52 protein-coding genes and 1 other annotated feature (1 of these 53 running past the window's edge) are annotated in these 57,671 nt (G+C 61.7%); of the genes, 33 read left to right on the top strand and 19 right to left on the bottom strand.

Annotated elements, in window-relative coordinates; translation table 11 throughout:
* Positions 1 to 106: 106 nt before the first annotated feature.
* Positions 107 to 679, bottom strand: coding sequence for an HD domain-containing protein (locus tag ACESYO_RS05235; protein ID WP_373211214.1), 573 nt, complete (start codon positions 677 to 679; stop codon positions 107 to 109).
* Positions 680 to 894: 215 nt separating this feature from the next.
* Positions 895 to 1,176, top strand: a binding site (T-box leader).
* A gap of 68 nt (positions 1,177 to 1,244) precedes the next feature.
* Between ACESYO_RS05235 and ilvD the strand changes: the two genes are divergently transcribed.
* From ilvD to ACESYO_RS05400, 33 genes are all read left to right on the top strand, one after another.
* Positions 1,245 to 2,903 (top strand): dihydroxy-acid dehydratase, encoded by a 1,659-nt coding sequence (gene ilvD / locus ACESYO_RS05240; protein ID WP_283128622.1) that lies wholly within the window; start codon positions 1,245 to 1,247, stop codon positions 2,901 to 2,903.
* Positions 2,904 to 2,952: 49 nt separating this feature from the next.
* The gene (locus tag ACESYO_RS05245; protein WP_283128621.1) at positions 2,953 to 3,975 is read left to right on the top strand and encodes a bile acid:sodium symporter family protein; all 1,023 of its coding nucleotides are present in this window, start codon (positions 2,953 to 2,955) and stop codon (positions 3,973 to 3,975) included.
* A gap of 138 nt (positions 3,976 to 4,113) precedes the next feature.
* Entirely contained in the window at positions 4,114 to 7,368 is a 3,255-nt protein-coding gene (locus ACESYO_RS05250) for a PD-(D/E)XK nuclease family protein (RefSeq protein WP_373209459.1), read from the top strand.
* A gap of 17 nt (positions 7,369 to 7,385) precedes the next feature.
* Entirely contained in the window at positions 7,386 to 10,880 is a 3,495-nt protein-coding gene (addA, locus tag ACESYO_RS05255) for a helicase-exonuclease AddAB subunit AddA (RefSeq protein ID WP_373209460.1), read from the top strand.
* A gap of 35 nt (positions 10,881 to 10,915) precedes the next feature.
* Positions 10,916 to 11,455 carry a MarR family winged helix-turn-helix transcriptional regulator gene (locus ACESYO_RS05260; RefSeq protein ID WP_373209461.1) on the top strand — a complete coding sequence of 180 codons (540 nt, stop codon included), beginning with the start codon at positions 10,916 to 10,918 and terminating at the stop codon, positions 11,453 to 11,455.
* Positions 11,456 to 11,721: 266 nt separating this feature from the next.
* Complete coding sequence (dcuC, locus tag ACESYO_RS05265; RefSeq protein WP_283128408.1) at positions 11,722 to 13,092, top strand: C4-dicarboxylate transporter DcuC; 1,371 nt, start codon at positions 11,722 to 11,724, stop codon at positions 13,090 to 13,092.
* Positions 13,093 to 13,139: 47 nt separating this feature from the next.
* Positions 13,140 to 14,339, top strand: a complete 1,200-nt coding sequence (locus tag ACESYO_RS05270) for a MalY/PatB family protein (RefSeq protein ID WP_373209462.1) — start codon at positions 13,140 to 13,142, stop codon at positions 14,337 to 14,339.
* 9 nt (positions 14,340 to 14,348) lie between these two features.
* Positions 14,349 to 14,813 carry a DUF1893 domain-containing protein gene (locus ACESYO_RS05275; RefSeq protein WP_373209463.1) on the top strand — a complete coding sequence of 155 codons (465 nt, stop codon included), beginning with the start codon at positions 14,349 to 14,351 and terminating at the stop codon, positions 14,811 to 14,813.
* 192 nt (positions 14,814 to 15,005) lie between these two features.
* The gene (locus ACESYO_RS05280; protein ID WP_373209464.1) at positions 15,006 to 15,461 is read left to right on the top strand and encodes an alpha-amylase family glycosyl hydrolase; all 456 of its coding nucleotides are present in this window, start codon (positions 15,006 to 15,008) and stop codon (positions 15,459 to 15,461) included.
* Positions 15,462 to 15,764: 303 nt separating this feature from the next.
* Complete coding sequence (gene infC / locus ACESYO_RS05285) at positions 15,765 to 16,316, top strand: translation initiation factor IF-3 (RefSeq protein ID WP_077138488.1); 552 nt, start codon at positions 15,765 to 15,767, stop codon at positions 16,314 to 16,316.
* Positions 16,317 to 16,341: 25 nt separating this feature from the next.
* Positions 16,342 to 16,539: a 50S ribosomal protein L35 gene (gene rpmI / locus ACESYO_RS05290; RefSeq protein ID WP_058963212.1), complete on the top strand. Its 198-nt coding sequence runs from the start codon at positions 16,342 to 16,344 to the stop codon at positions 16,537 to 16,539.
* 68 nt (positions 16,540 to 16,607) lie between these two features.
* The gene (gene rplT / locus ACESYO_RS05295) at positions 16,608 to 16,961 is read left to right on the top strand and encodes a 50S ribosomal protein L20 (RefSeq protein WP_058963213.1); all 354 of its coding nucleotides are present in this window, start codon (positions 16,608 to 16,610) and stop codon (positions 16,959 to 16,961) included.
* A 131-nt stretch (positions 16,962 to 17,092) separates the two neighbouring features.
* Positions 17,093 to 17,875 (top strand): TrmH family RNA methyltransferase, encoded by a 783-nt coding sequence (locus ACESYO_RS05300; protein WP_058963214.1) that lies wholly within the window; start codon positions 17,093 to 17,095, stop codon positions 17,873 to 17,875.
* Positions 17,872 to 18,981, top strand: coding sequence for a DNA-processing protein DprA (dprA, locus tag ACESYO_RS05305; RefSeq protein WP_283128404.1), 1,110 nt, complete (start codon positions 17,872 to 17,874; stop codon positions 18,979 to 18,981). The genes ACESYO_RS05300 and dprA overlap by 4 nt, the downstream gene beginning before the upstream one ends.
* 58 nt (positions 18,982 to 19,039) lie before the next feature.
* Positions 19,040 to 21,124, top strand: a complete 2,085-nt coding sequence (gene topA / locus ACESYO_RS05310) for a type I DNA topoisomerase (RefSeq protein WP_373209465.1) — start codon at positions 19,040 to 19,042, stop codon at positions 21,122 to 21,124.
* Between the two features lie 9 nt (positions 21,125 to 21,133).
* The gene (gene trmFO / locus ACESYO_RS05315; RefSeq protein WP_373209466.1) at positions 21,134 to 22,444 is read left to right on the top strand and encodes a methylenetetrahydrofolate--tRNA-(uracil(54)-C(5))-methyltransferase (FADH(2)-oxidizing) TrmFO; all 1,311 of its coding nucleotides are present in this window, start codon (positions 21,134 to 21,136) and stop codon (positions 22,442 to 22,444) included.
* Positions 22,445 to 22,486: 42 nt separating this feature from the next.
* A complete protein-coding gene (gene plsX, locus ACESYO_RS05320) occupies positions 22,487 to 23,494 on the top strand; it encodes a phosphate acyltransferase PlsX (protein WP_373209467.1) in 1,008 nt (335 codons plus the stop codon).
* Between the two features lie 4 nt (positions 23,495 to 23,498).
* Positions 23,499 to 24,164: a ribonuclease III gene (gene rnc, locus ACESYO_RS05325; RefSeq protein WP_058963219.1), complete on the top strand. Its 666-nt coding sequence runs from the start codon at positions 23,499 to 23,501 to the stop codon at positions 24,162 to 24,164.
* Between the two features lie 130 nt (positions 24,165 to 24,294).
* On the top strand, positions 24,295 to 27,852 hold the full coding sequence (gene smc / locus ACESYO_RS05330; RefSeq protein WP_373209468.1) for a chromosome segregation protein SMC: 3,558 nt from the start codon (positions 24,295 to 24,297) through the stop codon (positions 27,850 to 27,852).
* A 62-nt stretch (positions 27,853 to 27,914) separates the two neighbouring features.
* On the top strand, positions 27,915 to 28,832 hold the full coding sequence (ftsY, locus tag ACESYO_RS05335; RefSeq protein WP_058963221.1) for a signal recognition particle-docking protein FtsY: 918 nt from the start codon (positions 27,915 to 27,917) through the stop codon (positions 28,830 to 28,832).
* Positions 28,833 to 28,852: 20 nt separating this feature from the next.
* On the top strand, positions 28,853 to 29,488 hold the full coding sequence (gene rdgB / locus ACESYO_RS05340) for an RdgB/HAM1 family non-canonical purine NTP pyrophosphatase (protein WP_373209469.1): 636 nt from the start codon (positions 28,853 to 28,855) through the stop codon (positions 29,486 to 29,488).
* Positions 29,489 to 29,526: 38 nt separating this feature from the next.
* Entirely contained in the window at positions 29,527 to 29,832 is a 306-nt protein-coding gene (locus ACESYO_RS05345) for a YhbY family RNA-binding protein (RefSeq protein ID WP_058963223.1), read from the top strand.
* A gap of 120 nt (positions 29,833 to 29,952) precedes the next feature.
* Positions 29,953 to 30,540, top strand: a complete 588-nt coding sequence (gene nadD, locus ACESYO_RS05350; protein WP_373209470.1) for a nicotinate (nicotinamide) nucleotide adenylyltransferase — start codon at positions 29,953 to 29,955, stop codon at positions 30,538 to 30,540.
* Between the two features lie 5 nt (positions 30,541 to 30,545).
* Positions 30,546 to 31,133 carry a bis(5'-nucleosyl)-tetraphosphatase (symmetrical) YqeK gene (yqeK, locus tag ACESYO_RS05355; protein ID WP_058963225.1) on the top strand — a complete coding sequence of 196 codons (588 nt, stop codon included), beginning with the start codon at positions 30,546 to 30,548 and terminating at the stop codon, positions 31,131 to 31,133.
* Positions 31,126 to 32,442 (top strand): LCP family glycopolymer transferase, encoded by a 1,317-nt coding sequence (locus tag ACESYO_RS05360; protein ID WP_283128399.1) that lies wholly within the window; start codon positions 31,126 to 31,128, stop codon positions 32,440 to 32,442. Before yqeK ends, ACESYO_RS05360 begins: the two co-directional genes overlap by 8 nt.
* 67 nt (positions 32,443 to 32,509) lie before the next feature.
* Positions 32,510 to 32,884, top strand: coding sequence for a ribosome silencing factor (gene rsfS, locus ACESYO_RS05365; protein WP_087183484.1), 375 nt, complete (start codon positions 32,510 to 32,512; stop codon positions 32,882 to 32,884).
* 77 nt (positions 32,885 to 32,961) lie between these two features.
* On the top strand, positions 32,962 to 33,084 hold the full coding sequence (locus tag ACESYO_RS05370; protein ID WP_278317658.1) for a hypothetical protein: 123 nt from the start codon (positions 32,962 to 32,964) through the stop codon (positions 33,082 to 33,084).
* Between the two features lie 5 nt (positions 33,085 to 33,089).
* Positions 33,090 to 35,510: a leucine--tRNA ligase gene (gene leuS, locus ACESYO_RS05375; RefSeq protein ID WP_373209471.1), complete on the top strand. Its 2,421-nt coding sequence runs from the start codon at positions 33,090 to 33,092 to the stop codon at positions 35,508 to 35,510.
* Positions 35,511 to 35,696: 186 nt separating this feature from the next.
* A complete protein-coding gene (gene rpsU / locus ACESYO_RS05380) occupies positions 35,697 to 35,873 on the top strand; it encodes a 30S ribosomal protein S21 (RefSeq protein ID WP_058963227.1) in 177 nt (58 codons plus the stop codon).
* A 122-nt stretch (positions 35,874 to 35,995) separates the two neighbouring features.
* A complete protein-coding gene (locus tag ACESYO_RS05385; protein ID WP_058963228.1) occupies positions 35,996 to 36,499 on the top strand; it encodes a YqeG family HAD IIIA-type phosphatase in 504 nt (167 codons plus the stop codon).
* Entirely contained in the window at positions 36,496 to 37,350 is an 855-nt protein-coding gene (locus tag ACESYO_RS05390; protein WP_373209472.1) for a TIM barrel protein, read from the top strand. The genes ACESYO_RS05385 and ACESYO_RS05390 overlap by 4 nt, the downstream gene beginning before the upstream one ends.
* 202 nt (positions 37,351 to 37,552) lie before the next feature.
* Positions 37,553 to 38,110: an elongation factor P gene (efp, locus tag ACESYO_RS05395; RefSeq protein ID WP_058963230.1), complete on the top strand. Its 558-nt coding sequence runs from the start codon at positions 37,553 to 37,555 to the stop codon at positions 38,108 to 38,110.
* 154 nt (positions 38,111 to 38,264) lie between these two features.
* Positions 38,265 to 38,705, top strand: coding sequence for a CD1247 N-terminal domain-containing protein (locus ACESYO_RS05400; protein WP_373209473.1), 441 nt, complete (start codon positions 38,265 to 38,267; stop codon positions 38,703 to 38,705).
* A gap of 183 nt (positions 38,706 to 38,888) precedes the next feature.
* Here ACESYO_RS05400 and ACESYO_RS05405 read toward each other — a convergent pair whose 3' ends face one another.
* From ACESYO_RS05405 to ACESYO_RS05490, 18 genes are all read right to left on the bottom strand, one after another.
* The gene (locus tag ACESYO_RS05405; protein WP_373209474.1) at positions 38,889 to 40,292 is read right to left on the bottom strand and encodes an MATE family efflux transporter; all 1,404 of its coding nucleotides are present in this window, start codon (positions 40,290 to 40,292) and stop codon (positions 38,889 to 38,891) included.
* Between the two features lie 121 nt (positions 40,293 to 40,413).
* Entirely contained in the window at positions 40,414 to 40,713 is a 300-nt protein-coding gene (locus tag ACESYO_RS05410) for a hypothetical protein (protein ID WP_058963233.1), read from the bottom strand.
* Positions 40,714 to 40,815: 102 nt separating this feature from the next.
* A complete protein-coding gene (locus tag ACESYO_RS05415; RefSeq protein ID WP_058963234.1) occupies positions 40,816 to 41,181 on the bottom strand; it encodes a DUF2304 domain-containing protein in 366 nt (121 codons plus the stop codon).
* Positions 41,182 to 41,186: 5 nt separating this feature from the next.
* A complete protein-coding gene (locus ACESYO_RS05420) occupies positions 41,187 to 41,909 on the bottom strand; it encodes a glycosyltransferase family 2 protein (RefSeq protein WP_058963235.1) in 723 nt (240 codons plus the stop codon).
* 26 nt (positions 41,910 to 41,935) lie between these two features.
* The gene (locus ACESYO_RS05425) at positions 41,936 to 43,081 is read right to left on the bottom strand and encodes a glycosyltransferase family 4 protein (RefSeq protein ID WP_373209475.1); all 1,146 of its coding nucleotides are present in this window, start codon (positions 43,079 to 43,081) and stop codon (positions 41,936 to 41,938) included.
* Positions 43,082 to 43,109: 28 nt separating this feature from the next.
* The gene (locus tag ACESYO_RS05430) at positions 43,110 to 44,177 is read right to left on the bottom strand and encodes a glycosyltransferase (protein ID WP_058963237.1); all 1,068 of its coding nucleotides are present in this window, start codon (positions 44,175 to 44,177) and stop codon (positions 43,110 to 43,112) included.
* 37 nt (positions 44,178 to 44,214) lie between these two features.
* The gene (locus ACESYO_RS05435) at positions 44,215 to 46,386 is read right to left on the bottom strand and encodes a DUF2142 domain-containing protein (protein ID WP_373209476.1); all 2,172 of its coding nucleotides are present in this window, start codon (positions 46,384 to 46,386) and stop codon (positions 44,215 to 44,217) included.
* Positions 46,387 to 46,421: 35 nt separating this feature from the next.
* Complete coding sequence (locus tag ACESYO_RS05440) at positions 46,422 to 47,111, bottom strand: L-ribulose-5-phosphate 4-epimerase (protein WP_373209477.1); 690 nt, start codon at positions 47,109 to 47,111, stop codon at positions 46,422 to 46,424.
* 4 nt (positions 47,112 to 47,115) lie between these two features.
* Positions 47,116 to 47,625 (bottom strand): KdsC family phosphatase, encoded by a 510-nt coding sequence (locus ACESYO_RS05445; RefSeq protein WP_242868305.1) that lies wholly within the window; start codon positions 47,623 to 47,625, stop codon positions 47,116 to 47,118.
* 7 nt (positions 47,626 to 47,632) lie between these two features.
* The gene (locus ACESYO_RS05450) at positions 47,633 to 49,183 is read right to left on the bottom strand and encodes an aldolase catalytic domain-containing protein (protein ID WP_373209478.1); all 1,551 of its coding nucleotides are present in this window, start codon (positions 49,181 to 49,183) and stop codon (positions 47,633 to 47,635) included.
* A 26-nt stretch (positions 49,184 to 49,209) separates the two neighbouring features.
* The gene (locus ACESYO_RS05455; protein WP_373209479.1) at positions 49,210 to 49,941 is read right to left on the bottom strand and encodes a 3-deoxy-manno-octulosonate cytidylyltransferase; all 732 of its coding nucleotides are present in this window, start codon (positions 49,939 to 49,941) and stop codon (positions 49,210 to 49,212) included.
* A gap of 117 nt (positions 49,942 to 50,058) precedes the next feature.
* Positions 50,059 to 51,054 carry a hypothetical protein gene (locus ACESYO_RS05460; RefSeq protein ID WP_373209480.1) on the bottom strand — a complete coding sequence of 332 codons (996 nt, stop codon included), beginning with the start codon at positions 51,052 to 51,054 and terminating at the stop codon, positions 50,059 to 50,061.
* Complete coding sequence (locus ACESYO_RS05465) at positions 51,055 to 52,356, bottom strand: ABC transporter ATP-binding protein (RefSeq protein WP_317406751.1); 1,302 nt, start codon at positions 52,354 to 52,356, stop codon at positions 51,055 to 51,057.
* 16 nt (positions 52,357 to 52,372) lie between these two features.
* Positions 52,373 to 53,242, bottom strand: coding sequence for an ABC transporter permease (locus ACESYO_RS05470; RefSeq protein ID WP_373209481.1), 870 nt, complete (start codon positions 53,240 to 53,242; stop codon positions 52,373 to 52,375).
* 96 nt (positions 53,243 to 53,338) lie between these two features.
* Positions 53,339 to 54,394 (bottom strand): glycosyltransferase family 2 protein, encoded by a 1,056-nt coding sequence (locus tag ACESYO_RS05475; RefSeq protein WP_373209482.1) that lies wholly within the window; start codon positions 54,392 to 54,394, stop codon positions 53,339 to 53,341.
* The gene (locus tag ACESYO_RS05480; RefSeq protein ID WP_373209483.1) at positions 54,360 to 56,552 is read right to left on the bottom strand and encodes a glycosyltransferase; all 2,193 of its coding nucleotides are present in this window, start codon (positions 56,550 to 56,552) and stop codon (positions 54,360 to 54,362) included. The genes ACESYO_RS05475 and ACESYO_RS05480 overlap by 35 nt, the downstream gene beginning before the upstream one ends.
* 3 nt (positions 56,553 to 56,555) lie before the next feature.
* Positions 56,556 to 57,563 carry a glycosyltransferase family 2 protein gene (locus ACESYO_RS05485; RefSeq protein WP_373209484.1) on the bottom strand — a complete coding sequence of 336 codons (1,008 nt, stop codon included), beginning with the start codon at positions 57,561 to 57,563 and terminating at the stop codon, positions 56,556 to 56,558.
* Positions 57,564 to 57,592: 29 nt separating this feature from the next.
* On the bottom strand, positions 57,593 to 57,671 hold the final stretch of the coding sequence (locus tag ACESYO_RS05490; RefSeq protein WP_373209485.1) for a glycosyltransferase family 2 protein. Its footprint extends 923 nt past the window's final position; 79 of the gene's 1,002 nt are visible here — the last part of the coding sequence; its start codon lies beyond the right edge, outside the window — the gene reads right to left on this strand; it ends in the stop codon at positions 57,593 to 57,595.

Below are 57,671 nucleotides of genomic sequence, written 5' to 3' on the forward strand. Positions count from 1 at the left end.
AAAAGTCTCTTCCGATCCTGCTTTTCACAAAAAGTGGGGGCTGTTGCTCAACTTCCGTTTTGCAACAGCCCCTTTTTATACATGTTACAGAAAAGTGAAAAGGGGCTCAGCCCTCCTTGGGGCCCAGGCCCAGGGCGTCCATCTGCCCGCGCATGCCCTGAATGCACAGGTCGATCACGTCGCCCAGCTCCATGCCCAGCAGCTCGCAGCCCTGCCTGATCACCGCCCGGTCGATCTTGGCGGCGAACTTTTTGTCCTTGAACTTTTTCTTTACGCTGGCCGCCTCCAGATCCGAAAGCCCGCCCGGCCGCATGCGTGCGGTGGCGCCGATCAGGCCGGTGAGCTCGTCCACCGTGAACAGGCTCTTTTCCATGGGCGTTTGGGGCTCCACCTCGCTGCAAAGCCCCCAGCCGTGGGCCAGAATCGCCCGGATGCTCTCCTCATCCACCCCGGCGGCGCGCAGCGGCTCCTCGGTGTGCTTCAAATGCTCTTCGGGGTATTGCTCGTAATCGTAGTCGTGCAGATAGCCCACCGCCTGCCAGTAGGCTTCATCCTCGCCAAAATGGCGGGCCATGGCCCCCATGGCCGCGCTCACGCCAATGGCGTGCTCGAACAGATGAGCCTCGGTGGTGGTGCTGTGCAGCAGCTCTTTGGCGCGTTCCATCGTCAAACCTGCCATTTGAATCAACCTCGCTTCTCTTTTGCCGCACCGGCTTTCAGGGGCCGGGCGCGGCGCGTTTTTTGTTATTGTAGCAAAAAACATGCCGGTTGCAAAGTGCGAATTGCACGAATAAAAACATATAAATAAACGATATTTTATTCAAAATGATACGACCAAAACCGCTTGACATCTGCCCAAACGGTGCTATAATGGTCACAACGACAATTCAATACGCAAAAGCAATGAAGAGGAAAAGTACCCTGTGCACTGCGCCCAGAGAACTGCCGGTTGGTGCGAGGCAGCGCGATCAAGGCCGGGGGAACAATCACCTGTGAGCTGCCGCCTGAAAGGCCCTTCGGGGCACGAGTAAACGCGGACGGTTGGCAACCGTTATCCCGCCGTCTGGTTAAAACCGGTTTTTAAAATCGGGGAGTCCGGGCATGAGGTGGCTTCGCTGTATGGCGGGGCAACAAGAGTGGTACCGCAGAGAGCTTTCAAAAGCCTTTGTCTCTTGCATTCGAACAATTCGAGTGCAAAAGACAAAGGCTTTTTTTATTTTCATCATAAAGGGGATTGCAAGACAATGAGGAGCGACAACGTTAAACTGGGTGCCGAGCGTACCCCCAACCGCAGCCTGTTCTACGCGCTGGGCTACACCGATGAAGAGCTGGAACGGCCGCTCATCGGCGTGGTAAGCGCCTTCAGCGAGATCGTGCCCGGCCACTCCCATCTGGACAAACTGGCCCAGGCCGTGAAGGACGGCGTTCGCATGGCAGGAGGCACCCCGGTGCTGGTACCGGCCATCGGCGTGTGCGACGGCATCGCCATGGGCCACACCGGCATGAAGTACTCGCTGCCCAGCCGGGAGCTGATTGCGGACTCGGTGGAAACCATGGCCATGGCCCACTGCTTCGACGGTCTGGTGCTGGTTCCCAACTGCGACAAGATCGTGCCCGGCATGCTGATGGCGGCGGCCCGGCTGAACATTCCCTCCATTGTGGTCAGCGGCGGCCCCATGCTGGCGGGTCGTCAGGGCCAGCGGAAGGTGAGCCTTTCTCAGATGTTCGAGGCGGTGGGCAGCTACAAGGCGGGCATGATCGACGATGCCACGCTGGACGATTTCACCAAGAACACCTGCCCCGGCTGCGGCAGCTGCGCGGGCATGTACACCGCCAACAGCATGAACTGCCTGAGCGAGGCCATTGGCATGGCGCTGCCCGGCAACGGAACCATTCCGGCGGTTTACTCCGCCCGCACCCAGCTGGCAAAGCACGCGGGCATGCAGGTGATGAAGCTGGTGGAGCAGAACCTCTGCCCCCGGGATATCCTCACCCCCGCCGCCTTTGAAAACGCCCTGGCCACCGACATGGCTCTGGGCTGCAGCACTAACAGTGTGCTGCACCTGCTGGCCATCGCCAACGAAGCGGGCGTGCCCATGGATCTGGCCACCATCAACGCGGTCAGCGCCCGGGTGCCGAACCTGTGCCACCTGGCGCCGGCAGGCCCCACTCACATCGAGGATCTGTACGCTGCGGGCGGCGTGCAGGCGGTGATGAAACAGCTGGCGGACGCGGGCCTGCTCCACACCGAGCTGCCCACAGTCACCGGCAAGACCCTGGGCGAGAATCTGGCCGGGGCCGAAAACCGGGATACCAATGCCATCCGCCCCATGGATAACCCCTACAGTACCACCGGCGGCATCGCGGTGCTCTGGGGCAACATCGCAAAGGACGGCTGCGTGGTCAAGCGCAGCGCCGTTGCCCCCGAAATGCTGGTGCACGAAGGCCCGGCCCGGGTGTTCGACAGCGAGGACGAGGCCATTGCCTCCATTTACGCGGGCCAGATCAAACCCGGCGACGTGGTGGTCATCCGGTACGAGGGCCCCAAGGGCGGCCCCGGCATGCGGGAGATGCTCAACCCCACCAGCGCGCTGGCCGGCATGAAGCTGGACAAGACCGTGGCCCTGATCACCGACGGCCGCTTCTCCGGCGCATCCCGGGGCGCATCCATCGGCCATGTGAGCCCGGAGGCCGCCCAGGGCGGCGAGATCGCCCTGATCGAGGAGGGCGACACCATTTCCATCGACATCCCCGCCGGTAAGGTGGAGCTGAAGGTGAGCGATGAGGAGCTGGAACGCCGCCGGGCAAACTGGAAGGCCCCCGCACCCCGCATCACCACCGGCTGGCTGGGCCGCTATGCAAAGCTGGTGAGCAGCGCAAACACCGGCGCAGTGCTCAAATAACAAAAACAAATCCTTGCGGAAGAAAATAAACAACAGGAGGAATCTGAAAATGAATGCATTGAAAAAGGTAAGCAAGTTCGTGGGCCGGTATATGGCCTTCATCGTGGTGGCAGTGGCCGCCCTGGCCTTCTTTGTGCCCCAGAGCTTTTTGTGGGTGGGCAAGGACTGGAACGTGGTGACCCGTCTGGTCACCGTGAACAACCTGCTGATGGTGGTTATGTTCGGCATGGGCCTGACCCTCAAGCTGGATGACTTCAAGGTGGTATTCACCCGCCCGAAGGACGTTCTGGCCGGCTGCGTGGCCCAGTTCGCGGTTATGCCCTTCCTGGCGTTCCTGCTCATCAAGCTGTTCAACCTGCCCCCTGAGCTGGCTGTGGGCGTGATGCTGGTGGGCACCTGCCCCGGCGGCACCTCCTCCAACGTGATGACCTTCCTGGCCAAGGGCGACGTTGCCCTGAGCGTTGGCATGACCGCCTGCTCCACCGTGCTGGCCCCCTTCATGACCCCCGCGCTGACCTACCTGTACCTGCGTGAGACCGTTTCCGTGGATGCCATGAGCATGTTCGTGAGCATCGTGCAGGTGGTTGTGGTGCCCATCGCTCTGGGCTTTGTGGTCAACAAGTTCTTCGGCAAGTTCACTCAGGCTGCTGTGGAGGTTCTGCCTCTGGTGAGCGTGGCCGCCATCGTTACCATCGTGGGCGCCGTCGTTTCCGGCAACCAGGCCAAGCTCTTCGCCAACGGCCTGCTGATCCTGGCCGTGGTCATGCTGCACAATGTTCTGGGCTACGCCTGTGGCTACGGCGTGGGCAAGCTGCTGGGCATGTCCGACCCCAAGTGCAACGCTCTGTCCATCGAGGTTGGCATGCAGAACAGCGGTCTGGCCACCAGCCTGGCCGGCACCGTATTCCCGGATCTGGCTCTGGCCACCGTTCCCGGCGCGCTGTTCAGCGTATGGCACAACATCTCTGGCTCCATCGTGGCCAACCTGATGGCCGCTGCCGCCGAGAAGAAGGCTCAGAAGGCGCAGCAGGCTGCTGCCCCCGCTCAGGAGGCCGCCGCAGCCACTGCCTGAATTTCCTGAAAAGCATTTATGGCGGGCGCTCAACCTGTGAGCGCCCGCTTTTTTCTGTTTGCGGCAGGGATTTCAAATATGCTATAATAATAAGATACAAATCCATAAAAGGGAAAAAAGGAAAAGGAGGGGGCCGCCATGCTGCATCTTGTGCTGGGTGTTTCGGGCAGCGGCAAGTCCGGTCATTTGCTGCAAACCATCCGGGAGCGGGCACTGGCGGGGGAGAAGAGCGTGCTCATCGTGCCCGAGCAGTTCACCTCCTCCACCGAAGGCCGGCTGTATCAGCTGCTGGGAGACGAGCTGTCCGGCTATGTGACCAGCTACAGCTTCACCAGCCTGGCCGAGGATATTTTGCAGGCCTACGGCGGCGCGGCGGTGCGCACCCTCACCGATGCGGGCCGGGCGGTGCTGGTGCGCCGGGCGCTGCAGTCCATGGGGCCGAATCTGGTGTATTACAGCCGGCACCGGCGCAGCGCGGCCTTCTGCGAAAAGTGCGCCGAAACGCTGGATGAATTCAAAAGTGCCGGCCTTTCGCCCCAACAGCTGGAGCAGCTGGCCAAAAACACCGGCCACAGCAGCCGCAAGCTGGGCGAGCTGGCGGGAATCTACGCCGCCTATCAGGCGCTGCTGGAGGGCTCCGCCATGGACCCGGGCGACCGGGTGCTGGCGGCGGCAAGGGCGCTGCAGCCGGAATTCTTTGCGGGCCGGGCGGTGTTCATCGACGAGTTCGATACCTTCAACGCCCCCAAGCGCCGCCTGCTGGAAGCCATGCTCACCATGGCCGGAGATGTGACCGTGGCCCTTTGCTGCGACGGAATGGAGGATTATGAGGGAGGGCTGGGCCTGTTCAGCGGCGCCAAGCAGATGGCCGCGGCCCTGCGCCAGCTGGCCCGCAAGAACAGCGTGCCGGTGGCCGCGCCGCTGGTGCTGGATACCGACTGGCGCCACAGCGACGCGCCGGATCTTGCCCGGCTGAACCGGCTGCTGGCCGGAAGTCTGGAGGACCCGGCCCCCGCCGACGAGCACCAGCTCACCCTGTGGCAGGCCCCCACCCGGGCGGACGAGGCAAAGCAGGTGGCGGCAGCCATTCAGGCCCTTGCCCGGCAGGGGGTACCCTACGGCAAGATGGCCGTCATCTGCCGGGACAGTGAGAATTATCTGGCCCCCATCCGGTACGAGTTCCGGCTGGCTGGCATCCCGCTTTTCTGCGACGAGGCCACCACCGCCGAGCACGCTGCCCCGGTGCGGCTGGTGCGGGCGCTGCTGGCTCTTCTGCGCCGTGGCCTTTGCACCGAGAACCTGCTGTCCGTGGCCAAAACCGGCCTGACCGGGCTCAGCGAGGAACAGCTCTGTGCGCTGGAAAACTACGCTTATACCTGGCAGCTGACCGCCGCCCAGTGGCGGCAGCCCTTCACCCTGTCGCCTGCCGGATTCGGGGCCAATACCCTTTCGGAAAAGGCGAAGGAAGAACAGGAAAAGCAGCTGGTTCTGGCAGAAGAAGGCCGGGCTTTTCTGGTGGACAAGCTGGACGGCTTTGCCGCCCGATGCAAGGAGCTTTCCGCCGCCGAAGTCTGCGCCGCCTTATATAAAAGGATGCAGGCGCTGGGCGGCGAGGAGAAAATGGGCGAGCTGTGCGCCGAACTGAAGGCCACCGAGGGCATTCCCGCCGCCGCCGAAGCGGTGCGGGTGTGGAACCTGACGGCGGATCTGCTCAATCAGATGGCGCTGCTTCTGGGCGACGAGGTTCTGCCCGCCGCCGAGCTGGCCGATCTGTTCGAGCTGCTGGTGCGCAGCACCGATCTGGGCCACATTCCCCAGACGCTGGATCAGGTGATCTTTACCACCGCCGGCCGCATGCGGCTGGATAACCCGGACTGGTGCTTTGTGCTGGGGCTGGCCGAGGGCGAGTTCCCCAAGGCCCCCGGCGACAAGGGTCTGCTCACCCACGCCGAGCGGGAAAGCCTGATGCGGCAGGGCGTGGAAATGCCGGACTGCTTCGAGAACCGGGCCATCCGGGAGCAGGTGTGCTTTTACAAGGCGCTCACCGCCCCGGCCAAAGGGCTGTGGCTCAGCTGGGCGGCGGGCAGCGCCGCCATGCCGGTGACCAGCGCCCTTGCGCCGGTGATCGAGTGCTTTTCGCCCAAAGAGCCCCGGATGGAGCGGGCGGATCTTGCCGCCACTCCGGCCATGGCGCTGGATCTGCTGGGCCAGAGCTGGAACGCGGAAAGCGGTGAGACCGCGGCCCTGTTCCGCGCACTGGAGGAATACAGCGCGCAGCCGGAGGAGCAGCCGGGCAGGCTGCTGAACCCGGTGAAGCGGGCGGCGGGGGCCGAGCCCTTCGCGGTGCACAACACCGCCGCCATGAAGCAGCTGCTGGGGCGGGATCTCTGGCTCACCCCCAGCCGGATGGAGCGGTATTATTCCTGCCCCTTTGCCTATTTTCTGGAATATGTGCTGGGAGCAAAGCCCCGCAAACAGGCGGCTCTCACCGCCGACCAGAGCGGCAATCTGGTGCACTACATTCTGGAGCAGGCACTGCGCCGGGCGGGCGAGGGCTTTGTGGATCTGAGCGAGGAGCAGGTGAAGGCCCTGGCCGCCGCCATTGCGGAGGAATATGTGCAGGAGAACATGCCCGGGCAGGCCCGGCGCTTTGCCTATCTGGTGGAGCGGCTGAAAAAGAGCGCCGCCAACCTTCTTTTATACATTCAGGCGGAGCAGCGGCAGGGCAGTTTCGTGCCGGTGGCCTTTGAAAAGGGCATCGGTACCAGCGCGGAGGATGTGCCCCCGGTGGTGCTCACCACCTCCGGCGGCGAAACCGTGCGCATGGTGGGCAAGATCGACCGGGTGGATTCCTTTGAGAAAAACGGAAACACCTGGCTGCGGGTGGTGGACTACAAGACCGGCAGCAAGGAGTTCCTGCTGGAGGATGTGAAAAACGGCCTGAACTGCCAGATGCTGGTGTATCTGTTCACCCTCACCCGCACCGGTGGGCAGCAGTTCGCGGCCCCGGCCCCGGCGGGCGTACTTTATCTGATGGCCGACCCGGCCCCCACCCGGGGCAGCCGCCAGCAGGCGGCCAAGGGGCTGGAATACCGGGTGGAGGGCCTTGTGGCGGACGAATATGCCGTCATCGACGCCATGGACAGCGAACGCAAGGGCCTGTTCGTGCCCTTCAAATTTGACAAGGACGGCACCCCAAAGCCCGGCCCGGCGCTGGCCAGCCTGGAAACGCTGGGCCAGCTGCAGCAGGAGCTGGATGGCCTTGTGGTTCAGATGGCCGAGCGGCTCTATGCCGGGCAGGTGGCCGCCGAGCCGCTGGCCCACGGAAAACGAAAAGAAACCAACTGCAAATATTGTGACTACCGCAGCGTCTGCGGCCACGAGGACGAGTGAAAGGAGGGCCGGCACCCATGGCAACCATCAAATTTACCCCCCAGCAAAGCCGGGCCATCGACCACTCGGGCAGTGCGCTGCTGGTCAGCGCCGCCGCGGGCAGCGGCAAAACCGCCGTGCTGGTGGAACGGGCGGTGCGCATTTTATGCCGGGAAGAGGATCCGGTGGACGCGGATCGGCTGCTGATCGTCACCTTCACCCGGGCGGCGGCGGCCAGCCTGCGGGCAAAGCTGGCCCAGCGCCTTTCGGCCGAGCTGGCAAAACGCCCCGGTTCGGGCCATCTGCGCCGCCAGCGGATGCTCTTGCAGCGTGCGCCCATCTGCACCATTGATTCCTACTGCCTGCAGCTTCTGAAAACCCATTTCAGCGCGCTGGACATCCCGGCGGACTTCACCACCGCCGACGGCCCCCAGCTGGCCCAGCTGCGCCGTCAGGCACTGGCGGACGCGCTGGAAAACGCCTACAACGACCCGGACTTCTGCGCCTTTGCGGATCTGTACGGCAAGGGCCGCAGCGATGCCATGGCCAGCCGGGTGGTGGAGCAGCTGCACGACTTTTTGAGCAGCATGCCCCGGCCGGAAAAGGTGCTGGAAGCCTTCTGCGCCCAGTGGGAGGAGGACGCCCCGCTGGATGAGACCCGCTGGGGCCAGACGTTGCGCACCGAAGCCCGGCGGGCAGCCCTCTGTGCCCGGGAGCTGGCGGCGCAGAATCTGGAGGATCTGGAAAACGACCCGGCCATCGACGAGGCCTACCGTCCGGCGCTGGAATCGGATGAGGCGGCGGTGGATGCGCTGCTGGACGCCATCGACGCCCAGCCCTGGGACGCCATGTGCGAGGCCAACCGGGCGCTGAGCTACGCCCGCCTGAAGGCGGTGCGGGGCCATTCCAGCGAGACCATGACCCGCATCAAGGAGCGGCGGGATCTATTGAAAGACACGCTCAAGCGCCTGCAGGAAACGATCTTTCTGTGCAGTGAGGAGGAGTTTTTGCAGGATCGGCGCACCGCCGCCCCGCTGGTGCGGGCGCTGGCACGGGCCGAGCGGGAATTCAACCAGCGGTTCTATCAGGCCAAGCTGGAAGAAAAAATGCTGGAATTCAGCGACGTGGAGCAGCTGGCCTTGCAGCTTTTACAAAACGAGGACGGAACCCCCACCCCGCTGGCGGTTCAGCTGAGCGAGGAGTTCTATCAGGTGATGGTGGACGAATATCAGGACACCAACGCCCTGCAGGATACCCTCTATCACTGCCTGGCAAAGCCGGATGGCTCCAACCTGTTTTTCGTGGGCGATTTGAAACAGAGTATCTATCGCTTCCGGCAGGCGGATCCCACCATCTTTCAACAGAAGCTGGACCGGTTTGTGGAATACGGCCAGCCCGGCCCCCAGAAGCTGTTTCTGGACGCCAACTTCCGCAGTGCGCCGGGGGTGATCGGCGGGGTGAACGCCATCTTCACGCCTTTGATGAGCCGCAAGCTGGGCGGCGTGGACTACGGCCCCGGCGAACGGCTGGTGCCCGGCCTTGGCGAATTGGAAAATTACGGCGGCTACGCGGGCGACTGCGAGTTCCGTCTGGTGCAGAGCGAACGCCCGGCAGGGGACGCGGAGTACATTGCCCGGCGCATCCGCCAGCTGATGGACCCGGCCAGCGGCTTTACCGTGCGGGGCGAGACCGGCCCCCGGCCGCCCCGGTATGAGGATTTCTGCATCCTGCTGCGCAGCCGGGGTGCCTTCGGGGATTACGCCGCCCGGCTGGAGGCCGAGGGTATCCCGGTGTATGTGGATCGGGCGGAAAACCTGCTGGACGCGCCGGAGATCCGCCCGGTGGCAAGCCTGCTGCGGGTGCTGGACAACCCCGCGCAGGACGTGCATCTGGCGGCGGTGATGCTCAGCGGCATGGGCGGCTTTACCCCGGATGATCTGGTGAGTCTGCGTCTTGGCCGCAAAAACGGCAGTTTTTACGGCGCGGTGATGGCAAGCGAGGACGAAAAGGTGAAGGCCTTCGGCCAGTGGCTGCGCACCCTGCGCCAGCTCAGCCAGACCATGCCGGTGGATCGGCTGATGGAGGAAATATTCGCCCGTACCGGCTGCCTTGCCGCGGCGGGCGCCATGCCGGACGGCAGCGCCCGGCGGGAGAATCTGCGCCAGTTTGCCGCCTTTGCAGCAGGCTGCGGCGGCCACGGCCTTGCCGGTGTGGTGCGCGCCATGGACGCGGCCCTGGCCGGCGAGGGCGTGCCCGGCCCGGAGCAGGGCCAGAGCCGCCCCGGCTGCGTGACCATCATGACGGTGCACCGCTCCAAGGGGCTGGAATTCCCGGTGGTGTTTGCCGCCGATCTGGGCCGGGAGTTCAATAAGGAAGATCTGCGGGCTGCGGCGGTGTTCCATCCGCAGCTGGGCGTCGGGCTCACTCTGCGGGCAGGGCAGGGGGGCACCTACGTCACCGCTCCCTACCGGGCGGTGCAGTCCGCCCTGGCGCAGGAGGGCCTGAGTGAGGAGATGCGGGTGCTGTATGTGGCGTTCACCCGTGCGCGGGACAAGCTGGTCATGACCATGCCCACCAAGAACGCCCTGAAGCTGGCCCAGAAGATGGCTCTGCGCATCTTTTCCGGCGCGCCGGAGCCCTATCTTCTGGAGCACTGCGGCAGCCGGGGCGAGTGGGTGATGCAGGCTGTTATGGCCCACCCGCAGGCCCAGAGCTTCTGCCGCCAGCTGGAGGTGGAGGTCATGCCGCAGCCGCTGGCAAGCGAACGGGAACTGGCCGACCGGTTCACCGTGAGCCTGGAGGCGGACGAGGTGTCCGAACCCGCCTCTGCCTGCCCGGTGCATCTGCCCGAAGCTGCGCCGGACGAGGCGCTGGCCCGCGCTTTGCGGGAGCATTTTGCCTGGCAATACCCGAACGAGGCGCTTACCCGGGTGCCCGCCAAGGTCAGCGTGACCGCCCTCACCCACGAGGCAGCGGAGCCCACGCTGGAACGGCCCGGCTTCCTTTACAAGGAGGGCCTGACCGCCGCGGAAAAGGGCACCGCCCTCCACGCCTTTTTGCAGCATGCCGATCTGGCCGCCGCTGCTGCCGACCCGGAAGGGGAGGCAAGGCGGCAGGTGAAGGCAAAGCTGCTGGATGAGTCCCTTTACGAAAAAATGGATTTTTCCAGACTGCGGCAATTCTTTGCCGGATCGCTGTTTGCCCGAATGCAGTCTGCGCAGAAGATTCTGCGGGAATACGAGTTCATTACCGCCCGCCCCGCCGCGGACGCCGCCGTGGACAAAACCGGCGACTACGGCCAGGCGCAGGTGCTGGTGCAGGGCGTGGCGGATGTGATTCTGGAATTTGACGACCATCTGGAGCTGGTGGACTACAAGACCGACCGGAACAAAACGCCGGACCAGTTCATTGCCGCTTACCGGCCCCAGTTGTTGCTTTACGCGGCGGCCATTCGACGACGATTTGAAAAGCCGCTTACAAAACTTACCCTTTACAGCTTTTCACTGGGCAGAGAAATCGATGTGCAGCCATAGCGCAGCCCCACAAAACAAAAAGAAAGGATCGAGAAATGGAGCAGGGCAAATACAAAAATTATACGGATGTGGAAGCGGTGGATATCCTCCATCAGGTTTCGGCCATTTATGTGGGCACCAAGGTTCCCCATGATTACGGCACCGGCGAATCCTACACGGCGGTGGAGGTTCACACCCTGAAATATATTGCGGATCACGACGGTATCACCGTGACCCAGCTGGCCCGGGACTACGGCAAAACAAAGGGAGCCATCTCGCAGATTCTGAAAAAGATCGAGTCCAAGGGTCTGATCTACCGGCAGGCAGACCCGGAAAACGACAAACGCTACCATATTTACCTGGCCGAGAAGGGAAAAACTCTGGATCAGGCCCACCGGACATACGACGCAAGCCGGTTCGGCGAATCCATGGGGCGGGTGCGCCAGAAATTCAGCGACGAGGAAGTCAACATTGCCTTTACCGTGATGGAGGAATGGCTGGAGATTCGCCGTGAGATCCAGCAGAACCGACTGCGGAAAAAGATGCAGCTGGAAAAGGAAAAACGCAGAGAAAAGCAGAACAGAGAAACCGAATAAAGAAGCAGGGGCCCATTCTCCCGGCATTGCCGCCCTGGGAGAATGGGCCTCTGTTTGTGTGTGTTTGACAAAAGAAAGTCATATTTCATGTGTGAAATGTAGAAAAGGTCGAATAACCCTTGACGATGACGAAAATCAGGTTTACAATCTAACCAAAGATGTATACATGCTAAACATTAAGTTTCGATACGAAACAAAAATGTTGGTGTATACAAACCGGTTCTGCAGAGCGGTGTGTACGTTGGAAAAATGAAAGGGGACAAATTATGAGTAATCTGATCGCCGTTGTCCTGACCATAGCGTATATCGTATTTGTTGCGACGCTGGTCATCAAACGGTACAACTCGGTTTTTGTGTTCATGACTTCCGGCATTGCGGTATTGCTGGGATTCGCGCTGATCACCGGCCAGTCGGTAATGGGCGACGCCACCACAGGAAGCGCCGTCATTGATGTGTTTGCCTTCACGGCCGATGCGTTCAGCTCCAATGCTTCCGGCGTTGGTATGACCCTGATGCTGGTTACCGGCTACGCGATGTACATGTCTCACATTGGTGCATCCACCAAGCTGGCATACCTGGCAACCAAGCCCTTGTCCAAAATCAAGAATCCCTACATCGTGCTGAGCATGCTGTTCATCATCGGCACCCTGTTGAAACTGGTTATCACCAGCCACGCCGGTCTGGGCATGCTGTTGATGGCCATCGCATTCCCCATCCTGACCTCTCTGGGCATCAGCAAACTGAGTGCTGTCACCGTTTTAATCATGTGCGGCTTCGTTGACTGGGGCCCGAACGACTCCAGCGCCATCTTCGCTGCCGAAGAAGTTTGCGGCATGCCCATGATGGACTACTTCCTCACTTATCAGGGCCGCGTGGCCGCCATTCTGATCGTGCTGTGCGCCATCTTCCTGCCCACCTACCTGAGCATCATGGATAAGCGGGATAAGCGTCTTGGTTTGGATGGCGAGATCGAGACCAAGGCTCCCGAAAATGTGGACTGCCCCGCCTTCTACGCAGTTCTGCCTGTGATTCCTCTGGTTCTGGTCACCGCGTTCAGCTTCGTGCCCAACATCAAGCTGGACGTTCCCACCGCCAACCTGATCGGTATGGTCTTTGTGTTCGTGCTTGAGCTGATCCGCCGCAAGAACCGCAAGGACGTTACCAACGATTTCACCGTGATCCTGAAGGCCATGGCCAACTCCTTTGCCAACGTGGTCAGCATCCTGATCGGTGCCGCCGTATTCGCGGAAGCCATCAAGATGCTGGGCGGCATCACCGTTATCTCCAACGGTCTGGCCACCATCAAGAGTGCGCCCATCATCACCATGGTGCTGATGTCTCTGATCACCTTCTTCGCCGGCATGCTGCTGGGCAGCGGCAACGCTTCCTGGTACGCTTTCGGCCCGCTGGTTCCCAATGTTACCGCCCAGATGGGTGTTCCTGCAGCCACTGTAGCGCTGCCCATGCAGCTGAGCGCCGCTATCGGCCGCTGCATGTCTCCCGTTGCCGGTGTTGTGATTGCACTTTCCGGTATGGCCGGTCTGGAAATCACCGATATCGTGCGCCGCTGCGCAGTTCCCGCTGTTGTGATGTTCGCATGCAACATGATCGTATCCTACATTGTTGTAATGCTGTAAAAGTTTGTTTTCAATTTTTTGGTTCATAGATCGAAAGGAGTACCATTATGAGCAACGTGATTTATGATTTCGACAAAGGCGTGCAGAGAAGAGGCACCGATGCCAAGAAGTTCGATCCCAACCTGTGCCCGCCGGATGTGCTGCCTTTCTGGATCGCGGACACCGAGTTCCCCAGCCCCGTTGAGGTGAAGGAAGCCCTGATCAAGCGCGCTGAGCTGGGTCACTACGGCTATCCCTACATCGATATGGCGTTCGAGAAGAGCATCGCCCGCTGGTACAAGGTTCGCCACAATGCCGACCTGATTCCCGAGTACATCGACTACTCTCCCTGCGTAATCCCCGCCATGATCTGGTTTGCCAAGGAATTCTCCAGCGAAGGCGACAAGATCCTGCTGCAGACCCCCGTATATCCTCCCTTCCATGATCTGGTGAAGAACAACGGCCGTCAGCTGGTTTACAACGAGATGAAGCTGATCGATGGCCGCTACGAGATCGACTTCGAGGACCTGGAAGCCAAGCTGAAGGATCCCCGCGTAAAGATCATGTTCGTGTGCAACCCCCAGAACCCCACCGGCCGCTGCTTCACCCGCGAAGAGCTGCTGCGCATCGGCGAGCTGTGCCTGGCGAACAACGTAATGATCGGTGTGGACGAGATCCACGCGGACATCGTGTTCGATGGTCATGAATTCGTTTCCTTCTGCACCCTGTCCAAGGAGCTGGCAAAGCATTCTGTTACCTTCATCAACCCCGCCAAGACCTTCAACGTGGCCGGCTTCCGTACCGCTGCCTGGTTCACCCACAGCGAGACCGTTTACCGCTGCATGATGAACCAGCAGACCTACAACAAGGGCATGGGCCGCAACATCTTCGGCAACGAGGCCCTGATGGCCTGCTACAACTACGGCGATTCCTACGCCGACCAGTGCGTGGCCTACCTGAACGAGACCAAGAATCAGGCTGTGGCCTATGTGAACGAGAACGTTCCCGGCGTGACCGCCATCGATCCCGAAGCTACCTTCATGATCTGGCTGGATTGCCGCGGCCTGGGCTTTGCCACCCAGAAGGAACTGAAGGACTTCATGTTCAACGACGCCAAGATCCTGCTGAACGACGGCACCACCTTCGGCCAGAAGGAAGGCCTGGGCTTCATGCGCTTTAACTTTGCTGCTCCCCGTGCAGTGGTTATGGAAGGCCTGGAGCGCCTGAAGAACGCTGCGGTAAAGCGCCAGGAGCAGCTGAAAGGCTGAGGCGTGACCATGAATCAGGAACTGATGCGCAAGGTTGCGCAAAAAGAGGTGCTCGCGGTTCTGACCGATGAAGCGGGCAATGTTCTGTGGCAGAGCGCTACCAGCCCGGTAGCGGCTCTGTACGGAGCACATTTCCAGAACACCCTTCCCCAGGGCGGCTATGCGCTGTATGCCAATCAGTTTGGCGCGGCCATGGGCATCTTCGCCCGCCGCTTCGGCGTGAAGGAGTGCTATGGGCACAAGGTTTCCCAGTATGGCCTGCGGGAGCTGGACGGCTCCGGCGTGGCGCTGATCTGGGACGAGCGGATCGACAAGGTGCACTCCTCCAAGGACGACACCAAGGTCTGCCCCATTGAGACTTTCCTGTCGGAAAATACCGACGAGACCCGTCAGTGGGAATTTTTGCAGGAACGTTTCGCCGGCCCTGAGCCGGCGGAAGGCCGCTCCTGCTCCATTGCAGCACACAAAAGCTGAGTCAACAGATATCCTCCTAAGCGTACTCTCATAAGCTGACACAGCCAAAAAAAGCGCCCTTCGCGAACCGCAACGCGAAGGGCGCTTTTTGCGTTGTAACAGGAAAAAGGGAAGTATAGAACCGGGAGCTGCAGGGGGGATTACAGCAGAATGGCCAGCAGCACCGCCGGGGCGCCAAGAAAGGCCCTTTTTATGGTAACCATCAAGGATATTGCAGATATTGCCAACGCCCGCACCCCCATGCAGTGGGACGACAGCCCCTACGCGGGCTTCTCGGACGTGGAGCCCTGGATCGAGGTGAACGAAAACTACCACCAGATCAATGCGGCCAGCCAGCTGGCCGACCCGGATTCCGTGTTCCATTATTATCAGAAGCTGATCCGGCTGCGCAAGGAGCATCCGGTCATCGTCTACGGCCATTACGAGCTGCTGGACGCGGACAACGAGGCCGTATTCACCTACACCCGGGAATACCAGGGCAAAAAGCTGCTGTGCGTGTGCAACTTCACCGGAGCGAACCAGACGGTGGAGCTGCCCGAAGAATTCCGCACCGGTGCGGCAAAGCGGCTGATCGGCAACTACCCTGAGCAGGAGACCCCGGGCGCGCTGCGCCCCTGGGAGGCTCTGGTGCTGCTGATCGGGGAATAACAGAGCGGTTTACCTTATTTAAAATGCCGTGCGCCGGCCCCAAAACGGCGCACGGCATTCCCTGTTTATCGCCCGGGCAGGGAACAAAAGAAAATATGAAAAATCCCCTTGACGGCGCCAGCCCGGCGTGATATACTAGACCAGTAAAGAAAGCAGCAACCGGTTTAGCCGCCGTGCTCACCTTGCGGCCCAGAGGGGCCCGGGTCATATCTGCGACGATCCGTTTTCAAAGGAAAAGGGGTCGCTTATGTATGCAACTGCGCGGCTGCCGATTCGGCGGCCGCGTTTCATTTTATCACAGTTTTGAAATCAAATTGGAGGTGTATCCACATCGCTACGAACGGCAAAAAAGAGCTTGAGATCAACGAGGGCATTCGTGACAAAGAGATCCGTCTGATCGGCGCGGATGGCAGCCAGCTGGGTGTAATGTCCAGCCGCGAGGCGCTGCGCATGGCCGAAGAGCAGAATCTGGACCTGGTAAAGATCGCCCCCCAGGCGGTTCCCCCCGTGTGCAAGATTCTGGACTACGGCAAATACCGCTTCGAGCAGCAAAAGCGTGAGAAAGAGGCCAAGAAGAACCAGAAGGTCGTCGAGATCAAGGAGATTCGCCTCTCGCTCAACATCGACACGAACGACTTCAACACCAAGGTCAACCAGGCCGCCAAGTTCATCAAGGCCGGCCACAAGATCAAGGTGTCCATCCGGTTCCGCGGCCGTGAGATGGCGCACACCAACCTCGGCCTGGAAGTGGAAAAGCGCTTCGCCGAGGCCCTGCCCGACGCGGTGGTGGATAAGCAGCCGAAGCTGGAGGGCCGCAGCATGCAGATGTTCATGAGCCCCAAGCCCAACAAGTAATTCAAACAACTAGGAGGAAATTAAAATGCCTAAGATCAAAACTCACTCCGGTGCGAAAAAGCGTTTCAAGCTGACCAAGAACGGTAAAGTAAAGCGCGGCCCCGCCTACCACAGCCACATCCTGACCAAGAAGAGCACCAAGCTCAAGCGCGGCATGCGTAAGAACGCCTACGCCGACAAGACCAACGCAGCTGCCGTGAAGGCCATGCTGCCCTACGCCTAAGCCTTATTTCGCTTAGACGGAACGGACTTTTTAACTTTTAGATTGTGACTGTAAAGGAGATATAAACAATGGCACGTATCAAAGGCGCTATGATGACCCGCAAACGCAGAAAGAAGACTCTGAAGCTGGCCAAGGGCTACTTCGGCAGCAAGTCCAAGCACTTCAAGATGGCCAAGCAGCAGGTCATGAAGAGCGGCAACTACGCTTTCGTTGGCCGTAAGCTGAAGAAGCGTCAGTTCCGCAACCTGTGGATCACCCGCATCAACAACGCTGTTCGCGCTCAGGGCATGAACTACTCCAGCTTCATGAACGGCCTGAAGAAGTCCGGCATCGAGCTGAACCGCAAGATGCTGAGCGAGATGGCCATCAACGATCCCGCTTCCTTCACCGCTCTGGTGGAGACCGCCAAGAAGGCTCTGTAAGTTGATAACCGAAAGCAACGCCCGCGCACGCGCACGGGCGTCGCTTTGTATCTGGGGGCTTGCCGCTCTGCCGCCAAAGGGCAGGCGGCGCTGCCCGTCGCCGGATGCAGATCAGATAAGGAACTGAACACATGCCAGAACGCATTACCAGCCGTGAAAACGGCAAAATAAAATATGCCTGCAAACTGGCCCAGAGCGCAGCCTTCCGCCTTGAAGAAAAAGCTTTCTTCGCGGAGGGCTTAAAGCTCTGCCAGGAGCTTGCAAAATCCTGCCCTATAAAGGTAATATATTATACGGAGAAAGCCCTGGCCAAAACGCCGGACCTGAAACGCTTTGACTGCGAGCAGTATCTGGTGCAGGACCATGTGGCCGAAAAGCTGGCGGGCACCCAGTCCAATCAGGGGGTGTTCGCGGTGTTCGGCCAGCCTGTGGCCAATTTTCTGGACCTGCCCCACAACGGCCGCTTTCTGGCGCTGGAACGGGTGCAGGACCCGGGCAACGTGGGTGCGCTGATCCGCAGCGCCGCCGCCTTCGGGTTCGACGGCGTGATCCTGAGCCCCGGCTGTGCCGATCCCTTCGGGCCGAAGGTGCTGCGCGCCAGCATGGGCGCGGCGGGCCGGATGCCGGTGGTCACCTGCCCGAATCTGGCCGACGCGCTGGCCCAGCTGCGGGCCTGGGGCAGCACCTGCCTTGCGGCCGCGCTGTACAACAGCCGCCCGCTGCACGAGGTGGATGGCAGCTACCCGAACGGGGTGTGCGTGGTCATCGGCAGCGAGGGGCAGGGCCTTTCCGACGGGGTGATCGCCGCCTGCGACGCAGCGGTGCGCATTCCCATCACCAGCAAGGTGGAAAGCCTGAACGCCAGCGTGGCGGGCAGCGTACTTCTGTGGCATTTTCGGGGGGAGATTCAGTGACGGATCGGCGGCAGCTGGAATGGCTCTGGTTTTCGGCGGTGCTGGGGGCAGGCGCGGCCCATTGCGGGCAGGTGCTGGCCCTGTACGGCAGCCCCGGGGAGCTGTATGACGCGGTGGGCAAAGAGGACATGTCCGGCCTGCTCACCCCGGCCCAGCTGCGCCGCTGCGAAACCCTGACGCCCCAGCGGTTCGAGCCTCTGCTGGCCCGCTGCGAGCGCATGGGCATCCGGGTGCTCTGCCTGGACGAGGAGGATTACCCCGCCCGGCTGGCCCCCCTTTCGGACGCGCCGCCCGTGCTCTTCTGCACCGGCAATGTGTCCGCCCTTTCCCAGCCGGCCGCCGTGGCCATGATCGGCAGCCGCCGCCCCAGCAGCTACGGGGTGGAGGCCGCTGCGCTGATCGGCAGCCAGCTGGCCCAGGCGGGCGTCTGCCTTGTGAGCGGCCTGGCCGACGGGCTGGACAGCGAGGCCCACAAGGCCGCTGTTGCCGCCGGTGCGCCCACCGTTGGCGTGCTGGGCACCGCCATCGACAAAACCTATCCCGCAATCAACCGCCGCCTGCGCTCGGAAATGGAGCAGGGCTGCGGTGCAGTCATCAGTGAATTTGCCCCGGGGGAAGCCACCGGGGCGGGCGGCTTTCTTTTACGCAACCGGCTGATTGCCGCCCTTTCGGACGCGGTGTGTGTGGTGGAGGCCCGCCAGAAAAGCGGCACCATGAACACCGTAAACCACGCAAAGCGCTACGGCCGCACCGTATTTGCGGTGCCCGGCGCCATCTTCAGCCCCCTGTGCGGGGGCACCAACCAGCTGCTGGACGAGGGCCAGGCCCACGCCGCCAGCAGCGCAGCGCCGATTCTGCGGCATCTGGGCATCGAGCCCGCGCCGCAAAAAAGCGTTTCCCGCCGGGCACGCCCGGCGGCCCCGAATCTGAATCTGAGCGCCGAGGCGAAAGCCATGCAGAAGGCGCTCACCAGCCAGGCCCAGGGCCTGGAACCACTGGCAAAAGCGGCCGGCCTTTCCGCCGGTCAGGCGCTGGCCGCCCTGATGGAGCTGGAGGTCAGCGGCATTGCCGTTTCCGGCGCCGGCGGGCAGTACCGGCGCGCATAAACAGCCGCCCGTTCCCCGATGCAGGGGGGGCAGGGCGCTCTGTGCAAGGGAGAGTACTATGTCTAAGCTAGTTATCGTGGAGTCGCCTGCCAAGGCGAAGACCATTCGGAAATATCTGGGCGATGGCTACGAGGTCACCGCCAGCATGGGCCACATCCGCGACCTGCCCGCCAGCCAGCTGGGCATCGATGTGGATCATGACTATACCCCGCAGTATATCAACATCAAGGGCAAGGAAAAGCTCATCAAGGAACTGAAGAGCGAGGCCAAAAAGGCCGATCAGGTCTACCTTGCCACTGACCCGGACCGTGAGGGCGAGGCCATCAGCTGGCATCTGGCCCATCTGCTGGGCCTGAACATTGAGGACACCAACCGGGTCACCTTCGGTGAGATCACCAAGAAGGGCGTCACCGAGGGTATGGCTCATCCCCGGGCCATCGACATCGACCTGTTCAACGCCCAGCAGGCCCGCCGCATTCTGGACCGTCTGGTGGGCTACAAGCTCAGCCCGTTTCTGTGGCGCAAGGTGCGCCGGGGCCTGTCCGCCGGGCGGGTGCAGAGCGTGGCCGTGCGGCTGATCGTGGACCGGGAAAAGGAAATCGAGAATTTCAAGCCCGAGGAATACTGGAATCTGGACGCCGTGCTGTCCCCGCCGTCCAGCCAGAAGAAATTCACCGCCCGCCTGTACGGCACCGCCGCGGGCAAAAAGCTGGAGATCACCAACGAGGCCCAGGCAACGGGCATCGTGAAGGCTCTGGAAGGCGCGGACTACACCGTGACCGAGCTCAAGCGCGGCCACCGGAAAAAGGTGCCCGCTCCGCCCTTCATCACCTCCACGTTGCAGCAGGAGGCCAGCCGCCGGCTGGGCTTCACCGCCACCCGCACCATGCGCGCCGCCCAGACCCTGTACGAAGGCGTGGACATCGCCGGCCGGGGCACCATGGGTCTGATCACCTACATGCGTACCGACAGCCTGCGCGTGTCCGACGAGGCGGTTGCCGGGGCCAAGGAGTATATCACCGAAGCCTACGGCGAGCGGTACGTCTGCCCCACCAAGCGCACCTACAAGAGCCGCAGCGCCACCGCCGCGCAGGACGCCCATGAGGCCATCCGGCCCAGCGTGCCCGGCCTGACCCCGGACGAGGCGGAAAAGAGCATCTCCGGCGACATCGCCAAGCTCTACCGGCTGATCTGGAGCCGGTTCATCGCCAGCCAGATGAGCGACTGCGAGCAGGACACCGTCTCCGCCCACATCACCGCGGCGGACTACCAGTTCCGGGCCAGCGGTTATGTGGTCACCTTCGAGGGCTTCACCGCCCTGTACGAGGAAGCCACCGACGAAAAGGAGAAAAAGGAGACCGCGCTGCCTCCGCTGGAGCAGGGCCAGACCCTGAAGCTGCGCTCCCTGACCCCGGAGCAGAAGTTCACCCAGCCTCCCGCCCGCTACACCGAAGCCACCCTGATCCGCAGTCTGGAGGAAAACGGCATCGGCCGCCCCTCCACCTACGCGCCCATCATCACCACCATCATCGACCGTGGTTATGTGGAGCGGGAGCAGAAGAAGCTCAAGCCCACCCTGCTGGGCCGCACCATCAACGACCTGATGATGCAGGAATTCCCGGACATCGTGGACGTGACCTTCTCCGCCGGTATGGAAAAGAATCTGGATAAGGTGGAAAACGGCAGCGCCGACTGGCGCGAGACCATCGACGCCTTCTACAAGGGCTTTGCCGCCGCGCTGGAAAAGGCCGAGAAGGACATGGAGGGCAAAAAGATCAAGGTTCCCGACGAGGAGACCGACGAGATCTGCGAAAAGTGCGGCCGCAAGATGGTCATCAAGACCGGCCGCTATGGCAAGTTCCTGGCCTGCCCGGGCTTCCCGGAATGCACCAACACCAAGCGTCTGGTGAAGGACACCGGCGGCAAGTGCCCCAAGTGCGGCGGCCGCATGCTGCTGCGCAAGAGCGCCAAGGGCCGTGTGTACTACGGCTGCGAGAACTACCCCAACTGCGACTTTATGACCTGGGATGAGCCGGTGGCCCAGACCTGCGAAAAGTGCAGCGCGACCCTGTTCAAGAAGGGCAGCCGCCTGTACTGCGCAAAGGAAGGCTGCGGCTTTGAGACTCAGGTGAACAAACAGTAACGGAGAATTATGGAAAAACGAGTAACGATTTTAGGGGCGGGCCTTGCGGGCTGCGAGGCCGCCCTCTGGCTGGCCGAGCAGGGCGTGCAGGTGGATCTGTACGAGCAGAAGCCGGTCAAGTTCAGCCCCGCCCACAAGAGCGAGGGCTTTGCCGAGCTGGTCTGCTCCAACAGCCTGAAGGCCGACCGTCTGGATTCTGCCTCCGGCCTGCTCAAGGCCGAGATGAAGCTGCTGGGCAGCCATCTGCTGAAAGCCGCCGAGGCCACCCGGGTGGCAGCAGGCGGCGCGCTGGCCGTGGACCGGGACGCCTTCAGCGCCGCGGTCACCGAAATGGTGAAGAGCCAGCCGAACATCACCCTGCACACCGGCGAGGTCACCGCCATTGACGAGAACCGGCTCACGCTGGTGGCCACCGGCCCCCTCACCGAGGGCGCTCTGGCCGACGAGATCACCCGGCTGACCGGGGGCGACAAGCTGAGCTTCTACGATGCGGCGGCCCCCATCGTCACCGCCGAAAGTCTGGACATGAACAAGGTGTTCGCCGCCAGCCGCTATGGCCGGGGCGACGCGGACTATCTGAACTGCCCCTTTAATAAGGAGGAGTACGAGGCCTTCCACGCGGCGCTGGTCAGCGCCGAGCGGGCCCCTCTGCACGAGTTCGACGGCAAGCTCACCGTTTACGAAGGCTGCATGCCCATCGAGGTGATGGCGGGCCGCGGTGCGGATACCATGCGCTTCGGGCCGCTGCGCCCGGTGGGCCTCACCGACCCCCGCACCGGCCACCGGCCCTGGGCCAACGTGCAGCTGCGGCGGGAGAACGCGGGCGGAACCCTCTATAACATCGTGGGCTTCCAGACCAACCTGAAATTCGGCGAGCAGAAGCGGGTGTTCTCCATGATCCCCGGTCTGGAAAACGCCGAGTTCGTGCGCTACGGCGTAATGCACCGGAACACCTTCCTGAACAGCCCCCACCTGCTGAGCCGGAGCCTGAACCTGAAAAAGCACCCCATGGTGTATTTTGCAGGTCAGATCACCGGCTTCGAGGGCTACATGGAAAGCGCCGCCTGCGGCCTGCTGGCCGCCCTCAGTATTCTGGCGGCATTGAACGAACGCCAGCTGCCCGAGCTGCCCGCCGAGACCATGCTGGGCCAGCTGGTGCGCTACATCACCACCGAGAACAAGAATTTCCAGCCCATGGGTGCAAACATGGGCATCCTGCCCCCGCTGGAGGAGCATATCCGGGATAAGCGGGAGCGGTATCTGGCCATTGCCAACCGGGCGGTTGCCGCCATGGAGCAGTGGGCCGAAGAGACCCGATAAATAACAAACCGAACAAAACAGCATGGAAAGGGTGTGCGAGCAATGAAAATCATTCTGGACGCAATGGGCGGCGACAATGCCCCCGCCGAGATCATCAAGGGTGCGGCCGCAGCGGTGGCCAACTTCTGGCCGGAGGTGGAGATCATCGCCGTGGGCGATGCCGAGAAGATCACCGCATGCGCAAAGGAAAACAACCTGAAGCTGGATCACATCGAGATCGTGAACACCACCGAGGTTATTGAAATGTGCGACGAGCCTGCCAAGGCCGTGCGCACCAAAAAGGACTCCAGCATGGTGGTGGGCCTGAAGCTGCTGGCCGAGGGCAAGGGCGACGCCTTTGTTTCCGCCGGCTCCACCGGCGCGCTGCATGTGGGCACCAGCCTGATCGTGCGCACCGTGAAGAGCGTCAAGCGCCCGGCGCTGGCCACCATCATTCCCGGCAAGACCCCCTTCATGCTGCTGGATTCCGGTGCCAACGTGGAATGCCGCCCCTCCATGCTGGAGGCCTTCGGCGTGATGGGCAGCGTTTACATGGAGCAGGTCATGGGCGTGAAAAATCCCCGCGTGGCTCTGGTGAACAACGGCGCCGAGGAGTCCAAGGGCACCCCCACCTATGTGGAGGCCCACGCCCTGCTGAAGGCCAACAGCCGCATCAACTTTGTGGGCAACGTGGAACCCCGGGACATCCCCGCCGGCGTGGCCGACGTGGTGGTGGCCGACGGCTTCACCGGCAATGTGATCCTGAAGCTCACCGAGGGCCTGGCCAAGTTCTTCGGCGCAAAGCTGAAGGGCCTGTTCAAGAGCGGCGTCAAGGGCGCGCTGGCTTACCTGCTGCTGAAGGGCGGCGTGGCCGACTTCAAAAAGGGCATGGACGCCGACGAATACGGCGGAGCCCCCTTCCTGGGCGCGGCAAAGCCGGTCATCAAAGCCCACGGTTCCTCCAATGCACGGGCCATCCATCAGGCCATCCGGCAGGCAAAGCTCTGCGTGGAGAACGATCTGTGCGGCGTGATGGCCCGCAACCTGATCAGCGAAGAGAAAGAAGCGTAACAACATGCATCAGTTGGAAAACATCATCGGCTATACCTTTAAGGACCCCACCCTGCTGGAGACCGCCCTCACCCACACCAGCTTCGCCAATGAAAGCAAAACCCCCATCCATCACAACGAGCGGCTGGAGTTTCTGGGCGACAGCGTTTTGTCCATCGTGGTGGCGGATCATCTGTTCCACCAGTGGAAGGATCGGCCGGAAGGCGAACTGACCCGTGCCCGGGCCAGCCTTGTGTGCGAGAGCGCCTTGTACGAGTTCGCCAAGGAAATCGACCTGGGCAGCTATCTGCGCCTGGGCAAGGGCGAGGAGCGGGGCGGCGGCCGCCACCGCCCCAGCGTGGTGAGCGACGCCTTCGAGGCCCTCATCGCTGCCCTTTATCTGGACGGCGGCATCGAGGTGGCCCGCGCCTTCATCCTGCCCTTCATCACCGAGGGCAAGACCGCCGAGGCGGACTACAAGACCCAGCTGCAGGAGGTCATCCAGCAGAACCCGGAGGAGCGGCTGCGCTACGAGCTGGAGGGCGAGGACGGCCCGGATCACGACAAGCGGTTCTCCATGGCCGTGTACCTGAACTCCAACCTGATTGGCCGGGGCGTGGGTCACAGCAAAAAGGCCGCCGAGCAGGCTGCCGCCAAGGAGGCCCTGCGCCTGATGGGCCTGGTGGACTGAATCGGGCCGGTGCGGCACGGAACACCCGGCGCCGCACCCGTTTTGCCCGGCACGAGAAAACAGCACAGCCAAGGCTTGCTGCGCGGCTTTCTCCTGCCGGAGCACATCCCAATGATCCCAGGGAGGATTTATGGTATTAAAGGAACTAGAGATACAGGGCTTCAAAAGCTTCCCGGACCGCATCAAGATCCCCATTGACCGGGGCATCACCGCGGTGGTGGGGCCGAACGGTTCCGGCAAGAGCAACATCTCCGACGCCATCCGCTGGGTGCTGGGCGAAACCAGCAGCCGCCAGCTGCGCGGCGCGGGCAAGATGGAGGACGTGATCTTCGGCGGCACCCAGAGCCGTGGCGCCATGGGCTTTGCCAGCGTGAACCTGACGGTGGACAACTCCGACCGCCGCATCGACGTGAACGCCGACGAGGTGGTCATCGGCCGCAAGTATTACCGCAGCGGCGAAAGCGAGTATTCCATCAACGGCCAGAACGTGCGCCTGAAGGACATCTACGAGCTCTTTCTGGACACCGGCCTCGGCCGGGACGGCTACTCCATCATCGGGCAGGGCCGTATTGCCGAGATTGTGGGCGCCAAAAGCGCCGAGCGCCGGGAAATCTTTGAGGAAGCCAGCGGCATCGCCCGCTACCGCTACCGGAAAAACGAGGCCGAGCGCCGTCTGGCCAGCGCCGAGGACAATCTGGAGCGCCTGCACGACATTCTGGACGAGCTGGAAAGCCGGGTGGGCCCGCTGGAAAAGGAAAGCGCCAAGGCCCAGCAGTTTCTGGAGCTTTCCGCCCGCCGCAAGGAGCTGGAGGTCACCCTCTGGGTGGACAGCGTGAAAACCGCCAAAGAGACCGTGCGCGGCCAGCAGCGCCGCTACGAGACCGCCCAGGCGGACTACGACCGGATGACCGCCGAGATCGAGGCCATCGACGCCGCCACCGAGGGCATCCGGGCCGAGATGAACCGGCTCACCATGGAGGTGGACCGGCTGAACGGCGAGATCCGCACCATCACCGAGGAGGTGGCGGGCAGCGACAGCCGCATCGCCGTGCTGCACAACGACATCCGCCACAACACCGAGACCATGGCCGATCTTTCCCGCCAGCTGGAAGAGAGCGGGGCCGGGCGCGAGAGCTTTGCCGCCCAGATGCAGGAGCACCGGGCGGGCATTGAGAACATTCGGAAACATATTGAACAGCTGGACGGGCAGATCCGGGAAAAGGAGGAGATGCTCCGGCGCATTCAGGCGGAAAACGCCGCCACCGGCGAGCGCCGGGGGCAGGTGACCGGGGTGCTGGCCGAGCTGACCGAGTGCCAGACCGCCGAGAAGGTGCGGGCCGCCGGCTGCGAAAGCACCGCCGCCACTGCCGCCCAGCGGCTGGAAGCCTTACAGAATGAGCCGGCTTCCGGTCAGGGGCTGGAGGAGCTGGAGGGCGAGCTGGCCGACACCAGAACCTACCTGAACAAGCTGGACGAAAGCCTGACCCGGCTGGAAAACATCAAGCAGGGTCTGAGCCTGAAGCTGTCCAGCCGGCAAAAGCAGCTGGAGGAGGCGGACGGCGCAGCCGCCCAGCTGAACCGCCAGCTGGAGGCCTCTACTCAGCGGCTGCAGCTGCTGACCGATCTGGAACGGAACATGAACGGCTACCAGCACAGCGTAAAGACCGTGATGCGCGCCGCCCAGAACCACCGGCTGCGGGGCATCATCGGCCCGGTAAGCAGCATCCTCACGGTGCAGCCGGGCTACGAGGTGGCCATCGAGACCGCCCTGGGCTTCGCGCTGCAGAACATCGTGGTGGACGGCGAGACCGCTGCCAAGGCCGCCATGGCTTTCCTGCGCAACGAGCGGGCGGGCCGGGCAACCTTCCTGCCGCTGGACACCGTGAAGGGCAGCCACTTCGACGCATCCCGCCTTTCCGGCAGCGCCCGGGTGGCGTCCAGTCTGGTGGAATACGACCCCAAATACAACAACATCGTGGCCAATCTTCTTGGCCGCATCATCGTGGTGGACGAGATCGAGGAGGCCAGCCGGGTCGCCCGTGCGCTGGACTACCGCAACCGGATCGTCACCGCCGACGGTCAGGTCATCAACGCGGGCGGTTCCTTCACCGGCGGCAGCGTGAGCCAGTCCGCCGGCCTGTTCAGCCGCCGGCAGGAGATCGAGGATCTGCGCAAAAAGATCGGCTCTTTGCAGAACCGGCAGGGCCAGGCCCAGGCCGCGGCGGACAAGCTCAAGGCCGAGGTGGAGTCCCTGAACGCCCAGCTGACCGCTGCGTCCAGCGAGGCCATCACCGCGGGCGGCGATAAAATTCGCGCCGAGGGCGAGCTGCGCCGCATCGAAGCGGCCATCAGCCAGGCGCAGGCCGCCGCCCAGCTGCGTGCCGCCGAGTGCGAGCAGCTGAACGAGACCATCCGCCAGAGCCGCAAGGAGCTGGAGGATGCCAGGGCCGAGGAGGCCCGGCTGGGCGAGCAGATCGCCGCGCTGGAGGCCGAGCTGACCGAGCTGGCCGGCAGCGACGACAGCTTTTTGGCCACCCGGGCCCGCCTGTCCGACGAATTGAGCGAGACCCGTCTGGCCCGTCTGGCGGCGGAGAAGGATGTGAGCCTGCACGAGGCCTCCATCCGGGATCTGGAAAGCCGCCACGGCGAGAGCGGCCAGCGGGAGCTGGCCCTGCGGGAGAACATCGACCGCCTGAAAAAGGCCAACGAGGAGCACGAGCAGAGCATCCGCGCCATTCAGGAGGAAAAGGAAAAGAGCGCCGGCCGCATCCGCGAGGCGGAGGAAGCCATCCGCAAGGCCGCCGAGGAGCGGATGCAGAAGGAAGGCAGCATCAGCCGCGAGAGCCAGCGCCAGCGTGCGGTGAGCGACGAGCGGGAAAAGATGAGCCAGGAGATGGCCCGCCTGAACGAGCGCAAGGCTGCCGCCGAAAAGGAGTACGACGAGCTGATCGCCAAGCTGTGGGAGGAATACCAGCTGACCATGAGCGACGCTCAGCCGCTGTGTGTGCCCTTTGAAAGCGCCGCCGAGCTGCGCCGCCTTGTGGCCGAAACAAGAGGCCGCATCCGGGCATTGGGCAACGTGAACGTGGGCGCTATTGAGGAATACAAAGAGGTGAGCGAGCGCTACACCTTCTTAAAGAATCAGGTGCAGGACGTGGAGAAGAGCCGCGCCGAGCTGACGAGGATGATCGGGGAGCTGTCCGCCGAAATGCGGGACATCTTCAGCCGCAGCTTTGCGGAGATCAACCGGAACTTCGGCCGCATCTTCACCGAGCTGTTCGGCGGCGGCACCGCCACCCTCAAGCTGGATGACGAATTGAACGTGCTGGAAAGCGGCATCGAAATTCAGGTTTCGCCCCCGGGCAAGGTCATCAAGAATCTGGCCGCGCTGTCCGGCGGCGAGCAGGCGCTGGTGGCCATCAGCATCTACTTCGCCATTCTGGCGGTGAACCCGGCCCCCTTCTGCATTCTGGATGAGATCGAAGCCGCGCTGGATGATGTGAACGTGGCCCGCTACGCCCAGTATCTGCGCCGCATTACCGACCACACCCAGTTCATCGTGATCACCCACCGCCGCGGCACCATGGAGGCCGCCGACGTGCTCTATGGCGTGACCATGCAGGAGGACGGTGTGTCCAAACTGCTGCGTCTGGATCTGGAACAGGTGGACGCGACGCTGGTTTCGTGATATAAAAGAAGAGAACCGGCCCGCTTCCCGGCGGGCAATCAAAGGAAACGAGGGGAGACATTATGGGACTTTTCAGCCGGAAGAAAAAGCTGGATGAAGGCCTGGCCAAGACCCGCAAGGGCTTCTTTGCCGGCATTCTGGACATGCTCAACGCGGGCGAAATCGACGACCATATGTACGAGGACCTGGAGGAGCAGCTGATCCTGGCCGACACCGGCGCCGACGAGGCGGTGCGGCTGGTGGAGGAGCTGCGCACCCGGGTGCGCAAGGACCACATCAAAACCGCTTCCGACGCACTGGCCGCCCTGAAGGACATCATCACCGGCGAGCTGGTGGCCGACGAGCCCATGGATATGAGCGGCAAGCCCGCCGTGATCCTGATGATCGGCGTGAACGGCGTGGGCAAGACCACCAGCATTGCCAAGCTGGCCAAGCTCTATAAGGATCAGGGCAAGCGGGTGATGCTGGCCGCGGGCGATACCTTCCGTGCCGCCGCTGCCGAGCAGCTGTGCATCTGGGCCGACCGGGTGGATGTACCCGTGGTGCGCCACAGCGAGGGCGCAGACCCGGCTGCCGTGGTGTTTGACGCGGTGCAGTCCGCCGCCGCCCGGGGCTACGACATCGTGATCTGCGATACCGCCGGCCGCCTGCACAACAAGCAGAACCTGATGAACGAGCTGGGCAAGATCAGCCGCAGCGTGCACAAGGCCTGCGAGACCGCCAGCGTGGAGACCCTGCTGGTGCTGGACGCCATCACCGGCCAGAACGCCATCAATCAGGCCTCCCAGTTCATCAGCGCCGCCGGTGCCACCGGCATCGTGCTCACCAAGCTGGACGGCACCGCCAAGGGCGGCGCGGTGATCAGCGTGAAGCAGAAGCTGGGTCTGCCGGTGCGCTTTGTGGGCGTGGGCGAGGGCGTGGACGACCTGATGGAGTTCTCTCCCCACGATTTTGCCGACGCACTGTTTGCCGAAAACTGATCCGAAGGAGACAGATTCCAATGCTCATCTGCGCAGCCACCGGCAATGCCGGTAAATTGAAAGAAATCCGCCGCATTCTGGAAGCTCAGGGCCACGAGGTAAAAAGCCAGAAGGAACTGGGCATCACGCTGGAGCCGGAAGAGACCGGCACCACCTTTGCGGAAAACGCCCTCATCAAGGCAAAGGCCATCTGCGAGGCCAGCGGCCTGCCCACTCTGGCCGACGATTCCGGCCTGATGGTGGATGCCCTGGGCGGTGCGCCCGGCGTTTACAGCGCCCGCTACTGCGGCCGCCACGGCGACGACGAGGCCAACAACGACAAGCTTCTGGCCGAGCTGGCCGGGGTGGAGGAGGGCAAACGGGCGGCAAAGTTCGTGTCCGCCGTCTGCTTTTACCTGCCCGAGGGCCGCTACGTCACCTACCTGGGCGAGTGCCCGGGCCGGGTGATCTTCGAGCGCCGGGGCACCAACGGCTTCGGCTACGACCCTCTGTTCGTGCCCGACGAGGTAGGCCTTGCCGAGGGCGGCGTGCGCCCCAACACCGAGGGCCGCACCTACGCCCAGCTGGAGGCCATTGAAAAGGACGCCATCAGCCACCGGGGCAAGGCCATGGCCCTGCTGGACAAAAATCTGGCCGCCTTCCTGAACGAGGGCTGAGCCAAACCCAATTGAAACTGTAATATAAGGAGAATACTATGCTCACCAGTAAACAACGCGCCGCGCTGCGCGCCGCCGCCAACACCCTCGATCCGGTCTTTCAGGTCGGCAAGGGCGAGATCGACGAAACGCTCATCAAGTCCACCGCCGATTGCCTGGCTGCCCGGGAGCTGATCAAGATGAAGGTGCTGGAGACCAGCATGTACAACGCCAAGGAGGCCGCCGCCATTCTGGCCGAGGCCACCGGCGCCGACGTGGTGCAGGTTATCGGCTCCAAGTTCGTGCTGTTCCTGAAGAAAAAGAAGGAGTCCAAGTTTGAGGATATCCTGAAAGCCGCCCGCTGAGATCCGGCAACGTGGCCTGAAAACAGATCGTTTACAATTTGTTTGTAACTTATTTGAAATATCTGCCCGGCAAAATTCGTTGTTTTGTTACATGGCCGGGCACACTGGGGGAGTGGCGCGATGAAACTGCTTTTGTTCGGGGGGACCTTTGATCCGCCCCACAAGGGCCATATACGCCTGTTGCAGAGCGCCATCGACGCGGTGCAGCCGGATAAGGTGGTGGTCATGCCCGCGGGCATTCCGCCCCACAAGGCGGCCAGCGCCACGCCGGCCAGCCTGCGGCTGACCATGTGCCAGTGCTTTGTGCCGCTGCACCCGGATCTCACCGTCTCGGACTGGGAGATCGGCCGCGGCGGCAGAAACTACACCATCGACACGGTGCGGATGCTGGAGGAGCGCTACCCCGGCGCCGAGATCTTTCTCAGCGTGGGCAGCGATATGCTCACCACCTTCACCCAGTGGAGGGAATGGCAGAGCCTGCTGGAAAAAACCACCCTTGTGGTGCAAAGCCGCTACAATGGCGACGACGCGGATCTTGCGGCCGCGGCCCGCACACTGGAAGCGGCGGGGGGCCGGGTGATCTTCGCCCATGCCCCGGTTCTGCAGGCAGCCTCCAGCGATGTGCGCGCCGGGAAGCTGGGCATGGATGCGCTGCCTCCTCTGGTGCAGCACATCTGCAAACAGTATCATTTATACGAAAAGAGCTGAGGACCATGAACGCAAAAGAAGCGCAGAAGATGGTAAAGGAGTGCCTTTCCAAAAAGCGCTACACCCACACCATGAACGTGCGGGACGCGGCGGTGCATCTGGCCGAAAAGTACGGGGCCGACCCGGACAAGGCCGAGCTGGCCGCCCTTTTGCACGATGCGGTGAAGGAACGCAGCCGGGAGGAATTGTTGCAGATCCTGCAAAACAATGCTATAATGGCACAAAATGCCGAAAAAAGCCCCCCGCCGGTCTGGCACGGCATCTGTGCCGCCATTCTGGCCCAGACGGAATGGGGCGTCACCGACCCGGAGATTGTCAGCGCCATTCGCTGCCATACCACCGGCAAGGCTGGTATGTCCAAGCTGGACAAGATCATCTATCTGAGCGATATGATCAGCGCCGAGCGGGACTATCCGGAGGTGTACGAGCTGCGCAGGCTTGCCGAGGAGGATCTGGACAAGGCCGTCTGCACGGCCGTGGAGAAGAACATCGGATGGATGAAGGAATGCGGCAAATCCATCGACCCCTTGTCGCTCGAGGCCCTGGAGGACCTGAAGCGCGGCATGCAAACCAGGGAGGATACCCATGAATGAACCCAAACAGCCCCGTAAACTGAACACCGGCTCCGCTTCGGGCCGTTCGTCCACGCCCAGCGGCTCCACCGGCCGCCGGATCAACCGCGGCGGTTCGCCCGCTTCCGGTTCTGGCCAGCAGCGCACGGTCTACCATGCCAGCGAGCAGCCTCGCCGTCAGGCTCAGCCTCCGCGGCAGGATCAGCCCCAGAGGAAGGCCCAGCCGGCGGCCCATCGCGGCCAGCCTCGCCGCCGCCCGAAGAAGAAAAAGAGCCCGCTGAAAATCGCCCTCATCAGCCTGCTGACGCTGGTGGCCGTGGTCTGTGTGGGCCTGTTCGGCCTGTATCAGTGGGTGGTGCACAGCATCAGCCCCGACGGCGGCGCCCCCACCATCAGCGAGCTGATCAATACCCCCAGCGAATTCAAGGGCGATGTGGTGAACATTCTGGTCTGCGGCATCGACTACGAGGAGGGCCGTGCCTATTCCAACGATCCCACCTCCAACGACGGCATGACCGATATGATCATGTATGTGAACTTCAACGTGAAGGAAAAGAAGATCAACATGCTGCAGATCCCCCGCGATACCTACGCGGGCGAGGAATACAGCACCGGCAAAACCGGTAAGATCAACGCGGTTGCCCTGCGCAACGAGGGCGGCATCACCGATCTGGCCAAGCTGATCACCGAGCAGTACAAGCTGCCCATCGACTACTATGTGACCATCGACATGCAGTCCCTGAAGGAGATTGTGGATCTGTTCGGCGGCATCGAGGTCTACCTGCCGCAGGAGGTGGCCGACGGCAAGGGCAGCTGGCTGCCTGCCGGCACCCATAACCTGGATGGCGCTTCGGTGGAGTTCCTGGTGCGTAACCGTCACGGTGATGGCTATGCCCAGGGCGACATCGCCCGGCTGGACATGCAGCGTTACTTCTATCAGGGCCTGTTCAACCGCATCCGCACCGCTACGGTATGGGATCTGGCCAAGCTGACCCCCGTGGCCCTGAAGTATATCACCACCGACATCCCCGGTGATACGCTGGTAAGCCTGGGCGTGAGCTTCTTGCAGGTGGACAGCGCCAACATCATGATGTGCAAGGTGCCCACCTACAGTGCGGCCGAGCGCTACAACGGTCAGTCCATTCAGGTGTGCGACACCACAAAGACGCTGGATCTGATCAATACCTACTTCCTCAGCTATACCACCCCTGTGGACAGCCTGAACGTGCCCACTCTGGCCACCGCCGGTTCCTCCACCGACCCCAATGTGCAGTACATGGGTCAGCTGGATACCGAGGCCGAGGGCGGTTCCACCTCTGAGGCGGGCTGATCCAACCCGATAACCAACCCATCCACCGCTCCCGAGAGGGGAGCTGAAAGGAGAGAATCAAACAAGAATGGAAAGCTTGCAGCTTGCGACCAGCATCGCAAAAGTGCTGGATACCAAAAAAGCCGCGAATGTGAAGGTGCTGAAGGTGCGGGATCTGACCGTGCTCACCGATTACTTTGTAATCGCCAACGGTACCTCCACCACTCATGTGAAGAGCCTGGCCGAGGAAGTGGAGTTCCAGCTGGAGCAGCAGGGCGTGAAGGCTCTGCGCACCGAAGGCTACGACGCCAAGAACTGGATTCTGCTGGACTACGGCACCGTGATCGTGCATGTGTTCTATCCTCAGGCCCGCGAGTTCTATGATCTGGAGCACCTGTGGGCGGATGCCGAGGAGTGCGACATCCAGTTCGACGCACCCGCCGAGGGCGGCGCAAACGAATAAATCAAACGGAACGCCGCCCGGCGCCTTCGGGGGTCGGGCGGTCAAAAGCCAGTTTTCCACAGCGGGAGAAGCCTGCGGTGGAAAACTGGCTGTCGCCGTTTTATTTTAAAGGGCAGCAGCACACAATTCCAGGTGGCCTTCGCCGTGAATGGTGCGGTGTTGCCAAAGGGGCAAATCGCTCAAATTTTGGTTGGAGTTGATAAAGGTGAAATACGATTTCAAGGCCATTGAAAAGAAATGGCAGAAAGTCTGGGCGGACGAAAAGACCTTCGCCGCCAAGATCGACCACACAAAACCCAAGTTCTATGCTCTGGTTGAGTTCCCGTATCCCAGCGGTCAGGGCCTGCATGTGGGCCATCCCCGCAGCTACACCGCGCTGGACATTGTGGCCCGCAAGAAGCGTCTGGCCGGCTACAATGTGCTGTACCCCATGGGCTGGGATGCCTTCGGTCTGCCCACCGAGAACTTCGCCATGAAGAACCACATCCACCCCGAGATCGTGACCAAAAACAACGTGGCCCGCTTCAAGAGCCAGCTGCAGGCGCTGGGCCTGTCCTTCGACTGGGACCGTGAGATCAACACCACCGATCCCAGCTACTACAAGTGGACCCAGTGGATCTTCCTGCAGCTGTACAAGCACGGTCTGGCCTATAAAAAGGAAATGAGCGTGAACTGGTGCACCAGCTGCAAGGTGGTGCTGGCCAACGAAGAGGTCGTGAACGGCTGCTGCGAGCGCTGCGGCGGCGAAGTGGTTCACAAGGTGAAGAGCCAGTGGATGCTGAAGATCACCGAGTATGCTGACCGCCTGATCGACGATCTGGACGGCCTGGATTACATCGAGCGTGTGGCCACCCAGCAGAAGAACTGGATCGGCCGCTCCACCGGTGCCGAGGTGAACTTCACCACCACCACCGGCGATACCCTGACCGTTTACACCACCCGCTGCGACACCCTGTTCGGCGCCACCTACATGGTGGTCAGCCCCGAGCATGCGCTGGTGAACCAGTGGCTGGAGAACGGCACCATCCGGAACGCTGACGCCGTGCGCGCCTATCAGGCTGAGGCCGCCCGCAAGAGCGACTTCGAGCGCACCGAGCTGAACAAGGAAAAGACCGGCGTGAAGCTGGAGGGCGTGATGGGCATCAACCCGGTGAACGGCAAGGAGATTCCCATCTTCATCTCCGACTATGTGCTGGCTACCTACGGCACCGGCGCCATCATGGCCGTGCCCGCCCACGACACCCGCGACTACGAGTTTGCCAAGGTGTTCGATCTGCCCATCGTTGAGGTGGTCAAGGGCGAGGGCGAGAGCCATCTGGACAAGGAAGCCTTCACCGACGTTGCCACCGGCACGCTGGTGAACAGCGGTTTCCTGGATGGCCTGAGCGTGGAAGAAGCCAAGAAAAAGATGATCCAGTGGCTGGAGAGCGAGGGCAAGGGGCACGCCAAGGTCAACTTCAAGCTGCGCGACTGGGTGTTCAGCCGTCAGCGTTACTGGGGCGAGCCCATCCCCATGGTCTACTGTGAGAAGTGCGGCTGGCAGCCCATCCCCGAGAGCGAGCTGCCCCTGAAGCTGCCCGAGATCAGCGACTTCGAGCCCGGCGAGGGCGGCGAGAGCCCGCTGGCCCGCCACACCGAATGGGTCAACACCACCTGCCCCTGCTGCGGCGGCCCCGCCAAGCGCGAGACCGACACCATGCCCCAGTGGGCCGGTTCCTCCTGGTACTTCCTGCGCTACATGGATCCCCACTGCGACACCGCTCCCGTGAGCAAGGAAGCCGTGGAATACTGGGGTCCTGTGGACTGGTACAACGGCGGCATGGAGCACACCACTCTGCACCTGCTGTACAGCCGTTTCTGGCACAAGTTCCTGTACGACATCGGCGTGGTGCCCACCAAGGAGCCCTACAAGAAGCGTACCAGCCACGGCATGATTCTGGGCGAGAACGGTGAGAAGATGTCCAAGAGCCGCGGCAACGTGATTAATCCGGACGATGTGGTGAACGAGTACGGCGCCGACACTCTGCGCCTGTACGAGATGTTCATCGGCGACTTCGAGAAGGCCGCTCCCTGGTCCACCAAGGGCATCAAGGGCTGCAAGCGTTTCCTGGATCGTCTGTGGGGTCTGGGCGAGATGATCGTTCCCGGCGAGGGCTACCGCCCCGAGCTGGAGACCGCCTTCCACAAGACCATCAAGAAGGTGGGCGACGACATCGAGGTGCTCAAGCACAACACCGCCATCGCCTCCATGATGAGCCTGCTGAACGACCTGTACGCCGCCGGCGGCGCCACCAGGGACGAGCTGCGCACCCTGCTGATTCTGGTCAACCCCTTCGCTCCCCACATCACCGAGGAGATGTGGCAGCAGCAGGGCTTTGAGGGCCAGATCGCTCACGCCCAGTGGCCTGCCTACGACGAGGCAAAGTGTGTGGAGAGCACCGTGGAGGTGCTGGTGCAGCTGAACGGCAAGCCCAAGGCCCGCCTGAACCTGGCCTCCGGCCTGGATAAGGACGCCACCCTGGCTGCCGTGAAGGCGGACGCTTCCGTGGCCGCTCTGCTGGAGAGAAAAACCATCGTGAAGGAGATTGCCGTGCCCGGCAAGCTGGTCAACCTGGTGGTCAAATAAGCAATGCTGTTGACATTCTGCGGTTGGGGATCGGGTTCCGGTCCTCAACCAAAGAAAGTTTTGAAAATACACAAGATTTTAGTTGACAGAACCAACTGTGGCATAGTATAATCGATATGTTGAATACCCTATTTTGGGGGATATGCAACGAAACTCCTGCCTCAGGTCCAAGGGAGGGAAAAATAGATGTCGGAAATTCGTGTCAAGGACAACGAGTCGCTGGAGAGCGCGCTGCGTCGTTTTAAGCGTTCTTGCGCCCGCAGCGGTGTGCTTGCCGAGGTTCGCAAGCGTGAAGCTTACGAGAAGCCCTCTGTGCGCCGCAAGAAGAAGTCCGAAGCTGCCCGCAAGCGCAAGTTTAAGTAATTGCGGTTAGCCGGAACAATGGCTGAAATGCGTGCAAACGCCTGAGCGGGTCCCCTTGGGGGCCCGCTCATTTTTTATCGATTTTTCCGGGGCCAACGCCCCGCTTTTATGGGAGAAGCACTATGTTCATCACACCGGAGTATCTCTTTTCCGGCGCAGCGGCCATCACGCCGGAATTTTTGAAGGGCAAGGGCATCACCGCCCTGGTGCTGGATGTGGACAACACCCTCACCGGCCACGACAGCCAGCAGCTGCCCCCGGCCATCCGCGACTGGCTGGACCGGATGCGGGCAGCGGGCATTCAGCTGGCCATTGCCAGCAATAATAACGAGGAACGGGTGCGCCCCTTTGCGCAGGCCATCGGGCTGGATTATGTGGCCATGAGCTGCAAGCCGCTCACCTTCGGTCTGGCCCGGGCCCGCAAAAAGTTCGGAGTACCTAAAGGCCAGATGGCCATTGTGGGCGACCAGCTGTTCACCGACCGGCTGGCCGGTGCGCTGTATGGCATTCCGGCGCTGGTGGTGCAGCCCATGTATGAGGATTTCAAAAAGGGAATCCGTTTCAAGCGCCGGCTGGAAAAGCCCTTTCTGGCCCGCTATTTCAAAAAGGGAGGGAAGCTTCTGTGAGCATCTTATTCGGAACCGCCGGCACCAGCCAGAGCTTTGCCGAGCAGGGATATAAAAACAGCGTGCAGGTGCCGGAATACACCGCGAAAATGGGCCTGGACGCCTTTGAGTACCAGTGCGGCCGGGGCGTGCGCATCAAGGAGGAGCTTGCCTCCAAGATCCGCGCTCAGGCGGCGGTGCACGGCATCTATTTCAGCCTGCACGCGCCTTACTACATCTCCATGAGCAGCCTGGAAGAGGAAAAGCGCCTGAACAGTGTGGATTACATTTTGCAGAGCGCGGCAGCCATCCGGGCGCTGGGCGGCCAGCGGGTGATCTTCCACTCCGGCAGCTGCGGCAAACAGAGCCGGGAAGCCGCGCTGGAAAAGGCGCTGGACACCATGCACCGCATTGTGGCGGCGGTGGACGAGGCCGGTTTCTCTGACATCGTGCTCTGCCCCGAGACCATGGGCAAGGTGGGCCAGCTGGGCACGCTGGACGAGGTTCTGGCCCTGTGCAGGGTGGACAAGCGCATCACCCCCTGCATCGACTTCGGCCATCTGAATGCCCGGGATCAGGGCTCCATCAAAACCAAACAGGACTATGCCGCCATTCTGGATCGGATGGGCGAGGTGCTGGGGGACGGGCGGGCCAGCCGCTTCCATGTGCACTTCAGCAAGATCGAATACACCACCGGCGGCGAAAAGCAGCACCTGACCTTCGCAGACACCGTCTACGGGCCGGACTTCGAGCCGCTGCTGGAGCTGTGCTACGAGCGGGGGCTTTCGCCGGTGATCATCTGTGAATCCGCCGGCACGCAGGCCGAGGACGCAGCCACCATGAAGCGGTATTACCAGAGCCTGGGCAAGTGAGCCCGAAGGCCTGCCCCACGGGCCGAAAAGGCCAAGAAAGGGCTTGAAAAATAGCCGTTTCTGGGGTAGAATAATAACAGATATGTCAGTGAATGCCCGCGCCGCATCGCTGCTCTGAAAGCAGCAGGCAGCCAGGTCGCGGCGCTGGCAGCGCAAGGCCGGTTTGGCCGGGCCAGAATAAATTTTAATTGGAGGATCATTTATGATTTCTGCAGGCGATTTTCGCAATGGCGTAACTTTTGAAGAGAATGGCAACGTGCTCCAGGTTGTGGAGTTCCAGCATGTTAAGCCCGGTAAGGGCGCTGCCTTCGTGCGCACCAAGACCAAGAACGTGATCACCGGTGCCGTGACCGAGAAGAGCTACAACCCCAGCGACAAGTTCCCCACCGCCTTCATCGAGCGCCGTGAGATGCAGTACCTGTACGAGGACGGCGGCCTGTACTACTTCATGGACACCGAGACCTACGAGCAGATCCCCCTGAACGAGCATGATCTGTCCGATTCCTTCAAGTTCGTGAAGGAGAACGAGATGGTTAAGATCCTGAGCTACAAGGGCAACGTGTTCGGCCTGGAGGCTCCCAACTTTGTTGTGCTGCAGGTCACCGAGACCGAGCCCGGCTTCAAGGGCAACACCGCCACCAACACCCTGAAGCCCGCCAAGCTGGAGACCGGCGCCGAGATCCGCGTGCCTCTGTTCATCAACGAGGGCGACATGATCCGTGTGGACACCCGCACCGGCGAGTACATGGAGCGCGCCTGATCATAAGGCTTCATCCTGATCGCATCCACCTGGGCGGGGGCTTTGCCGCCGCCCGGGTTTTATTTTACCCAGTGTGAGCGCCGCGCCGCCGTTTTTTGGCAGCGAGGGCGTGGTCATAAAAATGTTTGATACTTCTTCAAAGGAGGAATGAACAATGGAACTGAAAGAGCGTGCTGCATACCTGAAGGGCCTGATGGAGGGTCTGGAGATCGGCGACAGCAAGGAAGGCAAGGTACTGAAGGCCATGTACGACCTGCTGGAGGATCTGTGCGACACCGTGGCCGATATGGACGACGACCTGGACCAGGTCTACGATGAGCTGGATGCCATGGACGAGGATATGGACGACCTGGAAGAAGCCGTGTTCGGCGACGACGAGGACGAGGACGACGAAGAGGAAGACGACGAGGACGAGGAAGTAGAAGCCGAGTACGAGCTGACCTGCCCCAACTGCGGCGCTGTGACCGTTGTGGACGAGGACATCCTGCTGAACGAGCAGGTCTGCTGCGGCAACTGCGGCGCCGAGTTCGAGATCGAATTCAGCGAGTGCGGCGAGGACTGCGAGTGCGGCGACTGCACCGAGGAGAACGAGTAATCCTCTGATTGCCGGATCAAACAAATAGAAAGCGGCGGATGGCTTTTGCCGTCCGCCGCTTTTTGCTGCCTTTACGGACAAAGAAAACGCCCTGCAGATGCAGGGCGTTTTTGCTGTAAAATCGATTTTCCTGTTCGGAATGCAAGGCTTCCGTTCAAAGGCAAAAAACGGCACAGACGCCATTTACCGGGCGGATTTGGCACGCTCCATGGCGGAAAGCTCCGGCATCACGGTGAGCCGCATGGTAATGTAGCAGGCAAGGCCGCCCACAAAGTTGGAAACAGGCTCGGCAAGAAATACCCCCTTCACGCCCAGACCGGCCACGTGGGGCAGAAGCAGGGTAAGGGGCACCACGATGATGGCCTTGCGCAGCAGGGAAAAGAAGATGGCCAGTTTTGCCTTGTTCAGCGATTTGAACACGCTCTGGCCGGAAAACTGAAAGGCCATCATGAAGAAGCCGAAAAAGTAGATCTGCAGCGCAGGCACCGCAGCGGCCAGCAGCTCCGGATCCTGATTGAAGATCCGGATAAAAGCCGCGGGGAACAGGGAGATCAGCGCCCAGATCAGCAGGGTGTAGCCGAAGCCCAGCTGCGTCATGAAGCGGATTGCGGCGCGCACCCGGCCGGCCATTCGGGCCCCGTAGTTGTAGCTGATCACCGGGGAACCGCCGTCCGAAAGGGCCAGTGCAGGGGTCTGGGCGATCTGTCGCACCGAGTTGATCACCGTCATCACGCTGATGTACAGATCCCCTCCGTAGGCCCGCAGGGTGGAGTTGCAGACCACCTGAACCAGGCTGTCGGTAAAGGACATCACAAAGGTGGAGGTGCCCAGCGCCACGATACGCCGGATCAGTCGGCCATCCGGCCGAAAGCCGCGCAGAATCAGCCGCAGCTCCGCTTTTGGGCCAGTGAGAAATCGCATTACCCAGATGGCGGAAAGCAGCTGGGAAAACACGGTGGCGATGGCTGCTCCCCGTACGCCCAGCCCCAGCCCGAAAATCAGAATGGGGTCCAGAATAATATTGGTCACCGCACCCAGCAGCACTGTGAGCATGCCGATGCGGGCAAAGCCCTGGCTGTTGATGTAGGGGTTCAGCCCCAGCGAAATCATCACAAACACCGTGCCCAGCAGATAAATGGTCATATACTGCGCTGCCACCGGATAGGTATCGTCGCTGGCGCCGAACAGATAAAGCAGGGGTTTGTGCAGTGCAATGCCAAGCACCGTAAGCACAACGCCGCATACCACCAGCATAAACCAGGAATTGGCCATGATGGCCCGGGCGGTTTTCAGATCCTTCTGGCCACGGGCAATGGAACACAGCGGAGCACCGCCCACACCGAACAGATTGGAAAATGCGGTGATCAGCGTGACCACCGGGAAACACAGCCCCAGTCCGGCAAGGGCCAGCGTGCCCTGACCGGGAATCTTGCCGATGTAGATCCGATCCACGATGTTATACAAAAGGTTCAGAAGCTGCGCCACCAGCATGGGAGCGGTTACGGCAAGAACACTGCGGCGGATATTGGGGCTGGAAAAATCCACCTGACCGCCCCCGGCTGTCCGGTGAAAATGTGGAAACGGCATCTTACTGCATCCATCCTTTCTTACGAAGCCATGCCCCGGCAGGCTGCGGGGCAACAAAATAGCGCGCTGTTCCAGCCCGGAACAGCGCGCGTTGCTTTTGATATGGTCCCGGGAGCAGGGATCACTTCTTGGCGGGCGCTTCCTTCAAAGCGCGCTCCAGCCACATGGAGCCGATCTCCAGAGCGGTATACAGGCCGGTCTTGCTGCTCTGCTTGACCACACGCTCGGGCAGAGGCTTGGAAGAATCGGTGCTCATGAGGATCACATGGATCTTATCGGCCATCTTCATGCCCTGTTCTTCCTTTTCGGTGAGGATCTGCATAAAAATCACAAAAGGATCAGCCAGGCTGCCGTAGTAGATTTCGTTGCCGCAGCGGACCAAAGGCTTGCCCTTGTAGGTCAGTTTCGGGGTATATGCCATTGTAAAAACCCTCCAGTCGGTTGATATATATTATATTTTATTATACCATAAACGACTCAGAAACACAACGGCGCACCGGATCACAGGTCCAGCTTGCCCGGATCACAGGTCCAGCTTGCCCCGCTCGATTTTTTCCTCGTTCAAAGCCACCTTCTGAGCCAGGCTTTTCAGCTTGGAATCCATCTGGCTGAGCCGTACCGACATATAGAACTGCTTGATCAGCAACAGGAAGATAATGGCAAGATACACCACGTTGATCTCGCTCACAAAGCCGAACTTGCGCGCCACCCAGGTGGTGATCTCCGGGAACAGGCTCAAAAACAGAAGGCAGGCAGAAAACAGCAGCCAGAAGATGGAATCTTCAATCTGCACCTTTGCCTGGCGAACCCGGCGAAGAATGAACAGGGTGGTGCACAGACTGCCGCAAATCAAAAGTGCGCGCAGCGCGAGGGGAAGCAGTGGGGACATGGCGTTCAGTTTCTCCTTTCCGGGTAGTAGTTATTCACGGGCTCCCGCTTGCGGAACCACTGGATCAGTAAAATCGAAAGGCCCATCTTGAGCATGTACTGGATGGAACGGGTGAAATTCAGATAGCTGGTGCCGGTGAGCCGTTCGCCCATCTGCACCTGAATCTCCCGCACCACAGCGCCGTTTTTGATCAGATAGCTGATGGTGTCCGGCTCGGGGCCGTAGTTCAGGTTCAGGGCGAATTCCTCCACCATGCGGCGGTTAAACATGCGCATGCCGCTGGTGGGGTCACAGATGGCCTGGCCGGTGGTGAGGCGGATGGCCCAGCTGATCAGGTAGCTGCCCAGCATGCGCAGGCTTTTGGGCTTTTTCACCGTGAGGAACCGGCTGCCGATCACAATATCGGCTCCGCTTTCCAGCTCATCCAGCATGGGCTGGATGTATTCCGGCTTGTGTTGACCGTCTGCATCGAACTGGAGGGCACAGTCGTAGCCGTTTTCGGCGGCGTAGCGCAGCCCGGTCTGGAACGCGCCGGCCAGCCCCAGATTCACCGGCAGGTCGATCAGCCGGAAGCCGTTCTGGCGGCACAGCGCCGCAGTGTGGTCGCGGCTGCCGTCGTTTACCACAACGTAATCGTATTGGGGGTAATGGGCCACCAGCTCGTTCACCACGTGAACGATGTTGCCCTCCTCGTTGTAGGCAGGGATCACGATCAATAGCTTGGACATAACGTTATAATTCCTTTGTAGTCAGGTTATTGTGCGCCGGCAAGCCGCAGCAGCTCACGGGTCACAGCGTCCCAGGTGAAGTGTTCCTCCAGCCGGGCAGCGGTTTTCCGGGCAGCCTCGCAGCGCCAGGCATCGTCCGTCAGGCAGGATTTCAGGGCAGCAGCAAGGGAGGTGGAGTCCACTTCGTCCAGCTGGATGCCGTAGCTTTCGTCCGGCAGAAGCTCATCGCTTCCGCCGGTGCGGGTGGTCAGAATGGGGCATCCACAGGCAGCCGCTTCCAGAAAGGTGGTGGGAAATCCCTCGGCGTAATAGGTGGGCAGGCAGTACAGCTGGGCCTGGGCCAGCAGCTGCATGGCCTGGGCATAAGGCACTGCCCCTGCCAGATGCACGCCGGGCGGGCAGTTTTCCCGCAGCCTGGGCAGCAACGGGCCGTCGCCGGCCACCACCAGGCTGCACCCGGAAAGCCCGGCGGAAGAAAAAGCGTCGACCAGCTCGGCCACGCCCTTTTCCGGGATCACCCGGCCCAGAAAAACCACAAGCTTTTCCTCAGCCGGAAGGCCCAGCCGGGCCCGCCAGTCCACCGCGTCCGGCGCGTGGGCCAGCGCCCGAACCTCGGAAGGCTCCACCGCGTTGTACAGCTGGCCGGCGGGATGAATGCCGAAGTGCTCCAGCCAGTGGCATACCGCCCGGCTCACGCCGAAGAAGCGGGGCCCGCAGGCCTTCAGCCAGGCGGCCGCCAGATGCTCATAAAACGCCCCGGCCGCGTTCAGCAGCGGACTGCCCATGGGCAGATGGCCAGTGGAATGATCCACCACAATGGTGGGGATACCCCGCTTTTTGCACTGCCGGGCCGCATACAGGCTGCTGATGTAAAAGCGGGTGTTGATCAGGCAGAAATCAATGGGCGTTGCCCACAGCTGCGCTGCCAGCGCCCGGAAGGCCTTGCCGGGCTTTAAAACCGGGAATCGGCCGTTCATCAGCGGCCACACCGGCAGCCGGATAATCCGTATGCCGTGTTCGTCGGTTTCGGTATCCGGCAGGCCGGGCAGGGCGCTGGTTACCACAATGGCATTGTGGCCTGCGTTTACCACCCGGCGGGCCAGATTGAAGGTATAGCGCTCCACCCCGCCCACCGTGGGCAGATACTGGGCGGAGAAAAAACAGATGGTCACGAAGCGAACCTCCCGTGTGCGGGCCGCGTTACGCGCCGCGCTTTTTGTAAACGAATTCCCGCTGAATCTGGAAGCTGATGAAGAACAGGAACACGTCCACGCAGATCTTGATCACCAGCTCGGAGAAGCCGCCGGTGAGGGCATACAGCAGGCTGACCAGACCGGCGGAGCAGGCCATCTGGATTACGGCCAGCAGGAAATACTTGCCGGCGGCCATGCCGTGGTTTTCCCGGCTCTTGAACACGATCTTGTAGTTCAGCAGATAGTTGTAGGTGGCTGAGATCACGCGGGCGCACACGGTGGCCAGCGTGATGTACAGCGTACCGGAAACCACCGGCGCCAGCAGGAAGCAGAACAGGCTGAACAGCGCCAGATCCACCACGCTGGAGGAGAGGGAGGAGAACAAAAACTTGCCGAACACCGCGTAGATGCGGGCCGAGTCCTTCAGAGGATTGAAATGACTGGTCTTGTTCTCTTCGATGTAAACCGTTTCAATGGGTACCTCCACGATGGGCACTCCGGCGTCCTTGGTGTCGATGAGCATGTTGGACTCGAACTCGAACCGCTCGCCGCCGGTGTGCATCAGCTTCTTCATGAAGGCGGTGGGAATGGCCCGCAGGCCGGTCTGGGTATCGGTGATGGCAAGGCCCACCAGCGCCTTGAACACAAAGCGGGTACATTTGTTGCCGAAGCTGGAGCGCAGCGGCACGTCCTTCTCGTCGAAGTTGCGGCAGCCCAGAATCAGTGCGTCCGGCCGGTCGGTCAGGGCCTTCATCACCTTCAGAATGCAGGCGGGGGTATGCTGGCCGTCGGAATCGGCGGTCACACAGCCGGGGGCATCCGGCCAGGTGTTCAGGCAGTAGTTGAAGGCGGTTTTCAGCGCCCGCCCCTTGCCCAGATTCACTGCATGACGCAGCACCGGGCAGCCCCAGCGTTTTTGCGCTTCCTCAAAGAAATGGGCGTAGGCAGGGCCGCTGCCGTCGTCCACCAGAACGATGTTCTGAATACCCGCTTTGTGCAGCTGCTCCAGCAGGCGGGGCAGCTTTTCGTCCGGCTCCAGAGAGGGAATGATCACGGGAATTTGCTTGTAATCCATAAAATATCGTACTCCTTAACGGATGGCGTTTGGTCCTTTACCGGGCCAGAATGGAAAGAAAAGCATTGAACACGACCAGAATGTCCACCAGCGTCACAGCGTACACAAGGCCGCGGGTGAAATCGGTTTGCAGCAGCAGGCGTCTGGGCCGGGCCAGCAGCAAAAGGCTGAGCACCGGCAGGAAATACCGCCCCTGCAGACCGTAAATGGTGGTGTAGTAGGTGGGCGTCCAGGAGACGCAGCCCAGCACCGCCAGCCCACAGCAGGCAAGGCCGATCAGCAGGCAGACCGTCTGGGCCCAGACCGGAAGCTCAAAGCCGGGCTGCAGCCAGGCCAGAACCAGCAGAATCAGCAGTGCGGCCACCCAGGTCCAGGCGATCTGCACGCCCGGGTCAAAGTAGCTCAGGGTGCCGCCCACCAGTGTTTTCACATAGTGGTCGCCGTACTCCACCACCGAGCGGATGAGCAGCTCCACGGTGTCCAGCGGATGGCTGAGAATATAGGGCAGCGAATAGCACACGCTGTCGTCCTGCACGGGCTCTTCCGAGGCAGGCTGCGGGGCGGAATCCGCCACGGCGGTTTCGCCGGAGGAGGCTGTGCTTTCCGGTGCGGGGGCGGATTCAGACTCCGCGGCCACACTTGCGGCCGGTTCCGCTTCCTGCACAGCCGCGCTGGAGGAGGCCGCGCCTGCGGCCACCGGGGTATCGCCGTTTACAAAGCCGCCCAGCGTCAGCGTTCCGCCCGCGCTGGACAGAAACACCACCATGCACAGCACAAGGAAACCGCCCTTGATCGCCTTGGAAAATCGGCCCAGGCGGGCGGCAGGGATCAGAAAGACCAGCAGTGCCAGCGGGAAATATACGATTTTGGAGGGCACGATCAGCAGCCCGGCCAGTGCGGGCAGAATCAGCTGCTTCCAGCTGATTTTTTCCGTCGGGCCGAAAGCCAGATCCAGCACCAGCGCTGCGAACAGAAGGCAGAGCGCAAGCAGGTTGGAATCCCGGCTGTAGGAGGCGGCAAGGTGCAGCGTCATGGGCAGCAGGGCCACTGTGGCGAATACCGCCTTTGCCACCGGGGTGCGCTTCACCGCCCAGGAGGCCAGAAATGCGAAGAAGAGAAGGTTTGTCAGCCTGCCCAGAAACAGGGTGGGGATGAACCCCAGCCGAAGCAGAAAGCCCGCCAGCACGCCAAGCGCGCTGATCCAGTACATGGTGTAGCTGGAGTCCACCTGATATTCATCGAAGTCGTGGGTGGCGGTGAAGGGATCGGGGCTGGTGGTAAGCAGATTCTTGGCAATATGCTGCCAGGTGAATACTGTGGTTTCGCCATCCTGCACGATCACGTCCTGATCCGAAGGGCGCCGGATGGTGCTGTGGATCTGGCTCTGCGCAATGGGCAGGTGCGGGTCATAGATGGTGGAGGCCAGCGTGAAGCTCTGGTTGATGTGGAACTGCTCGTCCGGCGCGGAATAGGGGGGCAGCACCATGCTGAGCAGAATGCCCAGTGCCAGCACGAAGCAGAACACCATCCGGTGCAGCGGGCACTTCTGCCCGGTGAACAGCCACCAGCCGGCCCCGATGAGAACCAGCGCCAGCAGGGCAATGACCCAGTAGAATTTGGTCAGAAAACCGCCGATCTGAGCATATACACCCAGAATGGCCAGCATGCCCTCGGTGGGCTGGCCGTTCACGGTCAGCCCCAGACCCGCTTCGTTTGCAGTGGGGGTGTAACCGATGAGCAGACGGCCCTCGCCGGTGTAGTGAGCGGTCAGAGTCACCCGATAGTGCCGCTCACCAAAGGAGGTCAGCTCCACCGGCTGGGAAAGCCCCAGCGTGGTGTAGTAGGCCTCGGTGGTGTCCAGAATATTGCTCATGTCGCCTTCGCTGGTGGCCAGCACCTCGCCGGTGTCCAGATCGGTGAGGGTGAGCTCCAGCACACCGGCGGGGCCTTCGTCGCCCGCCTTCTGCACCTTGAAGGCAAAGCCCATGTACAGCAGGTCCCGGTCGCAGACGAAATCCTGAGTCACGGTATCGTCGATGAGGGCAAACTCGCTGAACTGGTCATTGATCATCCAGCTGCGGCTTTTTTCGCCGTTGCCCCGCACCTGGGTGAGCCAGATACAGGCAAAGATGAAAAAGGCCACAGCCAGCAGCGCAGCGCCGCCCAGAAGGCGGCGGTGCGTTTTGAGTTGCGTGAGAAGTTTTTCCATGGGAAAACCCTTTCCGTTCGGGCCTGGCCCGTGATTTACTTGCCCGACTGGCCGTAGTAGGCCCCCGGGCCGTGCTTGCGCAGGTAGTGCTTGTCCAGCAGGTAATCGTCCACCGGCTGTGCACCCAGCGCAAGGCTGTGGTAGGCCATCATGGCCACCTCTTCCAGAATGATGGCATGCTCCACCGCATCCGCCGCGTTTTTGCCCCAGGTGAAGGGGCCGTGGCCCTTTACCAGCCCGGCGGGAACGGCTTCATAGTGCTCCGCGCAGGCAGCGGCCAGCACCAGACCGGTGTTGGTCTCATAATCGCCCTCCACCTGCTCTCTGGTCAGGGCAGGGGCGCAGGGCACCGGGCCGTAAAAGGTGTCGGCATGGGTGGTGCCCAGCGCCGGGATCTGGCGCCCGGCCTGGGCAAAGATGGTGGCCCACCGGCTGTGGGTGTGTACCACGCCGCCGATGGCCGGGAAGGCCCGGTACAGCTCCAGATGGGTTTTGGTGTCGGAGGAGGGGCGCAGCTCGCCCTCCACCACGCTGCCGTCCGCAAGGCTCACGATCACCATGTCCTCCGGGCGCATTTTGTCGTAGTCCACGCCGGAGGGTTTGATGGCAAACACGCCCGCATCCCGGTCTACCTGGCTGGCATTGCCCCAGGTGGCAAGGCAGAGGTTGGCTTTGGGCAGGGCCAGATTGGCGGCCCATACCGCCTGCTTCAGTGTTTCGTACATGGGCTCACACCCCCGCGCCGAAGGCGGCGTTCACGGCCTGCTCAAAACAGCCCGCGTCCTTCAAAAGCTTCTCCACCGCGCCGCGCACCGCGCCCTCGCCGCCCTTCTGGGGGCAGACGTAGTGGGCGATGGCCTTTACCTCAGCGGCAGCGTCGGCGGGGCAGGCCACAAAACCGCACAGCTTCATGGCCGCCATGTCGTTCCAGTCGTCGCCCACATAGGCCACCTCTTCCCGGGCAAGGCCCTGCTCGGCCAGAAAGGCGGCAAGATACTCCGCCTTCTTTTTGCAGTTCTGCACGCAGTAGTCCAGATGCAGCTCTTCGGCCCGGCGGCGTACCGGTTCACTTTCCCGGCCGGTGAGGATCATCACCTTGATGCCGGCGGTGCGGGCGATCACAAGGCCCGCGCCGTCCTTCACGGTAAATTTTTTGGTTTCGTTGCCGGTGGAATCCAGATACAGCCCCCCGTCGGTGAGGGTGCCGTCCACGTCCAGCACAAGCAGTTTGGTCTGCATGGGCATGTTACTCCTTTTCGTAGTAGCTGGGGGTTACGAACTCTACGCGCAGCGCCTGAGCCCGGATGGCCTCGGCCATGGCGTGGTTGTAGTCCGCGCCCCGCAGGGTGTGGTTCTTCATGCGGGGGTCGCAGTAGTTGTCGTCCCCGGGGCCGTAGCCGTCCGCGCCGGCAATGGCCACCTCGTTCACGCCCAGCGCTGCCAGCAGATGCAGCAGCATGATCAGGCTGTTGGAGCCCTTGTCGAAGGCGCCGGCCAGACTGTTGTAGTCCAGCCGGTAGTCCGCTTCGCCCTGCAGGTTGCTGGTGGCAATCACCGCGCAGGGGCAGCCTTCCAGCTTTTCAAACCGCTTGCCGTTGGTGAAGAAGGCGAAATCCGCCTTGTAATGCTCAGGCACAAAGTTGGCGCTGATGACCACCGGGTTGTTTTCGGCGATATAGGCCTCGATGGCCTGCCGGTGGGTGTCCAGCGTCTGACCGGGGGCCAGCGCCAGAATCTTTCGGCCGGCCAGCAGCTCTTTCAGCTTTGCCCGGTCGGCGGCATCGTCCAGCGCGCTGCCCTTGTACTGGGCATACAGCTCGTCCGCGTAGGCGGCGTCGAAGGCGGTCTTTTTCTCCGGGGCGATGCGGCTCAGGATGTGGTTGATGTCCCGGTTGGACAGATCGCCCTTACCCAGCAGATGCTCGGCGTAGTTGCGGTGCAGATTGTACCGGGCAGACAGGAAGTAGGGCGGAGAATAGCCCCAGGGCTCCTTTTCCCGGATGGGCATGATCTGATCCTGAATGGCGTCCAGCATGCAGTCGATGTCGTACTGCTTGCCGAAGTTCAGGTTCAGGTAGTCAGCGATCAGCTCGATGCACAGGTTGCCGGGGGTGCGGCCCATGCCCAGAAGGCTTGCGTCCACGATCACGTCCCGGTTCAGGTGCTTGTTCACAAAGCTCTGGGCAAGGCTGGAGCTCAGGGCCATGTTCTCGTGCAGGTGCAGGCCAAGAGTGATGTCCTTGGCCAGATTGTTGTGTACCAGGCTCACGATCCGGTCCAGATCCTGCTGGCGCATGCTGCCGAAGGTATCCACGATGGAGAAGGCGTAGGGATGGATCTTGTTCACCTGCTCCACCAGCCAGAGCACGCCCGCGTCGGAGTAGCCCATGATGTTGATGGGGTTGCAGCTGATCTTGTAGCCCTTGTCCTGGGCTTTTTGGCAGAAGGCAAGGCCCTCTTCGATGTCGTAGTCGTGGAAGGTCACCCGAATCAGGTCGATGCCGGTGCCGTCCCAGGGCTCCAGCTTGTCGATGTCGTAGAAGTTGTGCAGGGCCATGCCGCTGAACATCACGTTTTTCCGGTCGGCGGGCAGAATCTTCTTCAGCTCGGCCACCGTGTTCCAGCGGGTGCAGTCCGGGTCGTAGTCCACGTTGCGCAGAAAGCCCACCTCCACGATGTCGGTGCCCGCCTTCACCAGGCTGCGCACAATGTCGCGGATGTTTTCGTAGCCGAAGCGCCAGTCGTTGATGTACCCGCCGTCACGCAGGGTGCAGTCCAGAAGTTTCAGGTTGTACATAGAGCAGCTCCTTTCCCGGCATTCATTCAGTTGCCGCGCTGTTTCAGGATCTCACATACGATGTCCACGTCTTTTGGGGTGTCCACCGAAACCGTCTTGTAAGGGGAGACCACCGCGTGCACCGTGTGGCCGTTTTCGATGAAGCGCATCAGGTCGTTTTCCTCGGCTTTTTCCAGCGTGCTCTTGGGGGTGGCAGCATAGAAATCCAGCGCCTTTTTGCTGAACAGCTGAATGCCGGTGATTTTTTCGTATTCAAAATCCGCCGTTCCCTTGGGGTAGGGGATGGGGCTGCGGGAGATCAGCAGAATCTCCCGGCGGGCATTGCAGGCCACCTTCTGGTTGGAGAAGTCGATCACATCTGCCGGGTGGTCCATGATGTTGGTCACACCCGCCACATAGTAGGGGTCTTCGGGCAGGCTGTCCGGCAGGATCAGATCAAAGGCCCGGGCGTCGATCAGCGGCTCGTCGCCCATGATCTGCAGATACAGATCCGCTTCCAGCATGCAGCTCACCTCGTGGATGCGGGCGGTGGGGGTGTCGTGGTCGGCACGGGTCATGAGAGCGGGCATCTCGTACTGGCGGCAGACCTCCATGATCCGCTCATCGTCGGTGGCGATCACCAGATCGTCCAGCTTTTCGCATTTTTTTGCTGCCTGATAGACCCACCAGATCATGGGTTTGCCCAGAATGTCGGCCAGGGGCTTGCCGGGCAGCCGGCTGGACTGGTACCGGGCGGGGATCACGCCGATGATTTTCATAGGAACAACCTCCTTGCGGGCCCGCAATAAAAACGATGAAGCGGGCCGCCTGATTTCATAGTAAAGCCTTGGTATGAACAAATTATGAGCGCACGGCGCTCTTTTCACAAAAAAGGCTCAGCGGAGCAGGGCCAGCGCCTCGCTGAGGCTCAGCTCCAGCTTTTCGTCCGCCACTTCCAGCGCCTTTAATACGGTGGATTCCACCGTCACGGCTTTTTTGAACCGGAAGGGCAGCGCGAAGTTCAGCACCTCGCTGGGCATGGTGCGCTCCAGAATGACCGCGTCCGGGAACAGCGTGGAGTAATCGAAGGTATCCCGGGGATGGGTCTTGAGAAAGAGCGGCCCGTCGGAGCAGTGGGCCTTCACCACGGCGGCGAACATCTTTTTCTGGGTCTCGCTGTCCAAAAGACCGTCCGGCACAAAGTCCCGGGGCAGAAACAGCACCGCGCCCTCGGCCTTTTCCGGCAGAGGCCGGGTCAGGAATACCTGACGGATCAGGGCCTTCTGGTCGACGGTCAGCCGGTGGAACCGATCCGACTTGGAATCCTCCCGCAGCTTTTCGGGGAACAGGCCGGTTTTTGCAGCGCACTCGGTCTCCACTGCCGTGACCCGCTTGTAATCGCCCCAGTAAAGATAGCCATAGCAGAATTTCTGCCGCAGCCTGAAGTGGGGCAGCTTTCGTTGTTCGTCAATGATGGGGTGCTCCGGGCGGCAGGTGCTGGCCATGGTATCCTCACAGAGGATGTAAGGCGCTTTCAGATCCTGCAGATACCGGCCCAGAACGCTCCAGTCGTTGTGAATGTAAATGGCGTTGTAATCCTGCGGGCGGATGGAAAAGCCGTAATATTTTTCCACATTGCGGCGGCCCATCACCCGCTGAAGCAGCAGCGTGCGCAGAAAACCCTGCTGAATGGCATTGCCGCAGGCAAGTTCGTCAAAAACCCGTACACAGCGGAACAGGCCGGTGGCGGAAAGCCGCCCGGCCAGTTCTTCGGTGTTTGGGATGACACTGCTCAAAATAAGCTCCGGGGGCACAGCGTCCTCCATGGCCCGGACCATGTCCACCAGCACCTGATAGGCGGTGTGGCAGATGTATAAATTGGGGCGCTTCATTTACAGCACCTCGCTGGATTCGACGGTCACCGGCGGGAAGTGGATGTGGCCCCAGCCGCTGGACCACTCCGGCAGGGTGCGGTCCATGTTGGTGATCTCGAAGGCAAATTCCTGGGCGGGCTTGTCCAGGCAGGCGGCGTTGGCCAGCTCCCGCTCGAACACGTCCAGATAGAAGAAATACTGGCCCTCGCTGAAGATGGAGGTGTCCACCGTGAACACGGTGGAGTAGCGCTGGCCCGGCTTGGCCTCGCCCAAAGTGATGGGATGGGTGATGCCGATGGGCGTGGAATCCCGGTAATGAAAATTCAGCTTCAGGTTCACCGCGTCGAAGTGCTGCATGACCTGCCAGTCGATGCGGATGCGCAAAGGCTCGCCGGCGGCGAACACGCTGCTTTCCTTGTCCAGGAAGGTCAGCCGCTCCACCCGCAGCCGCTTGCCGGCGCTGGTGTTCATGCGGCCGATCTCGCGCAGGTCATAGTCCACCACGTTCACGTCGGTGGTGTCCATATAAACGGCAATGGCGTCGTCCACGTTGCCGTCGAAGATCACCTTGCCCTTGTCCAGCACCACGCAGCGGGTGCACAGCTGGCGGATGGTGCTCATGTTGTGGCTCACATACAGAACGGTGCGGCCCTCCTGGCCCGCCACGTCGCTCATCTTGCCCAGGCACTTCTGCTGGAACTTCATGTCGCCCACGGCCAGAACCTCGTCCATGACCATGATCTCACTGTCCAGATGGGCGGCCACCGCGAAGGCCAGCTTCACGAACATGCCGCTGGAATACCGCTTCACCGGGGTGTCGATGAAATCGCCGCACTCGGAAAATTCGATGATCTGGTCCAGCTTGGAATCCACCTCGGCCTTGGTCATGCCCAGAATGGCGCCGTTCATGTAGATGTTTTCCCGGCCGGTCATCTCCTGATTGAAGCCGGTGCCCACCTCCAGCATGCTGGCGATGCGGCCCTTGATTTTGATCTCGCCCTCGGTGGGGGCGGTGATGCGGCTGAGCAGCTTGAGCAGGGTGGATTTGCCCGCGCCGTTGCGGCCGATGATGCCCAGCGCCTCGCCCTTGTATACGGTCAGATCCACCCCGTTCAGGGCCATGAAGGTCTGGCCGAACAGGCGGGTATCGGTGCCGATGGGCAGGTTGGGATCCTCCTTGCCGCGGATGCGGGCCCACCAGCTTTGCAGATCGGCGGTGAGGGTGCCGCCGCCGATCTGGCCCAGCTTATACTGTTTCTTTACGCCGGATACCTGAATGACAGGCTCTTTGCTGTGTACCGGCTCGCTGTGATTGGACATGGCAAAAATCCTCCTGTTACACGGTATCCATAAAGGTCTTTTCAATGCGGCTGAACAGCACCACGCCGATGGCCAGCAGGACTACGGTCACAATCAGGCTGTAGACCAATCCGGTGGGGTCCACGCTGCCGCAGCCCAGTAGAGCCATGCGGAAGGCCTGCACTGGGGCGGTCATGGGGTTCAGGTTTACGATGGCGCTCAGGACCGGCTGGTTCGACAGGCTGGTGGTGGAGTACACCACGGGGGTGGCGTACATCCACAGTTGCACGCCGAAGGTCACGGCGATGGCCAGGTCACGGTATTTGGTGGTCAGGCTGGAAACGATGATGCCCACCGCCAGGCCCAGCAGCATCACCTGAATGATGCACACCGGCAGATAAACCACCCAGCCGGTCATGGTCAGGGCGCCGAAGGTTTCCTGATTAAAGAAGAAAATGACCCAGAACACCAGGAACATGGCAAACTGAATGAAGAAGTTGATTGCCGCGGTGAGCACCTGAGACAGGGGAATGGTCAGGCGGGGGAAATACACCTTGCCGAACATGCCCGCGTTTGCCACAAAGGTGTTGGCGGTGTTGTTGATGCAGGCGGCGAACATGGTCCACAGGGTATTACCGGCCATGATGAACAGAAAGCTGGGCGCACCCTCGGTGGGCAGCCCGGCGATGCCGCCGAAGATCACGTTAAACAGGATGGTGGTGATCAGCGGATTCAGCAGAATCCACAGCGGGCCCAGAATGGTCTGCTTGTAGATCACCGCAAAGTTGCGCTTGGTGAACAGGGTCACCAGGTCCCGGTAATGCCAGAGTTCTTTCAGGTTGATGTCGAACCAGCCGGTGCGGGGTTTCACAACGGTGGTCCACTGCTGTTCGTTGGGCTTGGCCATCAGCGTATTTCCCTTTCTATTGCGTAATCAGATGCGTAATCAGACAAGAAAAAGCGATAAAATATCATGTCATTATACCATGCCATGGCAAAAAAATCAAAAACGGGCCGGGCGGCTGAACCGCTGGCCAATGGCCTCCAGCTTGCCGTAAAGATCCGGCCTGTTTTCCCGCAGCTTCCACAGCCGGGCCACAAGGGCGGGGCTGCGGCGGTGCATGGCCCATGCCAGCGGCGAAAAACGGCCCGCAGCCTTCAGTGCGTTGCAGAGGGCGGCGGTTTCGGGCCAGCTCAGCACGGCCCGGGCCCGGGCTTTCCGGTCGGCTTTGCCGCCTTCGCCCCGGGCAAGGATGTCCTGCACGCCGTCCGCAATGGTGCATACCCAGCTGTGGCGGATGGCGGTCAGGTCCGCAGCAGGGCAGTGGAATGCCTGCTCGCAGTCCGCTGTAAGGCGGCCGAACAGCCGCATCCACAAGTTGCAGAAATCCGGCCGGTAGCGCTGGGTCAGGCTGTTTTCGTTTTCTGCCGTTTCGTAAAAGGTCTGGGGCTCACGCAGCTTGAAAAAACCCGCGCCGCCCAAGGAGAAAAAGGCCCTGCAGTAGGCAAGGCAGAACAGAAGATCCTCGCCCAGGGAATACTCCGGATCAAAGCGCAGGGCGGCGGCCTCGATCTGCTGGCGGTCAAACAGCTTGTTCCAGGGCATGGAAAGGCAGCAGTCCAGATACATCCAGCCGGTCTTTTCCACTCCAAAAGCCTCGCCCTCGCAGCAGGCGGTTTGGGGCAGAGCCTCCGGCTGGCAGGCAAAGGGCCAGACCACCAGCCGGTCCGGGTTTGCCTGCTGCGCGGCCAGCGCGCTTTCCAGTGCATGGGGGGCCAGGGCGTCGTCCGCGTCCACGAACACCACCCAGCGCCCGGCGGCAGCGGCAAGGCCCGCGTTGCGGGCGGTGGAAACGCCGCCGTTTTTCTGGTGGATCACCCGGACCCGCTCATCCGCCAGCGCAAGAGCGTCGCACAGGCCGCCGCTGCCGTCGGCGGAGCCGTCGTCCACCAGAATCAGCTCCAGTCGGCTGTGGCTCTGGGTCAGGATGCTTTTGGCGCAACGAGGCAGGGTGGCCAGCGCGTTATACACCGGCACGATCACGCTGATCAGGTCCATGGGCTTCATCCTCCATCTGTTGGAACGCCTTCAAAAAGGCGTCGTAATACCGCGGGGCGGAAAATTCCGTTGCCCGCCTGCGGCCCGCCGCCGCCATTTCGGCCCGACGGCCAGGGGCGGCCTTCAGGGCCAGAACGGATTCGGCAATGGCGGTGGGAAGCGATTCATCCCGGGGCAGAAGAATGGCGTTGCTGCCCGCGGCGTATTCCGGCAGACCGCCGCTTTGGGTGGCGATCAGCGGGCAGCCCGCCGCCATGGCCTCCACGGCCACCAGCCCGGCAGCTTCCTCCACCAGCGTGGGCATCACGGTCACCTGAGCCAGGTGATAGTAAGTGGGCAGCTGCCCGGCCGGAACATAGCCGGTGAAGCGGATGCGCCCGGCCAGCGGCTTTGCCAGCGCTTGCAGCTGCCGGGTGAAGGGGGTCGTTTCGGAAGCGGCAAAGAAGGAGCCGCCCACCACCACCAGCTTCACTGCCGGATCCGGAATCAGGGCCATGGCCTCCACCAGCTTGTGCACGCCCTTGTCCTCCTCCAGCCGGCCGCAGAACAGCACCACGAAATCGTCCGCGGAAAGCTCCAGCTGCTGGCGCAGTGTCTTCACTGCCTGCGCATCGGGCGGGGCGGCGAACCGCTCCACCGACACGCAGTTGTAAAGCAGAAGGGCCTTTTTCGGGTCGAGGGCGCTGGTGGCAAGCCACTGGCCCCGGATGTATTCGCTCAAAGCCAGCACATGGCCATAGCAGCGATCCAGCAAAGGGGAGGCGTGGGTCAGCCCGTGAAGATGGGCGACCATGCGCTCTTTGCCGAACGCCCGGCTCACCTGCTGCCAGCCGGTCAGGTCGCCGCCCTCTGCCACCAGGTGGTCAGGATGCAGCGCCCGGAGAAAGGGCAGGGCCTGGCTGTAATAAACATTCCAGTGAACGCAGCGGCCTGCCAGCGCCCGCACCCGGCGGGCAAGGCTGTACAGCGCCCGGCGCACAGGCGAAGCAGGGCGCACAAAGCAGAACAGCGTCTGGGGAAAACGGGCGGCCGCAACGGCGGCCTGCTCGTCCAGCACGGTGACCACCGCAAGCTCCATTCGCCGCCGGGTCTGATTTTCTTCCACCAGACGGCTGGCAAGGCCCTCCACCGCGCCGCCCTTCACAGCAGGCACTGGCAGGGCGGGGGGCATGAGCAGAGCAGCCCGGGGCAGCTCTTTCTTCGGGGGCAGCGGCAGCGGCCGGGTGCACCAGCGCAGGCAGCTGAGTTTTTCGGGCAGGGTCAGTTCCCCGCAGGTTTTCAAAAGGGGCAAAAGGCAGCGCAGCTCTGCTTGGACGCTGTGCCAGCGGGCCGCGATGGGCCAGCTCAGCTCGGTTTTCGCCCCGGCGCACAGGGAAAGATACCGCCGGAAGCAGGCGGCCAGCGCCTTGTCCAGCAGGGACTTGTCCATGCCCTGGTCCCGGAAAAAACGGCACCAGTCGGCGTGGGCGGTCACCCCGTCGAAGCTGCCGGGGCTGATGCCGCTGCGGCAGATGCTGCCCTGGCGCAGCCGGTAGCGATAAAGCGGCTCGGTCAGGCAGGCCACCTTCTTGCAGGCGGCAAACAGCCGGTGGGCCACCGCGTCGTCCTCGTGAATCAGCCCCTCCGGATAGCGCAGCTGCTCCCACAGGCTTCGCTTGTACAGCTTGTTCCAGGCCACCGTGTAGCAGGTGGCGTTGGGGCCGAAAAATTCCGCCAGCAGCACCTTGCCGGAAAAGCTTCCGGCCGCGGCGGGCGCGGTAATCTCGGGATGCTCCAGCGGCGAGCCGTCCTCGTTCACGTCCTCCACCGCGCACAGGGCCATATCCGCCCCGGTGGTGTGCAAGGCGGTGTGCAGCTGCTCCAGATAATCCGGAGCCACCAGATCGTCCGAGTCCACAAAGGCGAGAAATTCGCCCGTTGCGGCGGCAATGCCGGAATTGCGCGCGGCGGAAAGCCCGCCGTTCTGCCGGTGGATCACCCGCACCCGGGCATCCTGCCCGGCATAGACGTCGCACAGTGCGCCGCAGCCGTCCGGGCTGCCGTCGTCCACCAGAATCAGCTCAAAGTTGGCAAAGGTCTGGCCCAGAATGCTCGCCACACAGGCGGGCAGAAACGCCTCCACCTTGTAAACGGGAACGATCACGCTGATCGCGGGCATGGCTCAGGCCTCCTTTTCGCGGTCCATTTTTCCCCGGGCCGCCGCCAGCTTGTAGCACAGCGCGGGGCTCACACAGAACAGCACTGCCCGGAATTTTTCAAACCCGGGCACATGGGGATTCGAGAGGATACGGGGCAGCAGCTTATTCAGCTTTTTCTTGTGCGCCGCAAAGCCCTGTTTCAGCTCGGTGGGCATGGGCCCGGCCAGATTGGCGTGCACATAAAACAGGTAGAACACCTGCCAGTAGCGGGCCACCGCCCAGGCGGACAGATCCTCATAGCCGGGTTTGCCGGCAAAAAAGTCCACCCAGCCGCCGTACAGGCGCAGATCGTCCAGCCGCTTGGCCGAGAAGGCCAGCGCGGTCATACTGCCGGTGCGGGTGCGGTAGTAATAAAGCGGCTCGTTGGAGAGCACGATCTCGTTGCCGTCGTAGATTTTGTCCATGATGTTGGCGTCGTCACCGTAGAACATGGTCTCGTCATGGCGCACGTTTGCAAAAAGCCGGGCGTCGTACAGCTTGTTCCAGGTGACCATGGAATACATGCCGCCATTTTTGAACACGTCCAGAAACTGCTCCAGCGCGTCGTGACGGCCCAGGAATTCCTCGGGCAGGGTGACTCCGCGCTCGAGAAAATTGCCTTTTTCGTCGATGCACACCGCGCCGCAGGCCGCCAGCGGGCAGCCGCTTTCCTTCACGGTGTTGTACAGGGTTTTCAGAAAATCCGGATGCAGCAGATCGTCGGAATCCACATAGCTGATGTAGTCGCCGGTGGCGGCGTCCAGCCCGGCGTTGGCCGCGCTGGCGGGGCCGCCGTTTTTCTTGTGCACCACCCGGATGCGGGGATCGGTTCTGGCCAGCTCGTCGCACAGTTCGCCGCAGCCGTTGGGGCTGCCGTCCTCCACGAGAATCAGCTCAAAATCGGCAAAGCTCTGGGCAAGGATGCTCTGCACGGTCAGGGGCAGATAATCCTTTGCGTCGTATACGGTGGTGATGATGCTGATGGCGGGCATGGGATGCCTCCTTATCAAAAAATATCAGATCAGCGTTTGCCCTTCAGGCGCAGGGGCAGCAAGGCGCGCCCCGCGTTTTTCTTCGCGGCGGCCTTGCGCAGCCAGCCG

This window comes from Allofournierella massiliensis, from assembly GCF_964241245.1.
Lineage (GTDB): Bacteria > Bacillota > Clostridia > Oscillospirales > Ruminococcaceae > Allofournierella > Allofournierella massiliensis.

Bases quoted from the DNA above. Each gene is read 5' to 3' on its own strand.
- ACESYO_RS05235 (WP_373211214.1), bottom strand. From the start codon at position 679: ATGGCAGGTTTGACGATGGAACGCGCCAAAGAGCTGCTGCACAGCACC.
- ilvD (WP_283128622.1), top strand. From the start codon at position 1,245: ATGAGGAGCGACAACGTTAAACTGGGTGCCGAGCGTACCCCCAACCGC.
- ACESYO_RS05245 (WP_283128621.1), top strand. From the start codon at position 2,953: ATGAATGCATTGAAAAAGGTAAGCAAGTTCGTGGGCCGGTATATGGCC.
- ACESYO_RS05250 (WP_373209459.1), top strand. From the start codon at position 4,114: ATGCTGCATCTTGTGCTGGGTGTTTCGGGCAGCGGCAAGTCCGGTCAT.
- addA (WP_373209460.1), top strand. From the start codon at position 7,386: ATGGCAACCATCAAATTTACCCCCCAGCAAAGCCGGGCCATCGACCAC.
- ACESYO_RS05260 (WP_373209461.1), top strand. From the start codon at position 10,916: ATGGAGCAGGGCAAATACAAAAATTATACGGATGTGGAAGCGGTGGAT.
- dcuC (WP_283128408.1), top strand. From the start codon at position 11,722: ATGAGTAATCTGATCGCCGTTGTCCTGACCATAGCGTATATCGTATTT.
- ACESYO_RS05270 (WP_373209462.1), top strand. From the start codon at position 13,140: ATGAGCAACGTGATTTATGATTTCGACAAAGGCGTGCAGAGAAGAGGC.
- ACESYO_RS05275 (WP_373209463.1), top strand. From the start codon at position 14,349: ATGAATCAGGAACTGATGCGCAAGGTTGCGCAAAAAGAGGTGCTCGCG.
- ACESYO_RS05280 (WP_373209464.1), top strand. From the start codon at position 15,006: ATGGTAACCATCAAGGATATTGCAGATATTGCCAACGCCCGCACCCCC.
- rpmI (WP_058963212.1), top strand. From the start codon at position 16,342: ATGCCTAAGATCAAAACTCACTCCGGTGCGAAAAAGCGTTTCAAGCTG.
- rplT (WP_058963213.1), top strand. From the start codon at position 16,608: ATGGCACGTATCAAAGGCGCTATGATGACCCGCAAACGCAGAAAGAAG.
- ACESYO_RS05300 (WP_058963214.1), top strand. From the start codon at position 17,093: ATGCCAGAACGCATTACCAGCCGTGAAAACGGCAAAATAAAATATGCC.
- topA (WP_373209465.1), top strand. From the start codon at position 19,040: ATGTCTAAGCTAGTTATCGTGGAGTCGCCTGCCAAGGCGAAGACCATT.
- trmFO (WP_373209466.1), top strand. From the start codon at position 21,134: ATGGAAAAACGAGTAACGATTTTAGGGGCGGGCCTTGCGGGCTGCGAG.
- plsX (WP_373209467.1), top strand. From the start codon at position 22,487: ATGAAAATCATTCTGGACGCAATGGGCGGCGACAATGCCCCCGCCGAG.
- rnc (WP_058963219.1), top strand. From the start codon at position 23,499: ATGCATCAGTTGGAAAACATCATCGGCTATACCTTTAAGGACCCCACC.
- smc (WP_373209468.1), top strand. From the start codon at position 24,295: ATGGTATTAAAGGAACTAGAGATACAGGGCTTCAAAAGCTTCCCGGAC.
- ftsY (WP_058963221.1), top strand. From the start codon at position 27,915: ATGGGACTTTTCAGCCGGAAGAAAAAGCTGGATGAAGGCCTGGCCAAG.
- rdgB (WP_373209469.1), top strand. From the start codon at position 28,853: ATGCTCATCTGCGCAGCCACCGGCAATGCCGGTAAATTGAAAGAAATC.
- ACESYO_RS05345 (WP_058963223.1), top strand. From the start codon at position 29,527: ATGCTCACCAGTAAACAACGCGCCGCGCTGCGCGCCGCCGCCAACACC.
- nadD (WP_373209470.1), top strand. From the start codon at position 29,953: ATGAAACTGCTTTTGTTCGGGGGGACCTTTGATCCGCCCCACAAGGGC.
- yqeK (WP_058963225.1), top strand. From the start codon at position 30,546: ATGAACGCAAAAGAAGCGCAGAAGATGGTAAAGGAGTGCCTTTCCAAA.
- ACESYO_RS05360 (WP_283128399.1), top strand. From the start codon at position 31,126: ATGAATGAACCCAAACAGCCCCGTAAACTGAACACCGGCTCCGCTTCG.
- rsfS (WP_087183484.1), top strand. From the start codon at position 32,510: ATGGAAAGCTTGCAGCTTGCGACCAGCATCGCAAAAGTGCTGGATACC.
- rpsU (WP_058963227.1), top strand. From the start codon at position 35,697: ATGTCGGAAATTCGTGTCAAGGACAACGAGTCGCTGGAGAGCGCGCTG.
- ACESYO_RS05385 (WP_058963228.1), top strand. From the start codon at position 35,996: ATGTTCATCACACCGGAGTATCTCTTTTCCGGCGCAGCGGCCATCACG.
- efp (WP_058963230.1), top strand. From the start codon at position 37,553: ATGATTTCTGCAGGCGATTTTCGCAATGGCGTAACTTTTGAAGAGAAT.
- ACESYO_RS05400 (WP_373209473.1), top strand. From the start codon at position 38,265: ATGGAACTGAAAGAGCGTGCTGCATACCTGAAGGGCCTGATGGAGGGT.
- ACESYO_RS05405 (WP_373209474.1), bottom strand. From the start codon at position 40,292: ATGCCGTTTCCACATTTTCACCGGACAGCCGGGGGCGGTCAGGTGGAT.
- ACESYO_RS05410 (WP_058963233.1), bottom strand. From the start codon at position 40,713: ATGGCATATACCCCGAAACTGACCTACAAGGGCAAGCCTTTGGTCCGC.
- ACESYO_RS05415 (WP_058963234.1), bottom strand. From the start codon at position 41,181: ATGTCCCCACTGCTTCCCCTCGCGCTGCGCGCACTTTTGATTTGCGGC.
- ACESYO_RS05420 (WP_058963235.1), bottom strand. From the start codon at position 41,909: ATGTCCAAGCTATTGATCGTGATCCCTGCCTACAACGAGGAGGGCAAC.
- ACESYO_RS05430 (WP_058963237.1), bottom strand. From the start codon at position 44,177: ATGGATTACAAGCAAATTCCCGTGATCATTCCCTCTCTGGAGCCGGAC.
- ACESYO_RS05435 (WP_373209476.1), bottom strand. From the start codon at position 46,386: ATGGAAAAACTTCTCACGCAACTCAAAACGCACCGCCGCCTTCTGGGC.
- ACESYO_RS05440 (WP_373209477.1), bottom strand. From the start codon at position 47,111: ATGTACGAAACACTGAAGCAGGCGGTATGGGCCGCCAATCTGGCCCTG.
- ACESYO_RS05445 (WP_242868305.1), bottom strand. From the start codon at position 47,625: ATGCAGACCAAACTGCTTGTGCTGGACGTGGACGGCACCCTCACCGAC.
- ACESYO_RS05450 (WP_373209478.1), bottom strand. From the start codon at position 49,183: ATGTACAACCTGAAACTTCTGGACTGCACCCTGCGTGACGGCGGGTAC.
- ACESYO_RS05455 (WP_373209479.1), bottom strand. From the start codon at position 49,941: ATGAAAATCATCGGCGTGATCCCCGCCCGGTACCAGTCCAGCCGGCTG.
- ACESYO_RS05460 (WP_373209480.1), bottom strand. From the start codon at position 51,054: ATGAAGCGCCCCAATTTATACATCTGCCACACCGCCTATCAGGTGCTG.
- ACESYO_RS05465 (WP_317406751.1), bottom strand. From the start codon at position 52,356: ATGTCCAATCACAGCGAGCCGGTACACAGCAAAGAGCCTGTCATTCAG.
- ACESYO_RS05470 (WP_373209481.1), bottom strand. From the start codon at position 53,242: ATGGCCAAGCCCAACGAACAGCAGTGGACCACCGTTGTGAAACCCCGC.
- ACESYO_RS05475 (WP_373209482.1), bottom strand. From the start codon at position 54,394: ATGGACCTGATCAGCGTGATCGTGCCGGTGTATAACGCGCTGGCCACC.
- ACESYO_RS05480 (WP_373209483.1), bottom strand. From the start codon at position 56,552: ATGCCCGCGATCAGCGTGATCGTTCCCGTTTACAAGGTGGAGGCGTTT.
- ACESYO_RS05485 (WP_373209484.1), bottom strand. From the start codon at position 57,563: ATGCCCGCCATCAGCATCATCACCACCGTATACGACGCAAAGGATTAT.